The organism is Smaragdicoccus niigatensis DSM 44881 = NBRC 103563 (assembly GCF_000380645.1).
Classification (GTDB): domain Bacteria; phylum Actinomycetota; class Actinomycetes; order Mycobacteriales; family Mycobacteriaceae; genus Smaragdicoccus; species Smaragdicoccus niigatensis.
This window is the reverse complement of the sequence record NZ_AQXZ01000017.1, coordinates 1-57,359: the sequence shown is the minus strand read 5'-3', so window position 1 is coordinate 57,359 and position 57,359 is coordinate 1. Positions and strand designations below refer to the sequence as shown.

Annotated in this window: 56 protein-coding genes and 1 rRNA gene; 22 read left to right on the top strand and 35 right to left on the bottom strand. The window is 64.1% G+C overall.

Translation table 11 applies throughout. The features are described from left to right. The first annotated feature begins 3 nt into the window (after positions 1-3). From F600_RS30365 to F600_RS31625, 5 genes are all read left to right on the top strand, one after another. Positions 4-648: a hypothetical protein gene (locus F600_RS30365; protein WP_018161045.1), complete on the top strand. Its 645-nt coding sequence runs from the start codon at positions 4-6 to the stop codon at positions 646-648. A gap of 14 nt (positions 649-662) precedes the next feature. Continuing rightward, positions 663-2,156, top strand: a complete 1,494-nt coding sequence (locus F600_RS28040; RefSeq protein WP_018161044.1) for a M28 family peptidase — start codon at positions 663-665, stop codon at positions 2,154-2,156. 9 nt (positions 2,157-2,165) lie between these two features. After that, positions 2,166-3,005, top strand: coding sequence for an SDR family NAD(P)-dependent oxidoreductase (locus tag F600_RS0112920; RefSeq protein WP_018161043.1), 840 nt, complete (start codon positions 2,166-2,168; stop codon positions 3,003-3,005). Positions 3,006-3,016: 11 nt separating this feature from the next. After that, entirely contained in the window at positions 3,017-3,460 is a 444-nt protein-coding gene (locus tag F600_RS0112915) for an SRPBCC family protein (RefSeq protein ID WP_018161042.1), read from the top strand. A gap of 261 nt (positions 3,461-3,721) precedes the next feature. Continuing rightward, positions 3,722-3,886, top strand: a complete 165-nt coding sequence (locus tag F600_RS31625; RefSeq protein ID WP_018161041.1) for a hypothetical protein — start codon at positions 3,722-3,724, stop codon at positions 3,884-3,886. A 6-nt stretch (positions 3,887-3,892) separates the two neighbouring features. On the opposite strand, the gene F600_RS0112905 is transcribed toward F600_RS31625, so the two are convergent. From F600_RS0112905 to F600_RS0112890, 4 genes are all read right to left on the bottom strand, one after another. Beyond that, complete coding sequence (locus F600_RS0112905; protein ID WP_018161040.1) at positions 3,893-4,300, bottom strand: hypothetical protein; 408 nt, start codon at positions 4,298-4,300, stop codon at positions 3,893-3,895. Further along, positions 4,293-5,402 (bottom strand): GmrSD restriction endonuclease domain-containing protein, encoded by a 1,110-nt coding sequence (locus F600_RS0112900; protein ID WP_370670693.1) that lies wholly within the window; start codon positions 5,400-5,402, stop codon positions 4,293-4,295. The genes F600_RS0112905 and F600_RS0112900 overlap by 8 nt, the downstream gene beginning before the upstream one ends. A 74-nt stretch (positions 5,403-5,476) precedes the next feature. Then, positions 5,477-6,622 (bottom strand): glycosyltransferase, encoded by a 1,146-nt coding sequence (locus F600_RS0112895; RefSeq protein ID WP_156024574.1) that lies wholly within the window; start codon positions 6,620-6,622, stop codon positions 5,477-5,479. Positions 6,623-6,670: 48 nt separating this feature from the next. Next, positions 6,671-6,976 carry a hypothetical protein gene (locus F600_RS0112890; RefSeq protein WP_018161037.1) on the bottom strand — a complete coding sequence of 102 codons (306 nt, stop codon included), beginning with the start codon at positions 6,974-6,976 and terminating at the stop codon, positions 6,671-6,673. 124 nt (positions 6,977-7,100) lie between these two features. On the opposite strand from F600_RS0112890, the gene F600_RS0112880 reads away from it, so the two are divergent. Both F600_RS0112880 and F600_RS0112875 read left to right on the top strand, forming a co-directional pair. Then, entirely contained in the window at positions 7,101-7,697 is a 597-nt protein-coding gene (locus tag F600_RS0112880) for a hypothetical protein (protein ID WP_018161035.1), read from the top strand. Positions 7,698-7,722: 25 nt separating this feature from the next. Further along, positions 7,723-8,439 (top strand): queuosine precursor transporter, encoded by a 717-nt coding sequence (locus F600_RS0112875; RefSeq protein ID WP_018161034.1) that lies wholly within the window; start codon positions 7,723-7,725, stop codon positions 8,437-8,439. Here the strand turns inward: F600_RS0112875 and tgt are convergent. From tgt to F600_RS0112855, 4 genes are read right to left on the bottom strand one after another with little or no spacing between them, the layout of a single operon-like run. After that, positions 8,427-9,602, bottom strand: a complete 1,176-nt coding sequence (tgt, locus tag F600_RS0112870) for a tRNA guanosine(34) transglycosylase Tgt (protein ID WP_018161033.1) — start codon at positions 9,600-9,602, stop codon at positions 8,427-8,429. The genes F600_RS0112875 and tgt overlap by 13 nt on opposite strands. A 3-nt stretch (positions 9,603-9,605) precedes the next feature. Continuing rightward, the gene (locus F600_RS32150; RefSeq protein ID WP_211220068.1) at positions 9,606-10,139 is read right to left on the bottom strand and encodes a sunset domain-containing protein; all 534 of its coding nucleotides are present in this window, start codon (positions 10,137-10,139) and stop codon (positions 9,606-9,608) included. 18 nt (positions 10,140-10,157) lie between these two features. Continuing rightward, positions 10,158-10,424 carry an acyl-CoA-binding protein gene (locus F600_RS0112860; RefSeq protein ID WP_018161031.1) on the bottom strand — a complete coding sequence of 89 codons (267 nt, stop codon included), beginning with the start codon at positions 10,422-10,424 and terminating at the stop codon, positions 10,158-10,160. Between the two features lie 8 nt (positions 10,425-10,432). Further along, a complete protein-coding gene (locus F600_RS0112855; protein ID WP_018161030.1) occupies positions 10,433-11,290 on the bottom strand; it encodes an alpha/beta fold hydrolase in 858 nt (285 codons plus the stop codon). Positions 11,291-11,310: 20 nt separating this feature from the next. Between F600_RS0112855 and F600_RS0112850 the strand changes: the two genes are divergently transcribed. Beyond that, positions 11,311-11,907, top strand: coding sequence for a hypothetical protein (locus tag F600_RS0112850; RefSeq protein WP_018161029.1), 597 nt, complete (start codon positions 11,311-11,313; stop codon positions 11,905-11,907). On the opposite strand, the gene F600_RS0112845 is transcribed toward F600_RS0112850, so the two are convergent. Then, positions 11,904-12,311, bottom strand: coding sequence for a DUF1003 domain-containing protein (locus tag F600_RS0112845; RefSeq protein ID WP_018161028.1), 408 nt, complete (start codon positions 12,309-12,311; stop codon positions 11,904-11,906). The two genes, F600_RS0112850 and F600_RS0112845, sit on opposite strands and share 4 nt — an antisense overlap. Positions 12,312-12,435: 124 nt before the next feature. On the opposite strand from F600_RS0112845, the gene F600_RS0112840 reads away from it, so the two are divergent. Both F600_RS0112840 and F600_RS0112835 read left to right on the top strand, forming a co-directional pair. Next, a complete protein-coding gene (locus F600_RS0112840) occupies positions 12,436-12,795 on the top strand; it encodes a YciI family protein (protein WP_018161027.1) in 360 nt (119 codons plus the stop codon). 11 nt (positions 12,796-12,806) lie between these two features. Then, complete coding sequence (locus F600_RS0112835; protein ID WP_018161026.1) at positions 12,807-14,021, top strand: RNA polymerase sigma factor; 1,215 nt, start codon at positions 12,807-12,809, stop codon at positions 14,019-14,021. 301 nt (positions 14,022-14,322) lie between these two features. On the opposite strand, the gene F600_RS28030 is transcribed toward F600_RS0112835, so the two are convergent. Both F600_RS28030 and F600_RS32690 read right to left on the bottom strand, forming a co-directional pair. After that, positions 14,323-14,685 (bottom strand): GNAT family N-acetyltransferase, encoded by a 363-nt coding sequence (locus F600_RS28030; RefSeq protein ID WP_018161025.1) that lies wholly within the window; start codon positions 14,683-14,685, stop codon positions 14,323-14,325. Between the two features lie 73 nt (positions 14,686-14,758). Then, entirely contained in the window at positions 14,759-15,220 is a 462-nt protein-coding gene (locus tag F600_RS32690; RefSeq protein ID WP_018161024.1) for a transglycosylase family protein, read from the bottom strand. Positions 15,221-15,884: 664 nt separating this feature from the next. On the opposite strand from F600_RS32690, the gene F600_RS0112820 reads away from it, so the two are divergent. Continuing rightward, complete coding sequence (locus F600_RS0112820) at positions 15,885-16,562, top strand: hypothetical protein (RefSeq protein ID WP_156024573.1); 678 nt, start codon at positions 15,885-15,887, stop codon at positions 16,560-16,562. 56 nt (positions 16,563-16,618) lie between these two features. Here F600_RS0112820 and F600_RS0112815 read toward each other — a convergent pair whose 3' ends face one another. Continuing rightward, on the bottom strand, positions 16,619-17,032 hold the full coding sequence (locus tag F600_RS0112815; protein WP_018161022.1) for a transglycosylase family protein: 414 nt from the start codon (positions 17,030-17,032) through the stop codon (positions 16,619-16,621). A gap of 393 nt (positions 17,033-17,425) precedes the next feature. Between F600_RS0112815 and F600_RS0112810 the strand changes: the two genes are divergently transcribed. Further along, positions 17,426-17,941 (top strand): OsmC family protein, encoded by a 516-nt coding sequence (locus tag F600_RS0112810; RefSeq protein ID WP_018161021.1) that lies wholly within the window; start codon positions 17,426-17,428, stop codon positions 17,939-17,941. Positions 17,942-18,038: 97 nt separating this feature from the next. Here the strand turns inward: F600_RS0112810 and F600_RS0112805 are convergent, their stop codons facing one another. The 4 genes from F600_RS0112805 to F600_RS28015 all read right to left on the bottom strand — a co-directional run bounded on the left by F600_RS0112805 (position 18,039) and on the right by F600_RS28015 (position 21,635). Next, positions 18,039-18,560, bottom strand: a complete 522-nt coding sequence (locus F600_RS0112805; protein ID WP_018161020.1) for a C40 family peptidase — start codon at positions 18,558-18,560, stop codon at positions 18,039-18,041. Positions 18,561-18,903: 343 nt separating this feature from the next. Next, positions 18,904-19,356 (bottom strand): hypothetical protein, encoded by a 453-nt coding sequence (locus F600_RS0112800; protein ID WP_156024572.1) that lies wholly within the window; start codon positions 19,354-19,356, stop codon positions 18,904-18,906. After that, complete coding sequence (locus F600_RS28020) at positions 19,353-20,504, bottom strand: glycosyltransferase family 4 protein (RefSeq protein ID WP_156024571.1); 1,152 nt, start codon at positions 20,502-20,504, stop codon at positions 19,353-19,355. Before F600_RS28020 ends, F600_RS0112800 begins: the two co-directional genes overlap by 4 nt. A 9-nt stretch (positions 20,505-20,513) precedes the next feature. After that, positions 20,514-21,635, bottom strand: coding sequence for an alpha/beta hydrolase (locus F600_RS28015; RefSeq protein ID WP_018161017.1), 1,122 nt, complete (start codon positions 21,633-21,635; stop codon positions 20,514-20,516). A gap of 115 nt (positions 21,636-21,750) precedes the next feature. Between F600_RS28015 and gad the strand changes: the two genes are divergently transcribed. Then, the gene (gad, locus tag F600_RS28010) at positions 21,751-23,442 is read left to right on the top strand and encodes a glutamate decarboxylase (RefSeq protein ID WP_018161016.1); all 1,692 of its coding nucleotides are present in this window, start codon (positions 21,751-21,753) and stop codon (positions 23,440-23,442) included. A gap of 54 nt (positions 23,443-23,496) precedes the next feature. Here the strand turns inward: gad and F600_RS0112780 are convergent, their stop codons facing one another. From F600_RS0112780 to F600_RS0112725, 12 genes are all read right to left on the bottom strand, one after another. Further along, positions 23,497-23,784 (bottom strand): hypothetical protein, encoded by a 288-nt coding sequence (locus F600_RS0112780; RefSeq protein ID WP_018161015.1) that lies wholly within the window; start codon positions 23,782-23,784, stop codon positions 23,497-23,499. 26 nt (positions 23,785-23,810) lie between these two features. Continuing rightward, positions 23,811-24,236, bottom strand: coding sequence for a nuclear transport factor 2 family protein (locus F600_RS0112775; RefSeq protein WP_018161014.1), 426 nt, complete (start codon positions 24,234-24,236; stop codon positions 23,811-23,813). A gap of 87 nt (positions 24,237-24,323) precedes the next feature. Beyond that, positions 24,324-25,859 (bottom strand): HD domain-containing phosphohydrolase, encoded by a 1,536-nt coding sequence (locus tag F600_RS0112770; protein ID WP_018161013.1) that lies wholly within the window; start codon positions 25,857-25,859, stop codon positions 24,324-24,326. A gap of 91 nt (positions 25,860-25,950) precedes the next feature. Further along, positions 25,951-26,538 (bottom strand): C40 family peptidase, encoded by a 588-nt coding sequence (locus F600_RS0112765; protein ID WP_018161012.1) that lies wholly within the window; start codon positions 26,536-26,538, stop codon positions 25,951-25,953. Positions 26,539-26,978: 440 nt separating this feature from the next. Next, positions 26,979-28,136: a hypothetical protein gene (locus tag F600_RS28005; protein ID WP_018161011.1), complete on the bottom strand. Its 1,158-nt coding sequence runs from the start codon at positions 28,134-28,136 to the stop codon at positions 26,979-26,981. Between the two features lie 151 nt (positions 28,137-28,287). Further along, positions 28,288-28,908: a class I SAM-dependent methyltransferase gene (locus tag F600_RS0112755; protein WP_018161010.1), complete on the bottom strand. Its 621-nt coding sequence runs from the start codon at positions 28,906-28,908 to the stop codon at positions 28,288-28,290. 62 nt (positions 28,909-28,970) lie between these two features. After that, a complete protein-coding gene (locus F600_RS0112750) occupies positions 28,971-30,527 on the bottom strand; it encodes an HD domain-containing phosphohydrolase (protein WP_018161009.1) in 1,557 nt (518 codons plus the stop codon). Positions 30,528-30,586: 59 nt separating this feature from the next. Continuing rightward, complete coding sequence (locus tag F600_RS0112745; protein WP_018161008.1) at positions 30,587-30,922, bottom strand: transglycosylase family protein; 336 nt, start codon at positions 30,920-30,922, stop codon at positions 30,587-30,589. Positions 30,923-31,282: 360 nt separating this feature from the next. Beyond that, a complete protein-coding gene (glgP, locus tag F600_RS0112740; protein WP_018161007.1) occupies positions 31,283-33,814 on the bottom strand; it encodes an alpha-glucan family phosphorylase in 2,532 nt (843 codons plus the stop codon). A gap of 10 nt (positions 33,815-33,824) precedes the next feature. Continuing rightward, positions 33,825-34,448 carry an ESX secretion-associated protein EspG gene (locus F600_RS0112735; RefSeq protein ID WP_018161006.1) on the bottom strand — a complete coding sequence of 208 codons (624 nt, stop codon included), beginning with the start codon at positions 34,446-34,448 and terminating at the stop codon, positions 33,825-33,827. Then, positions 34,445-35,539 (bottom strand): hypothetical protein, encoded by a 1,095-nt coding sequence (locus F600_RS0112730; RefSeq protein ID WP_018161005.1) that lies wholly within the window; start codon positions 35,537-35,539, stop codon positions 34,445-34,447. The genes F600_RS0112735 and F600_RS0112730 overlap by 4 nt, the downstream gene beginning before the upstream one ends. 12 nt (positions 35,540-35,551) lie before the next feature. Beyond that, complete coding sequence (locus F600_RS0112725) at positions 35,552-36,106, bottom strand: DUF3558 family protein (protein ID WP_018161004.1); 555 nt, start codon at positions 36,104-36,106, stop codon at positions 35,552-35,554. Positions 36,107-36,173: 67 nt separating this feature from the next. Between F600_RS0112725 and F600_RS0112720 the strand changes: the two genes are divergently transcribed. The 6 genes from F600_RS0112720 (at position 36,174) to F600_RS28000 (ending at position 49,714) form a co-directional block, all read left to right on the top strand. Then, a complete protein-coding gene (locus F600_RS0112720; RefSeq protein WP_018161003.1) occupies positions 36,174-38,162 on the top strand; it encodes an alpha-1,4-glucan--maltose-1-phosphate maltosyltransferase in 1,989 nt (662 codons plus the stop codon). Beyond that, positions 38,159-40,243 (top strand): 1,4-alpha-glucan branching protein GlgB, encoded by a 2,085-nt coding sequence (gene glgB / locus F600_RS0112715; protein WP_018161002.1) that lies wholly within the window; start codon positions 38,159-38,161, stop codon positions 40,241-40,243. Before F600_RS0112720 ends, glgB begins: the two co-directional genes overlap by 4 nt. A gap of 206 nt (positions 40,244-40,449) precedes the next feature. Then, a complete protein-coding gene (locus F600_RS0112710; protein WP_245541527.1) occupies positions 40,450-40,680 on the top strand; it encodes an acyl carrier protein in 231 nt (76 codons plus the stop codon). Beyond that, complete coding sequence (locus tag F600_RS0112705; RefSeq protein ID WP_018161000.1) at positions 40,680-42,407, top strand: fatty acyl-AMP ligase; 1,728 nt, start codon at positions 40,680-40,682, stop codon at positions 42,405-42,407. Before F600_RS0112710 ends, F600_RS0112705 begins: the two co-directional genes overlap by 1 nt. Beyond that, complete coding sequence (locus F600_RS0112700) at positions 42,404-46,576, top strand: type I polyketide synthase (RefSeq protein ID WP_018160999.1); 4,173 nt, start codon at positions 42,404-42,406, stop codon at positions 46,574-46,576. The genes F600_RS0112705 and F600_RS0112700 overlap by 4 nt, the downstream gene beginning before the upstream one ends. A 3-nt stretch (positions 46,577-46,579) precedes the next feature. Next, entirely contained in the window at positions 46,580-49,714 is a 3,135-nt protein-coding gene (locus F600_RS28000; RefSeq protein WP_018160998.1) for an MMPL family transporter, read from the top strand. Here the strand turns inward: F600_RS28000 and F600_RS0112690 are convergent. From F600_RS0112690 to F600_RS0112680, 3 genes are read right to left on the bottom strand one after another with little or no spacing between them, the layout of a single operon-like run. Further along, positions 49,698-50,573: a tetratricopeptide repeat protein gene (locus F600_RS0112690; RefSeq protein ID WP_018160997.1), complete on the bottom strand. Its 876-nt coding sequence runs from the start codon at positions 50,571-50,573 to the stop codon at positions 49,698-49,700. The genes F600_RS28000 and F600_RS0112690 overlap by 17 nt on opposite strands. Positions 50,574-50,621: 48 nt before the next feature. Continuing rightward, positions 50,622-50,963, bottom strand: coding sequence for a DUF3817 domain-containing protein (locus F600_RS0112685; RefSeq protein ID WP_018160996.1), 342 nt, complete (start codon positions 50,961-50,963; stop codon positions 50,622-50,624). Then, on the bottom strand, positions 50,956-52,146 hold the full coding sequence (locus F600_RS0112680) for an acetyl-CoA C-acetyltransferase (protein ID WP_018160995.1): 1,191 nt from the start codon (positions 52,144-52,146) through the stop codon (positions 50,956-50,958). Before F600_RS0112680 ends, F600_RS0112685 begins: the two co-directional genes overlap by 8 nt. Positions 52,147-52,199: 53 nt before the next feature. Between F600_RS0112680 and mce the strand changes: the two genes are divergently transcribed. After that, positions 52,200-52,661, top strand: coding sequence for a methylmalonyl-CoA epimerase (gene mce / locus F600_RS0112675; protein WP_018160994.1), 462 nt, complete (start codon positions 52,200-52,202; stop codon positions 52,659-52,661). A gap of 51 nt (positions 52,662-52,712) precedes the next feature. Beyond that, positions 52,713-53,480 (top strand): coiled-coil domain-containing protein, encoded by a 768-nt coding sequence (locus F600_RS27995; RefSeq protein ID WP_018160993.1) that lies wholly within the window; start codon positions 52,713-52,715, stop codon positions 53,478-53,480. On the opposite strand, the gene F600_RS31165 is transcribed toward F600_RS27995, so the two are convergent. Further along, positions 53,470-53,751 carry a hypothetical protein gene (locus tag F600_RS31165; RefSeq protein ID WP_081628832.1) on the bottom strand — a complete coding sequence of 94 codons (282 nt, stop codon included), beginning with the start codon at positions 53,749-53,751 and terminating at the stop codon, positions 53,470-53,472. The genes F600_RS27995 and F600_RS31165 overlap by 11 nt on opposite strands. A gap of 36 nt (positions 53,752-53,787) precedes the next feature. Further along, entirely contained in the window at positions 53,788-54,459 is a 672-nt protein-coding gene (gene nucS / locus F600_RS0112665) for an endonuclease NucS (RefSeq protein WP_026306491.1), read from the bottom strand. Positions 54,460-54,517: 58 nt separating this feature from the next. Between nucS and F600_RS0112660 the strand changes: the two genes are divergently transcribed. Beyond that, positions 54,518-56,074, top strand: coding sequence for a N,N-dimethylformamidase beta subunit family domain-containing protein (locus F600_RS0112660; protein WP_156024569.1), 1,557 nt, complete (start codon positions 54,518-54,520; stop codon positions 56,072-56,074). 6 nt (positions 56,075-56,080) lie between these two features. Here F600_RS0112660 and F600_RS0112655 read toward each other — a convergent pair whose 3' ends face one another. Next, a complete protein-coding gene (locus F600_RS0112655) occupies positions 56,081-56,998 on the bottom strand; it encodes a diacylglycerol/lipid kinase family protein (RefSeq protein WP_018160990.1) in 918 nt (305 codons plus the stop codon). Between the two features lie 98 nt (positions 56,999-57,096). Then, positions 57,097-57,213, bottom strand: a 5S ribosomal RNA gene (gene rrf / locus F600_RS0112650). Positions 57,214-57,359: the final 146 nt, after the last annotated feature.

The window sequence follows — 57,359 nt, the reverse complement described above, 5'->3', positions numbered from 1 at the left end:
TCGATGAGCACTAACCCTGCCCCGACGAAGTTCCAGTTCATCTCCTATGCCGAGTTCGGCCAGAAGTTCTTCGAGCATGCGGTCAGCGCCGAACGCATCCAGGCGCAGTTCTCGGAGATGGCCGGCGAGGAATCCACCATCGGCCCGATGCCTGCCGACCCGATGGGAATGGTCAAAGTCACGGCCGCGACCCGCACCGGCGAACCGACGATTCGCCGAGCGCGCGGCGACAACATCACCTTCTCGATCGGCATCCCGATCGACCTCGACCTGACGATCGACGTCGCTCCGCAGCGGGTCAAGCTGACCCTCGGCGGCCTCCTGCCCGACCTCAACATTCTGGGCGGCAAGATCGACGCGAGCCAGAAGCTCAAGTACAAGGGCAAGGTCAGCGTCAATCTGACTCTCACCGCACGCGCTGCCAACCCCCTTCTCGTCGTCATCGAGATCGAGCGCCCTTCCGCAAAGTCGGTGAAAGTCAACCTCGAGGCCGACGGCATCCTGGCCACGCTGCTGCAAACCAGCGGAGTCCTCGAGGGCGAGATCAAGAAGGCCGTCGCCAAGGAAGTCCGGCGTGAGCTGGAGAACCCGAAGCTGCAGGCCGGACTGGTCATCGACGTCGGCGCGCAGATGGACGAGATGGCTTAGGCCGTCTCAACCCCATGCAGGCGCGAGTTCTGTGCGCGATTGCTGTGCTGATTGCCGCGCTTGCGAGCGGTTGCACTCAGCACAACGAACCTGCGCATCAAACACCCACGAAGACCACGGGTCTGACCTGGAACTTCGAGGATCTCGCGAAGCGTCCGGTGATCTCTTCCGAACCCGCCGCTCTCGCCGCCGCCGTCGACACGGCTGCGGTGTGGCAGCACCTGGAGCAGTTCCAGCGGATCGCCGACGTGAGCGACGGCAATCGTGCGGCCGGGACCGCCGGCTACGACCGCTCCGCCGATTACGTCCAGGGCATGCTCAAAGCTCGCGGCTTCGACGTGCAGGTTCAGGAATTCGAGTACGACTTCATCCGCGTCAAGTCCGCGACCATGACCGCAGGCGGGCGCACGATTTCGCCCCAAATCCTCCAAGGATCGATGGGCACGACAGCATCGGGCATCACCGCGCGGGTGCAACCTCTCGCCCCCGGTCTCAAGGGCTGCTCCGAGGACGACTACGCGGGCGTCGATGTTCGCGGCACCATCGTCCTCGTCGACCGGGGTGACTGTCCCTTTCGCCAGAAGGAAACGGTCGCCCACGACGTCGGCGCACTTGCCGTGCTCGTGGCGAACAGCAAGGACGTGAACGACGCCGCGAGAGGCCAGGCAGAGCCGCACCTTCTCCCCATCGTCATGCTCGCGAAGCGGGACGCGGAGACACTCCGCGCGACCTCCGGCGACGTGACACTCATCGTCGATGCGCCCCGGCAGGTCATCAAGACCCGCAACGTCTTCGCCCAAACGACGACCGGCGATCCGCACGAAGTCGTCGTGCTGGGGGGACACCTCGACAGCGTTCGCGCGGGCCCGGGAATCAACGACAACGGGTCCGGGTCGGCAACGGTTTTGGAGACGGCGCTGGCGCTCGGTCCGCACCCGAATCTCACGAATGCGGTGCGATTCATGTTCTTCAGCGCCGAGGAAGACGGGCTCATCGGTTCGGGGAAGTACGTCAAGTCGCTGAGTCACGACGAGCAGTTGGACATCGCGCTGATGCTGAACGCCGACATGATCGCCTCACCCAACCCCGGCTACTTCGTTTACAACGACGCCACGGACGGCAGTGACACTGCGCCGAGGGGTTCGGAGTCGATCCGAGCCGCCTTCACCGACCGCTTTCGGGCCGAAGGAATCACGGTCGATGGCTTCCCCTTCAACAGTCGCTCCGATTACGGGCCGTTCCTCAAAGCCGGAATTCCCGTCGGCGGGGTCGCGGCCGGCGACGATGGGTTGAAGACCGGTGAAGAAGCACAGGCCTGGGGCTGGGGCGGAAGGCCAGACGAGGAGTTTGATCCGAACTACCACCAGCCTGGCGACACGCTTAACAACATCGACAAGGACGCCCTCGGCCGCAACGCCAGCGCCTTCGCTTACCTCGTCGGGCTCTTTGGGCACACCCTCGACGGCGAGTACGCCGTTCCAAAGCGCATCGAGCGAGCACCGGCATAGGTTTGACTCATGACATCCGTGCTCATCACCGGTTGCTCAACCGGTATCGGTGCCGCGACCGCTGGTGAACTGGTCGCCCATGGTCACACCGTTTACGCGACCGCGCGTCGCCCGGAAACGCTGAAGGCACTCGCCGACCAAGGCTGCCGAACGCTCGCGCTCGACGTCAACAGCGAAGAGTCGATGGGAGCCGCCGTCGCAGCCGTCGAGAACGAGGAAGGGTCCGTCGGCGTCCTCGTCAACAACGCCGGTTACTCCCAATCGGGGGCCGTCGAGTCGATTCCGCTCGACAACATCCGGAAACAGTTCGAAACGAACGTTTTCGGTCTGATCCGCATGAGTCAGCTCGTGCTTCCCGGGATGCGCCGCGCCGGCAGTGGTCGGATCATCAACATCGGTTCGATGGGCGGAAAGCTCACATTCCCCGGTGGCGGCATCTACCACGCAACGAAGTACGCGGTCGAAGCCATCTCGGATGCTATGCGCTTCGAGGTGCAAGGCTTCGGCATTCAGATCGTGCTCATCGAGCCCGGCCTCATCACGACCGAATTCGCACACGCCGCGGTCGCGTCGACGGACAACCTGAACGACGGGCCGTATGCCGAGTTCAACGCAAAGGTCGGAGAGGTGACCGCCGGCATCTACAACAGCCCCATGGCCAAACTCGTTGGCGGCGGACCTGAATCGGTGGCGAAGGTCATCCGGAAGGCGATCGACGCCAAGCGACCGAAGGCGCGATACACGGTCACTCCGTCGGCATCGCTGTCGATCCTGCAACGCCAACTCACGCCGGACAAGGCGTGGGACTACATGATGCGCACTCAATTCCCGGTTCCCAAGAGCAACTAGCGGAGGTCAACGTGGCAGGTCAGTTCGAAGGTTCGGCATTCGTTTCGAAGCCCATCGAGGAGGTCTTCAACTACCTCGCGGCCGGAGTCAACGACCCCAAGTTCAGCCCACGCGTGCTGAAGATCGAGAAGGCGACCGCCGGTCCGGTCGGTGTTGGCACGGTGTTCGTCAGCACCGTGAAAGACGCCGGCATGACGACGAGTCGGGAGATCGAGATCACCGAGTTCGACCCGCCGCGGTCATTTCGATGGACGGAGATTTCGAAGAACATCGTGACGTCCAAGCGCGGCGGCTACGACCTCGAACCGGCGGCCGGCGGCACGAACGTGACGATCTTCAACGAGCTCGAAGGGCACGGCTTCGGCAAGCTCATCGCTCCCCTCGCCCTGAAGGCCGCCCGCAAGGAAGCACCGGCGCTGGCGCAGCGCATCAAGGATGCGATCGAGGCGAGTTAGCCAAGGGCCGACGCTGCGCTGCATGAGTTGCCGCGCAGTGCATCGGCTGGGTCTTGGGCTCCATGACTTTCCAGATCGAGCGCCTGATCAGGCGCATCGTGCGGCGATCCATGGACCCGCCGCGCCCCGCACGGCCGCTCTCCGGGTGCTTCGAACGACTCCGGGATCACCCTGATCTTTCCCTGAACTCACTTCCCAGCTAATGACTTTCGTGCCCACGACCCGGACTATGGAGTCACCGCACAATGCAAGGAGACACCGATGTTCTGGAAGGTCCTGGGCGCGATCGTCCTGGCGTGGTTGGCGATTGGCCTCATCAGCGCCATCGTGAAGTCCATCATCCCGTTGGTCATCCTCGGACTGGTCGTCGTCGGCGCACTCACCCTGTACCGCAAGGCCAACGCGAACACTCCGTCGCGCTTCTGACGCGTCTCACCAGTGGCGGATCAGCGGCAGAACCTTGGTCTGGATCTTCTCGTCCGTCCATCCACGTGACCGCAACTCGTGGAGAACCGACGGAACCTGAAACTGATTCATCTGCGGAACGTTGGCGGTCAGCCACTTCTGCGTGACTCGCGCCGGGAGCGTCTGACTAGGAGCCATCAGGGGGATGGAGGGTGGGACGGTCGGCGTCTCGAATTCCGACGCCGACGTCCCATCTGCGGGCGCAAGCGCAGCGTTTTCGGCCCGCCGAAGCAGCACAAAAGCGCACAGGCCCGCGAGCGACAGACACATCAGGATTCCGGAAACGTTGACGGACACCAGCGCGCCCAAAGCCGCTAGCCCGAAGACACCGATTCCCACCCAGCAAACGACGGTGATCACCCGATCGCTATTCACACGCCACCCCGTCTCCATCGCGGTCCAGCGCCGCTCGATATCCCGGGTCGCCCCGGTGCAACGGCGCCGCGCCAGCCGCCCTCGCTGCGGCACAGTTCTTGTAGAAAGCGAACGATGAGTTGCCGCCGCCCGAGTCGGGCAGCACGGGCGCATCGGTCGTCGTCGGCGGCGGCGGTGGGGCAACAACTGTGGTTGTGGTCGGAGCTGGCTCGCTCATCAATCCGGGAACCGGTCCGGGCATCTGAGTACCGTCGCAGTCGTCGAGAACGCGCTTCATGGCGTCGTGCTCGGCCTGCGTGACCGACAGTCCATAGTCGGATTTCACCAGGATCTGCATCGTGACCATCGTGCAGCGGAAGGACTTGTTCGGCGGAAGCCAGGTCGCCGCGTCGCCGTCGCCCTTCTGCTGATTCGTCGGTCCGTCGACGGCAAGCAGATTGCGCGGATCGTTGGCGAAATTCTGCCGCTTCGCCGAGTCCCACTGCTGAGCGCCCTTCTGCCAGGCGTCGGACAGCGAGACAACGTGATCGATCTGGACCGCCGACGACGTACTCGAACCACGCTCGAAATCGATCGTTCCGCCTGTGTAGGGGTCGTGCAGCGTTCCCGTCAGCACCGCGCAGCCGTTGCTTCCGCGCTTGATGACGACGTCGGAAAGGTCGCGTCGCAGGATGTCGTTACGGGTGTCGCACCCGTTGTGACCAGCCTCGACGGAGACGTCGTCCGACCATTCCTGACCGAACAGGTCGCGGTCGTAGCCGGATTTCGGTGCCCGCCCCTGGATAGTCAGACTCGCGAGCGCAACGTAGGTAGCCCGCTCACCAGCCGACGCGCCGGCCGGGATATCGGCGCTCGAACCTTGCGCTGCGGTCGACCGCGACCCCGAAGAATCCGCACCTGATGCCGATTGGTCGCCCGGTAGCTCCCACGTGATCGCCGGATAGTGCATCGGCGTCAATGTCGACGTTGGCTCCGTAGTCATCGGAGCATCGTGAGCTGCTACCGCCTGCGGTTCCTTGTCGGGCATTGCCAGAATCGATCCGCCGAACATGAGCGCGGACGCGACCCCGACAAGTGTTGATACCCGAACTGGTGGAGCCATGATCAACTTCTAACACCGGAACTGCACCGGAACCGAGCCGACCGACGGGCCGTCATCGGTTCGCAACAGGATCGCTAGCGCGCGAGGATCTCCGCGACGTCAGCGGGCGAGGGCATCGTCGCGATGTCCGTGCTGATCTGCCGGGCCGCCTGCCGGAACGCATCCTCCGTCAGCAACCGCTTGACTGCAGCTCGAATCGATTCGATGGTCGCTTCCCCCGGCTCGAGCGCGAGGCCGGTCCCCGACTTCGCACAGGCTTCGCCGTTGAGGAACTGGTCGGCGCCCTGCGGCAGACACAGCTGCGGCAGACCCGCGATGAGTGAGGCGAGAAAGGTTCCCGAACCGCCGTGCGACACCACGGCGGCGCAGTGCGGCAGGAGTTGGTCCTGAGGCACATAGCGCGCGACGTAGACGTTCTCGGGCTGCGGGCCGATCACGCTGGGATCGTTGTTCGGTCCGGTCGTGACGACCACTCGAACCGGCAGGTCACGCACCGCTTCGACGGCCTGGCCCACCGCCGCGACGTCATTGAAGACCGTTCCGAACGTGACGTAAACCAGCGGCACGTCCGATGACGTGTCGAGCCACGCGAGGTCCTCGTGCGGGGCGCCGGCAAAGACGTCGAGTCGCATGCGCTGTACTTCGCCGAAATGGCCCGTCGGCCCCTGCGGCAGAGACGGCGGGAAGACGTCGATGTACAGCTCATCGAATTTGCCACCGAGCGGTCGCGGCTCGAGTCCATGCTCCGACCACAGCGCGGCCACCAGATCACTGGCATCACTCACGCGTTGCTCCGGAAGCGCGATCCCCCAGCTGTGGGTGATCGAACGTGCGCCGACGAGGGCCGCAGCGATCGGCGCCGCCAGCTCAGCGGGCTCCGAGATCACCAGGTCGGGCTTCCAATCCTGCACAACCGGCAACAAGTCATTCAGCATTGGGCCCGGTAGAAGACCACCGAAGATCTTGCCGAATCCGACCTTCGGCCGCTCGGGCGGCGGCAGTTCCGCCAGACTCGCGAGAATCCGTCCGCGACCAACCGCGAACTCCTGCTCCGACAATCCGCATTGGGCAACCGCGAAGCCGTCGCGAGCGAGGCGCTCACACGACGCTGCACCGCTCCCCCACATCACCTCGTCGCCACGCGCAACGAACGCCCGGGCCAGCGGGACCATCGGGTTGACATGACCCCACGCATCAACAGCAGTGAAGAGAACTTTCACGGCGTCAGTCCACCACAACCGCGCGCAGCCCGCGCGGGCAGAAATCGACTACTTCTTCTTGCCCTTGTCGATGACCGCCTTGAACTGCACGGTGTTCGGACCGGTCGGGAAATCGACGTGCGAGAGCACGCTTCGCAGCGCCGTCTCGAACTGCTCGCGTCGTTCCGCGATGATCTTGTCGCCGGTCGTGATCCCGTCCATCCGCAGTAGATGGTCGATGTGCCGGATCAACGCAATTGTCACGACCGAGTCGGACGCCGCGTGATCTACCACCACACGTCGCACTGCATCGAGGAATGCTGCGTTGTCCAAACCATCGTCGTCAACCTGGAAAACCGTGGCGCTCGAACTCACTATTCCTCCGACTGGTCACCAGCAACGTCGACCTCCACGGTACGGACTCTCGCCGCCAAACGCAGGTCCCAATTGGCCGCGTCGATCCTGTGCACCGGCGTTTCTTCGGCCTACGATCGGCGGCATGCACGGGCCCGCGAAAGCCGGCGCGGCGTTCCTTGTAGCGTCTGCGCTCGCGAGTTGTGCGCACGTTTCACCAGGTCAACCCAATGCAGTCGCCCACGGAGACGGCACTGCGGTCGTCGTTCTTCGTCCGGTCGACAGCTCCGGCAAGCTCGCCCACGGATGGCAGGTACGACCAATCCGCGGAAATCTGGCGATGAGCTGCAGCACCGCCCAGCCCTCGCCCTACGCGGTCGACGCCGGCGTCGGAACGGGCTGCTCCCCCAATTCGGACCACACCCTCGCATGCTGGCTCGTGACACCGATGCCTGGGACCCTGTGCCTGACCGAACCGTTCGATCCGAAGAAGCGCTTCGTCGTCCAGTTTCCGAATGCTCTCCACGGCCCGGCTCTCATGGCGCCGTCGACACCGGTCCCGATCGCGCTCGAACTCGACAACGGAATCCGCTGCTCGCCGGTGACCCCTGACCGATACCGCTGCGCCAACGGGCTCGAAGCGACGCGCGACGACGGGCGGTGGGCGACGCTGCCGGGCAACCTTCACGTGGCGACCACCTACTACCTCGGCGTCGATGCTGGGTCGGATGCCCGAATCTGACTCAACGCGGCCATAATCGGATTTCGTGACCGAGACTGCCACTGAACCGAAGCCGCATTTCGCGACCGTTGGACGCAGCTTCTACCCGATCATCGTCGCGCTGTTCACCGCGACGCTGATCATCTCGAACGTCTGCGCTACCAAGGGCATCGAATTCTTTGGCGGACATCATTTCTCGCTAGGGCCCGTGCAGATCCTGCCGCTCAACCTCGATGCCGCGTTCTTTCTGTTCCCACTCGCCTACATACTGGGCGACGTCCTGACTGAGGTGTACGGCTTCGTCGCCGCACGCCGGGCGATCCTCACGGGGTTCGCGATCATGCTGCTGACGACCGCCTGCTTCGCGATCGCAGTGAAGCTGCCCGCCGCGTCGTGGTACGAGAATCAGCACGCTTTCTCGACGGTCGTCGGCACCGTGCCGTGGATCGTCGGCGCCAGCGTCGCCGGGTACCTCGTCGGCCAGCTATTGAACTCGTATGTCCTGGTGTGGATCAAGGCACGCACGAACGAACGCTTCCTCTGGGTGCGTCTCATCGGCTCGACCGTCGTCGGTGAATTGGCCGATACCGTCACCTTTTGCGCCATCGCGGCGCCCGCCATCGGAATTTCCACGTTCAGCGGGTTCGTGAACTACGTCGTCGTGGGATACGTATGGAAGACGCTCGCTGAGGTCATCGTCCTGCCCATCACGTACCGCGTGATCGCCCTTATCAAGGCCAACGAGCCGACCTACACGTACTGACCCAGGAATTCCGCGCGGAACGCATCGAACCGACCGTGCAGGATCGACTCCCGGATATCGGCGAAAAGCCGCAGAGTGAAGCGTTCGTTGTGGATCGTGCACAACGTTCCGGCGACCGTCTCCTTCGCCTTGAACAGGTGGTGCAGGTAGGCGCGGGTGTAATGGGCGCACGTGTAGCAGTCGCAATCCGATTCGATCGGCGAAAAGTCCCGTCGCATTGGCGACCGCACGACGCTGAATCGACCATTTCGCGTGTACACGCGCCCGTTCCGGGCGACGCGTGATGGCATCACGCAGTCGAACGTGTCGGCGCCGTTCTCGATGGCGGTGAAGACGTCCTCCGGCTCACTGATTCCGAGCATGTGACGCGGTTTGTCGGCGGGAAGCTCGTCACAGCACCAGCCGACGATTTCACCCATGTTGTGCTTCTCGAGGGCCCCACCGATACCGAAACCATCGAACTCGAGCTCAGCCAGTCCGCGGCTGGCCTGACGCCGCAGATCCTCGTAGTGAGCGCCTTGCACCACGCCGAACAACGCCTGGTACGGCCGGCCCGCTCGCTCGGCGGTCAGCCGCTGGTGTTCGACCACGCAGCGTCGCGCCCATTCGTGGGTGCGGACGACCGAGCTCTCCTGATATGCGCGACCGTCGGCCAAGGTGGTGAGTTCGTCGAACGCGAAGATGATGTCGGCACCGATCTGGTGCTGCACCCGCATCGAAACCTCAGGCGTGAACCGATGCATCGAGCCATCGCGGTGCGACCGAAAGGTGACGCCATCGTCGTCGACGCGGGCCAAGCCCGGCGACCGAGGACCGGCGACCACCGCCTCGGACTCCATCGCGATCTTCTTGCCGAACCCCGCAGCCAGCGACATGACCTGAAAGCCGCCGCTGTCCGTGAAGGTCGGTCCCGGCCAGTTCATGAACGCGCCAAGCCCGCCGGCGGCCTCGACGATGTCCGGTCCAGGCTGCAGGTACAGGTGATACGCGTTGGCCAGAACAGCTTGCGCACCAGCGGCTTTCACGGCCTCTGGAAGGACCGCCTTCACGGTCGCCGACGTGGCGACCGGAATGAAAGCAGGTGTGGAGATGATTCCGTGCGGAGTCCGGATCCGGCCGGCTCGACCGTGTCGACCCGGAATCCGCGCGTCGACCTCAAACAACGATCAGTGGACCCCGTTGGCCTTCTTGGGTCCGCGGGGCGCGGTGTACCCGGCCGCTTCGGCGTCCTCGGCGGTCGCAAACCAGACCTCAGCCTTGGTCCGCTCGTAGTGGGTGGACCCCGGAACGTGGTACTTCATCGAGTCCGCGTTGCCCTTGATCGGGAAGCCTTCCGGCGCGCTGCCGTCCTCGAGGGGCGGATGCGATCCCGTCACGAGAGCAACCGGCTCGTCGGCTTCCGACTCATCGACGAGCAGCGGGCCTTCTTCCGGCTCGTCCTCTTCGACACCGTCGTCGACGCCGACCAACGTATCGAACTCGAGGTCTTCCTCGTCCTCGTCAACGCCGACCATCGCGGAGTACGTCGCCGGGTTGTCGTCGTATTCGGAATAGTCGTCGATGATCAGGCCGCCCTCGAGGTCGGCATCGAACCCGTCAGCCGGCTCCTTGGCGCCGATCAAGCCGAGCTTCCACGCCACGGCGCCGCCAACGGCTGCCGCGACTCCAACGACTGCCACAACCTTTACTGCGCGATTCATCGAAACTCCCGAGTCTGATTACTGGTCTGCGGCCTGGAGTTCGCGCACCTTGCCGATATAGGCAGTCATCGCGTCCTCGCTCGACGTGCCGGACAGTTTCGCCCACGCGTCGTACTTCGCGCGGCCGACGACGTCGAACATGCCGGGGCGCTTACCACTGGCGTTGCCCGCCGAGGCTTGCTTGAAGTGTGCGTACAAGAACAGCAGGCTGTCGTTGTCCGGCCGCTTCGACAGCTGCTTGACGTCTTCCTGGGCCTGGGTGAATTCATCTGCGAGTTCGCTCACAGGGCGAACTATAGCCGGGGCGCGAGAAATCCGGACAGAGCTCGACAGACTGCTTCCGGAGCCTCGATCTGTGGGTAATGCCCTGTCCCGTCAAGAACTTCGAACGTAGCACCAGGCAAGCGGTCCCGCAGTCGCTCGAGGACGTGCCCGCCGCTGATCGGATCGACCGGTCCCCACACGAACAGGGCCGGACCCGGATATTCCTCCAGCGCCCGCCGCCAGCGCTCCGCATGCTCGCGACGTTCATCGATGTACCGCAGCAGCTGCCACTGCACGAAACGTCCACCGCCCAGGCTCACCGCCGACCACATTTCGTGCAGAACCTCGTCGCTCACCGGCTTTCCGAGAATCGAACGCAGCGAGATCTTGAACATCCGCTCCGACGACAGCAGGGAGATCACCCGGCCGACCGGACTATGCAGCAACTTCTGGATCGGGATCGGGCGGTGCAGGTCCGGGTACAGACCTCCGTTGAGCCAGGCCATTCGCGTTATGCGCCCGGGCTGACGAGCGAGCAGTTCCTGCCCGACGCTGACGCCATAGTCGTGGCAGACCAGCGCGGTGTCGTCGATGCCGAACTCTTTCCACACCCGTTCGACGAGGTCGGCCTGTTCGACGAGCTTGTAGCTGTGCGAGATTGGCTTGTCGCTCGCGCCGAAACCCAGCAGGTCGAGCATCGTCACGCGCATCCCGGCTGCGGCGAGTGCGGGGACGACGGCGAACCAGTCATGCGAACTCGTCGGGAATCCGTGCACGAGGGTGACGGGCGCGCCGTCCGCCGGCCCGTCCTGGCGCACGAAGATCTCGTGGCCCGAGCCGTCCGTCAGATAGGTGCCGCCAGCAATCCACTGGGTCAAGGTCTGCATGTTTCCCTCACACTGGACATATGCGGTTACGGCTCATCGGTGTCGGAGTTCTCGTCGCGGGGATCGCGCTCGTCACCTTCCTGATCTTCAAGGTCATCGATGCGTTCCCGGCGCCCGCCGCCAGCGGTCTGGTCGGTTCACCCATCACGGCGACCCTCGATTCCGACGGTGTCACGATCCTCGTTGACGACCCTAGCTACCAGATCGACTGCGGGCTCACCGATTCGAGCGGCCGAACGCTCCCCCTCCACCAACCGGGCGGCAACACCACGATCACTATCAATGGGCACTCGTGGTGGGTCGCGCTCGAGTCGACCGATCCGACACCGCCGGGAACGTACACGGCGACCTGTACCTCCGCGGACGCCGGCCTGGGATACGCCATCGGCGAGCGCGGAAACGTCCTGTCGATGGTCGGCATGATCTTCGGAATCATTGGGACCGTCATCGCGACGATCGTCATCGCGATCGCCTTGTTCGTCTTTGCAGCAGTACGGAAGCGAAAGGCCCAACAAACCTTCGGGCAGTACTCGTACCCCCAGCCGCCGATGGGCCCGAATCCCTACCAAGGCGGACCGCCGCCTTCGGCACCAGGGCAGACGTACACCGAGTACTAAGTGGTGGGACCACAAATATGTTCGTGAATCCGCCGCGATAACTGCTCGACCGTCGCCGTGAGCGCCGTGTTGGCTTCGATGAGTTCGCGCAGCTGGTTTGTGTTCTCCAGCGTGTGCATCGCGACTTCGCTGCTGATGGCGTCCGCGCGCTTGGCGGCGATCAGCAGGATCGCGCCCTGCAGACCGGCGAGCATCGACAGAAACAGGTTAAGCAGGATGAACGGATAGGGATCGAATCCGTGGTTGCCGTTCAAAGCCGCCCACAGACCCATGAGCGAAATGAAGACGAGCACGAACGGCCACGAGCCCATGACGTTGCGAACGAGATCAGCCGTGCGCTCGCCCACCGTGAGATCGTCGCCGGTGCGGACGCCGGGATGGAGATGCCAGCGGGTCTTCTTCATGCCCTCGATTGTCGGACAAGGACTCGAGAAAAATCTTGACGGCGGCTGTCGAAATCCACGTTCTTCGCTCGACGTGTAGTCGAACGTGCCTGACAACCAGGCCGACACACGAAAGGATCGACCAATGGCGCGCTACATGCTCTGGCACAAGACGGATACCTACTACGACCGCACCAACCCGCCGCCGGCAGAATTCATGGCCAAGATGGGCGGTCTGATGGCAGATATGACGGCCGCCGGAGTCATGCTCGCCGGCGAAGGCCTCAAGCACCCGGAACACCGCACGAAGCTCGAATACAAGAACGGCCAGCGCACCGTGACCGACGGTCCGTACGCCGAGGCGAAAGAGGTTATCGGCGGCTTTGTCATCGTCGATGTGAAGTCCAAGGACGAAGCGATCGAATGGGCGGATCGATTCGCCGCGTGCTTCGACGAGATCGAGGTCGAGGTCTCTCCGATCACCGAGGCATCTGACTTCCAGTAGCCTCGGCAGATGTGAGTGCCGACGTTCGAGCCCGGATCGAAGCGGTGTGGCGGATCGAGTCCGCCAAGTTGATCGCCGCCCTCACCCGCGTCACGCACGACGTCGGCCTCGCCGAAGAACTTGCCCAGGACGCCCTCGTCGCAGCCCTCGAACAGTGGCCCGGCGAGGGCGTTCCGCGTAATCCGGCAGCGTGGCTCATGACGACTGCCAAGCGGCGCGCGATCGACCGGTTCCGCCGCCAGGACATGCTCGACAAGAAGCATGCCGAGATCGCCCGCACCTTGGAAACCGAACACGAAGCCGAGATCCCGCCACCGATCGAGGACGACCTGCTTCGACTGATTTTCATTGCGTGCCATCCAGTCCTGAACCCGGAAGCCCGCACGGCCCTCACCCTTAAGCTGCTCGGCGGACTCACGACCGCGGAAATCGCACGCGCGTTCCTCGTGTCGGAGGCGACGGTGGCACAGCGGATCGTGCGCGCGAAACGAACGCTGCAAACGGCCGACGCCGAATTCGAAATTCCGGAGGCGGCCGAACTTCCCCAGCGACTTGATTCCGTTCTCGAAGTCATCTACCTCATCTACAACGAGGGCTACGCCGCCACCGCGGGCGAAGACTGGATGCGCCCCGAACTCTGTTCGGAGGCGATGCGTCTGGGCCGCATTCTGGCGGGACTCATGCCGCGAGAGCCCGAGGTGCACGGTCTCGTGGCATTGATGGAGCTGCAGGCATCACGCATCAACGCCCGCACCAGCTCCGACGGTGAGCCGATCACTTTGCTCGAGCAGAACCGCGGTCGTTGGGACCACCTGCTGATCCGGCGCGGCCTGGACGCGTTGGCCAAGACCGATGGCCGGCAAGGCAAGTACGCCCTACAGGCAGCGCTGGCGGCGTGCCATGCCCGGGCTCGCACCGCAGCCGAGACAGACTGGCGAGAAATCGCACGAATCTATGGCCAGCTCAACGACCTCGAGCCGTCACCGATCATCGACCTCAATCGCGCGGTCGCGGTGTCGATGGCGGACGGACCCGAAGCCGGGCTCGCGATCCTCGACCAGGTCGACCTACCCGACTACCACCTGCTGCCCGCGGTGCGCGCGGACCTGTTCGCCAAGCTCGGACGCCTCGACGACGCGAGAATCGAGTTCGAACGCGCGGCAGGTCTCACCCGCAATGAACGCGAGCGGGCCTTCCTCCGGAATCGAGCGCGCGACCTGCGGTGACCGGTGCATCCCGTCGGCGACAGCATCGCCTGGATGACCATGAACTGCCAGAGCATGAAGGTGGAAAGACGGACCCAGAAACCGGCGAGAGCGTTCATCGTCTGGCGTGACAGCGGCCGGATTCCAAGCGCCGACCGCACGCGGCAACGCCAGCAGTTCCCGCAGGTTCCCACGGTGATCCCCAGGTACGACATGGCGAAGAGCACCGCCGTCCGGAACCGCCCCCGCTTCTGCACGAGAGGTATGCGATCACGCGAGTCGCATTGCGTACAAGACAGATTGCCGGATCGGCACGGAATCTTTACAGCGCCGTGCGGTAACGGAGTTCCTCAACCCGCACACCCCACACGACGTCGCTCCTGGTCACTTCGTCCGACACCCAGCCGTCCTGCCGATAGAAGCGTTCCGCACGTTCGTTGCCGACCAAAACCCACAGCACGGCCTCAACGAAACCCTGGTCAACGAGCCGGCTCCGCGCCAACGTGAGAAGAGCCTTCCCCACGCCGCGGCCCCAGGAGTCAGGGTCGACATAGAGCGCCCAAAGCTGTCCGACGGTCGCGGGCTCGTCATCCGGGCACGGCCCGGTCGTCACGAATCCGCAGATGTTCTGCCCGGAATCGACGGCCACGAATGTCGCCGGGTGAAGTGAATAGCACCCGGACATGACGAAACCCCGCACGTCCGGTGGGGCGTGCAGGGTTTCGTGTTACTGAGGGCTGAAACTCAGCGTCTCTGGATCAGAGGTTCGAGCCACAGGTCGGCCAGGCGCCGGCACCCTGAGCAGCGAGAACCTTCTCGGCGATCGCAATCTGGGCGTCACGCGAAGCAAGGTCGGGGCGCGCGGCGTACTCGCCACCGCCGTAGGCGTTCCAGGTGTCGATCGAGAACTGGAGGCCACCGTAGTAACCGTTTCCGGTGTTGATGGACCAGTTGCCGCCCGCCTCACACTGGGCGACAGCGTCCCAGTTGTGACCACCGGCGTAAGCCGGCGCGTCGATGACGGCAACCTGCTCGATAACCGGAGCGGGAGCCGGGAGCGGCGCGGGGGCCGGAGCCGGAGCAGCCTGGGCAACAACATCAGTGGTGACGGTCGCGTTCGGCTCCGAAGCCATGGCCACGCCGATCGGGGCGGCAGCGAGTGCGGACATCGCGCCAACGAGGACGAACATGCGGGTGGTCGAAATCTGGAGGTCGGCCATTTGGAAAAAAATTTCCTCTCGCCGCTCGACGGATTCAGTCGGCCTGCCCCTTCAAGGGTTTGGGTTCCGGTCGGGGGGCAGGTCGCTCAGCGCCGAGCCGGTGGATTGAAACCATTCTTTGTAACTCTGAATTTCAATCCGTATTTCGTTCGTGAATAACTTTGCCATAAGTGGGTATTAATTGGAATGACCCGCGTGTCGCGTGGCGAATATTGGCAAACAAAGGTTTGCCCAGCTCAGCATGCATATTTCATTTATCGGCAACCAAAATCGGGGCCCGTTTTGTGGCGGGGCTCACGCACTTGAAGTGGCGCGGACCACCTAGGTAACGTGACGCGGACCACACATTTCTCAAAAATCGCACACAGACGGGCCCATTTGAGCTAGCTCGAGACGACAAAAGGAGCGCACGGCGCGTAGCACGTGCGCTCCCCTGCGTGTCGGGCAACACTTAACGACGTTCTGTCGTCGAAATGGAAATCGCCAACGATCTTGAAAATGTTCCACCGCCATTTTCGGAGGAAATTCATGAATGGCTTGAAGATATCTACTTTTCCGCAGGTCAGCACCTGTTTTAGAAAGTCACTCAAGTAGCCGATCTGTGCGAGCGGTCACTAGAATTCAGTGGCACGCACCACTCGTACATTGCGTCGGAGAGGGCCACATGAGCGCACCGCAGGGACCCGGATGGCAGCAAGGTCCAGATGGGCGTTGGTATCCGGCACAGCCCCAATATCCGGCACAGCAATATCCGCCTGGACCGGGATATCCGCCTGGCCAGCAATATCCCGGGCAGCAGCCCTACCTCCCACCGCCCAAATCGAGCCGCAGCTGGCTCATTCCGGTCTTGGTCATCGTCGGTGTGATCGTCCTGAGCGGCATCGCCTTCACGTGGTGGGTCGCAACGAAGGTGGGCGACGCCGTCTCGAACGTCACCGGCGGCACGGACATGACCTGCCCAACCGGCGCGGAGATCTCGCGATTGCTCGGCGCGAACGTCAAAGGCCCAACCGCCGCACCGGAGTTCTTCGTGGCCGCCGCCTGCTACTACCAGCCGGCCACCTCCTCCGACCTATACGAGGTGATCATCGTGTCGGGATCGAAGCTCATCGCCGACGACGAGATCGCTTCGATGAAGTCCGAGGGCCTGTCGGCCGGCGCGTCGCCGCACTCGATCAACGTCGGCGACAAGGGCGTGGCCTGGGCATCGACGACGAAGAGTTCCGCGATGGCGGTCGGCGAGAAGGCGCTCGTCGGCGTTGAGGTGCAGGGAAAGAACTCGACCGAGATTCCCAACCAGGAAGCGGCAGCCGTCGCAATCCTCGAAAAGGTTATCCACTAGCCAGACACAAAGAAGCGCGCATCCATTGGATGCGCGCTTCTTTGTCGTTCAGGCTATTAGAAGTTCTTGCCACAGACCGGCCATGCGCCGATGCCCTGTGCCGCGAGAACCTTCTCCGCGATCTCGATCTGCTGTTCGCGGGTCGCACCGTCGGCGGTCGCAGCGTAGGCGGTTCCGCCGTAGGCACTCCACGTGTTCACGTCGAACTGAAGGCCACCGTAGTAACCGTTGCCGTTGTTGATGTGCCAGTCTCCACCCGACTCGCACGCCGCGACGGCGTCCCAGTTACCCGAGTAGTGGGGAACAACAGGGGCGGGAGCAGAAGCCACAGCAACAGAGGTCGCTTCAACCTTGATCGGGGCTTCGGTCTGGTCTGCTGCGTAAGCGACACCAACCGATCCACCAAGGATTCCGACGACACCAGCACCAGCAATCAGCATTCGGGTGTTGAACATCCGGAGGCTCGACATTGCTTTGATTCCTTCTCACCGCTCAGCGTCTTTGCCGGCCTGCCCCTGTTTGGGTTGAGTCATCCGGTCGGGGGGCAGGTCGCTCAGCGCCGATCCGGGGCGTTCGATGTCTTGAATTTCAATTTCGAACTGCAACTATTAAAGCAGATATCCATTTGGATTTGTGGCTGCAACATTTTCGGAAGACAATTCGGACACATGATCAAACAATGGTGTATGCACAGGTCAACGGCACATTATGAATAATTCAGACCATAATCGACCACGGTTTTAGTGGCCCAGTTCACCAGGTCAAAGTGACGGCCGCCACCACGCCAGAGTTGCCCGGACCACGTATTGCGCACGCTGAGTGAAACCGTTGGCCGCCTGCGCGATCGACGACAGAGTGGCGCCATGACATCAACGATCTCCCTCAACCAGGTCAATCTGCCCGCCGTCGCCGGCCTCGTGGCCGCGATCCAGGCGGCACCGGCAAAGGCCCACACGAAGTGGTCCAGCGACGTTCGATGGACCGGAGCGTTCCAGACCGAGGCCAGCGTCCGGAACTTCGACGCGATCCGATCGGACGAGCCGGCGACCCTCGGTGGCTCGGACACGGCTCCGAACCCGGTCGAGCAACTGCTCTCCGCCCTCGGAAACTGCCTGGCCGTGGGATACGCGGCAAACGCGACGATCGCCGGGATCGCGATCGACGAGCTGTCGATCTCCCTCGAAGGTGACCTCGACCTGCACGTATTCCTCGGACTTGCGGAAGGTCACGCGGGATTCTCCGCGATCCGCGCGGTCGTGGACCTGCAGGCCGGTGCCAGCGACGAAGCGATCGCCGATCTGCATGCGAAGGTCGCGGCAACCTCGCCGGTAGGCCACACCCTGAACGCGGCAGTCCCCCTGACGATCAGCCCCCGCTGACCATCAGCCGGCAAAAAGACGTCCACCCCGGCGAGAGCAAGTCACCGGGGTGGGATTCTTCAGTTGGTTCAGGAGCCGTGTTCACGACAATCCGGGGTCACACGTAGCGGTAGGCACCGTAGATCGGCCACGAGTTCACGTCTGCCAACAGAATCGGCACACCTTCCATCGAGGCATGGATGATCTGTCCGTTGCCGATGTACAGGCCGACGTGGTGCGCATCGGAGTAGTACACGATGACGTCGCCGGGCTGCAGTGCGTCGAGCGGAACCGGCACGCCACCGGTCGCCTGCGCCTCACTGGTCCGCGGAATCGCGACCCCGATCTGGGCGAACGACCATTGGACCAACCCCGAGCAGTCGAACGCGTCCGGTCCGGTCGCGCCCCAGACATAGGGCAAACCGAGTCGGGTCAGCGCGATCGAGGCGACCTGCTGTCCCCGCGACACGGGAGCCGGCTTCGGAATGCGCGGCACCGAGGGCGGTGCAGGCACGACCTGGACGAGGGCTTGGGGAGCTCGTTCGGTGGCCGCCTGCACACCCGAGGGCACGAAAACCGCCGACGAAACGAGACCCGCGATCAACGCCGTTCGCGCCACTCGCGTTGTCGTTTTGCGCATTGGTCTGGTGGCCCTTCGTCGGAATTGAACATCGGAAGATTACTTAATTCCTTGATCGAATTCCCAATGCAAACCTGCAGGTCAAGGGCTGCGATCTCAGCCACCAAGGTCAAATTCCACGACAATTCCGCACGAATTCAGGGCAAGAATTCCTATTTGACCTGCGCGTTTCGCGCCGCCTGGAAAGTTGCTGCTTCGTCAAATCCACCATTCGGGACGACAGCGCGCGACCGAAGCGCGTAGCAAACCATATCTGCGCAGGAAGAGGGCTTGTCAGCCCGCTCAGCTAATCGCCGGGTTCGAAACCAATCGTGAGCTATCTCTCAATACGACCGAGCCGCGTTTATACGACGCATTCGAACGAATTGATCTTCCATGAACCGTCAGTCCTGACGAGTCCCAGGTCGATCTCGACGGACATGTAGTCGTAGTTTCCGCGCACCCACATCGTGCCGGTGTCGCCGCCGATCTTCGGCGTCGAGAACGTGTATTCGGAGTACTTGAGCGGATTCTGGCTGCACGTCACCAGGTCCGCGCCGGGACGCTGGCGAAGCGCATCCGCGGCGGCCGGCGTGATGTACCCCGACTGCACCCAGTACTCGCGCGGACGCGTGTGGTCGTCGAGGTACGTCCGGTAGAACTCCTGGATCCTCCGGCCGACTGCTTGCGGATCGGACGCCTCGGCAGACGTCGTCACCGTGCTCGATGTACTCGACGTCGCGGGGGCGTCTGCATTGCTACACGCACTCAGCACACAGCCCACGATCGCCACCGCCACCGCGAGACTCCGCCTCACGCGAAATCCTTCGGATTGAGGACCTTCGCGTAGGTCTGCTCGACACGCGACAGCCAGACCTTCGCACTGAACTCCTCTTCGAACCGGGCACGCGCGCTGTCTCGCGAGACCGCACCCTCGTCGAGTTGCTCGAGGGCGGCCCGCAGGCTCGCGGCCCCGGCTTCGATGTTGAACTGAACGCCCGCACCGTTCTTGGTGAGTTCGTTGGCTTGCGCGATCGAGTCTGAGACCGCTAGTGGGGTGCCGGATTGCAGCGCCTCGATGGCGGTCAGCGGACCGGTCTCGGGCCAGCGACTCGACACGACGACGCCCTTCGAGCCGGCGATGAGCGCACGTGCCTCGGCATACGGAAGCTGACCGACGTAATCGAAGGTGTTCGGCTCCTTCGCTGCCGCCTCCCGGACAGTCGGTTCGAGTCCGCCCGACCCGATGATGGTCAGTCGCTGTTCCCGCGGCCAGTTCTCGATGAGCCAGTCGATCCCCTTTTCGGTCCCGAGACGACCGATGAACACCCACGAGCCTGTCGTCCGATCGGATCGGGTGACGGGGGTGTCGCTCACGAAGTACGGGACCTTGTCGACCTTCGGCCCGACCAGGCTCTCGAACAGTGCGACCGACGGGTCGGTGTGCGCGATGAGCCGCGTTGGATACTGCAGAGTCGCCGCGTACTTTCCACTGTCCCGAGTCGCGATCGCCAAGGGCAGACTCGCGATCGGGCTGTCTTTGTAGCACTTGTGCCGGATCGCGGCGAGCGAACTCGTCTCGAGACATTCATGGCACACATGCCCGTCGCGGTAGAGCCATCCGGCGGCACACAGGGTCCGGAAGTTGTGCAGCGTCGCGACCGAGTTGTGCGTCCACTTCTTCAACCAACCGGTCCCCCAGTTCGGGAACAGATTGTGCACATGAACGATGTCGGGGCGGAACTTCTCGAGCTCCGGGCTCGGGTCCGGTCCGCCGATATTGGCCGCGCGGAACGCCGACCGGACCTTGTACAGCGGCTGCTGGCTGTCTTCGTCGGTCTTCCGGTTGATGAGAACGACGTCGTGACCTGCGGCTTCGAGCACCGCGAACTGGTCGAGGACCGCCTGGTTCTCGCCGCTGGGGTTCTCGCTCGTGTAGAAGCTATGCACCATGGCGATTCGCACGGACAGATGCTACGCACGCACCACACGGTCATACAGGCCAACGGCGATAACGGAAAGGTTGTATTCGGACATCTGTCCCGCACGCGGGTAATCGGCGTGGCTGGCCGCGCCTTTTCGCATCACTCCGTCGGGACTCAACCCCGCCATGACGGACAGCTTCTCGAAATGCGCGTCCCCCGGCGAGGGCCCAAACCGATGCGTACGGCCGAGGTGCGCGATCCAGTCCTCGGGCGCCTGCATGACCCACCCGTGCCCAGGCGGCAGCCCCAGATTCGACTCATCGGCCGCGTTGACACCCGGCGATCCGTAGAACACCGCATCCCGAACCGGCTGGCCCGGGTGCGGATCCTGCAAGGACAAGCCGACCGTCAGAGAACCGTACGAATGCCCGAGCAAGGACAAGTGCGGAAGCTGGTGTGTGCTCGCGACTCGAAGGCCGTCACAGAACCGAGCGAGCTTGTTCGCGCCGCGCAGCGCACTCTGCTTCTGCGCGGCCTTCACCCACACGAGGTACTTGGCGCCGGGCTCCGGGCCCTCATGTTGCGGCGGCTCGTAGTCGAGCCACGCGATGCAGGCGAACGTCTCCCCACCGCGCCCGGCCAGACTCAACTGCTTGAGTCCTTCGGTCTGGAGCGACTGTGCCTGGTTGACCATCACCTCCATCGAGGCGTCGACGTTGGTGTCGACGCCCGGAACGGTGGTCGAGATGTGGTCGGCAGTGTCGGGGTCGCCGATCGCGAACGCGGCCATCGCCCACTGCCCGGACACCAGATCGACCGCCATCAGCTTCGCCTCGGGAATTCGGATCAGAATCCCCGTGATCCGTGCCATCGCCTTGAGCTTGCGTTCGGTGTACCAAAGCTCGACCGACTCCGGAGAAGGTGCGAACCGAAAGCGAGTCGGGACCGGCATTCGACCGCGGAGTTCTTGCGCACGAGCCTCGAGCCGCTTCTGCTCACCCGGCAACTGACTGACATTCGCGCGGTGCCGGATCTCGCACGGCAAACCATCGGCATGTCCGACCCACACAGCGTTGCTCGCCAGCAGCTCGTCGCGGCCGGAATCGGACAGATCGTCCCAAAAGCGACGATTGTCTATCGGCAGCGCGAGACGGTCCGGCGTAGTCAGCACACGTCAACAAATACCCAATGTCTGGTACGCATCCAAGGTTTGCCGAATCAAGAAAACGCCACAGGTGCCCGGCGTACGGTCAGCACTACCTAAAGCAGCAAATGGGGAGGTTGCAATGGGCCTGGTGCAGAAAGCCGGGATCGACGAAATCATTCGGAAAGCGACACGGCAAGGGCTGACTGCGGCCGTCCTACCCGACCATGTGGCGGCTGCGGTGGACCGGAGTCTGGCGGCCGCGGCGTCGGGCGATGTCAGCGGAGTCATCTCCGGATCGAGCGAGGTGCTCGGACATGGAATCACCGCTGCCACCGATCTCGGCAGCGCACTGACCGGCAGGGTGCTCGGTGCCCTCAAGACCAAGCCGGAGGCGGCTCCCGCTCCCTCGGTCGTGGTGACCGCACAGCAAGCCGTGACACCACCGACTGCGCCTCCCCCGGCAGGGCCGTCGTCGGCCAAGCCGATCCCGGAGCAGGAGCCGGTCGACTACATGCGTGCGCCGCAGTACTTCCTGCATTCGCAGGGCTGTGGCTACGAGAACGCCTACGAGATGATCTCGAGCGAACTCCTCCTCGATGGTTCCGCCCGGCTCAACCTGGCGACGTTCTGCACCACGCAGATGCCGGCACTCGCCGACCGTCTGATGGCCGAAACCGCAGACAAGAACATGATCGACAAGGACGAGTACCCGCAGACCGCGGAGATGGAGTCCCGCTGCGTCAACATCATCAGCAATCTATGGAACTCCCCCGCTGGGGAGAACGCCATGGGCTGTTCGACCACCGGTTCATCCGAGGCGGTCATGCTCGCCGGCCTGGCGATGAAGTGGCGGTGGCGCCAGAAGATGAAGGCCTTGGGCAAGGACACATCGCGACCGAACCTCGTCACCGGCGCGAACGTCCAGGTCTGCTGGGACAAATTTATGCGCTACTTCGACGTCGAGGAGCGGCTCGTCCCCCTCGACGGCGACAAACTGTGCCTCACCGCCGACAAACTGCGTGAGTACGTCGACGAGAACACGATCGGCGTCGCGACCGTTCTCGGATCGACGTTCGACGGTCGGTACGAGCCGTTCGCGGAGATCGCCGCCGAACTCGACCGCATCCAGGAAGACACCGGCCTCGACATCCCGCTCCACATCGATGCCGCGTCGGGTGGTTTCGTCGCGCCGTTCATCCAGCCCGAACTGATCTGGGACTTCCGGATCCCGAGAGTGGTCTCGATCAACGCGTCGGGCCACAAGTACGGGCTTGTCTATCCGGGCGTCGGCTGGGTTGTCTGGCGCACCCCGGAATACCTGCCCGAAGAGCTCATCTTCAACGTGAACTACCTCGGCGGTGACATGCCGACGTTCTCGCTCAACTTCTCCCGCCCGGGCAGCGAGGTCGTCGCGCAGTACTTCATGTTCACGGCGCTGGGCTTCGAGGGCTACCGGAAGGTCCAGCAGCAGAGTGCGGACGTCGCGCAGTATCTGGCGATCGAGGTCGAGAAGATCGGTCCGTACGAGCTCGTCACGCGCGGAACCGATCTCCCGGTTTTCGCCTTCAAGCTCAAGGACAGCGTCAAGAACTACACGGTCTTCGATGTGTCCGATCGTCTGCGGGAACGTGGCTGGCAGGTTCCGGCGTACACGTTCCCGGCAAACCGTGAGGATCTGGCCGTGCTGCGCGTCGTGGTCCGCGCCGGAATGTCGCACGATATGGCTGATTTGCTGCTCGCCGACCTGAAGAAGTACACGGCGAAGCTCGAAGCGATGCACGCGCCGATGCCGTCGATCCTCAGCAGCGTCGACAAGCTGTTCGCGCACTGAGACAAACAGGCCACTGGTCGGCGATGGTGCCGGCCAGTGGCCTTTTTCGCATCCCTAGGGCGTTGTAAGAAAGTTGTGCACGTCGTAAAAGGTCAGCCGTGGTTCGTCCGTGAACCCCGCTTGTGCCGCGAACGGGCCGATCTGTTCGGCCGCGAAAGTCTCGAACGCGTCTTGGTCCTCCCACACATCGGTGACCCGAATCCCGTTGTCGGTCTTCGTCACCCAATGGAACAGTGAGCCGGGTGCAGCCTTGCCGCGGGGCTCCAGTTCCATCAGCTTGATCACCTGGTCGTACTGTTCGAGAGTCGCGTTGTCGAAGTCGAACACCACTGCGATTGCCATTTCTTCTCTCCTTTGTGGTGGGCGGACTAGGCCGGCGCCGAGCCCGAGTGCTTCGCGGTGTCGACGTAGTGGCGGATCGACGACACCAGTCCGGCCTCGTCGAACGTCCACAAGTGCAGTTCCTCGTCGCGGATATGAGTCCCGTCCGGGGCGGTGAACTCGATGGTGATCATGGCGACCGCGCGACGGTCATTGCTCATGACGTCATGGACGGTGAACTCGTGGAAGACGTAGGTGCCGAGAACCGCGAACAGTTCACCGACGGCCTCGCGTCCGCGGCGCGGACGGAAATGCGACAGGGTGGCTCGCGTCTGCGCCCAGTTATCGGCCCAGTCGGCGTCCCACGAGACATCGTCGGCGAGTCGGTCGAGAATCGCCGGGATGTCGCCGGAGCCGAATGCGGCATAGATCGCTTCTACGGTGCTGCGGGTGTCGGTCGGGGTGGTGATCACGGTTTGCTCCTCGCTCGTTGTTACGACGAGGAAAGAGTGCGCTCAGCGACGTGGGTCACACATCGGTCGTTCGACCTATTCGCCGAATCAGTCGACCAGCAGTCCGTGCTGCATCGCGAACACCGCGATACCGGGCCGCGTCCGTACGCCGGTTTTGTCGTAGACATGCGCGAGGTGATGCCCGACCGTTCGGTCGGAGATGCTGAGCACCGCCGCGATCTCCCGGTTGGTCTTGCCCCGCACAGCCAGACGCAGAACGTCGACTTCCCGCCCGGTCAGGTCGCAGGGATAGGTATTGCGCGGCTTCGGCATTCCCGCCGCTTCGAGAACGGCGGCCGCCGCGTCGCGGTCAATGCGCCCCGCTTTGACCTCGGCATGAACGGTTGCCGCCGCGTCACCGATCTTCAGCGCAGGCCGGTGGGATCGTTCTTCGGTGAGGGCGGCGGTCAGGTCGGCCGCGGCGAGCAAACGGGCCGTCGCCGACACCTCGCCACGCGCAGCGCCATGCGGATACCCGGACCCATCGCATCGCTCGTGATGCGATGCCGCATCGCGTGCGAACTGTTTGGTCGCCGGACACCGCTGCAGAATGCGCCCGCTCCAATAGCTGTGCAGCCGAACGCGTTCCCAGTCCGCGACGCCGAGTGGTCCCGGTCGATCCCAGATCTCGGCAGAGACGGCCACGCGGCCGATGTCGTGAACGAGCGCAGTCGCCCGGACCGCACTCAGGTCACTCATCCCCAAGAGACGGCCCGCGTCGGTGGCCAATTGAGCCACGTGCGTCGAGTGGCCGAGCAAATATCGACCTTTGAGGTCGGCCACCATCGCGAACGTCAGGCACAACCGGTCGACGTTCCCGAACGCGACTTTCGAACGCTCGCCGGGCTCGGCGGCGACCACGGCAGCGACGAGATCCGGATGCTTGATGACATCCAGCACGCTGGCTTCGAACCGGGCCACCAGTTCGGGGTCGAGCTGTCCGCCGGCTCGCGCGCGTACCTCTGAGACCGCACGCTCCCGTCCACCGGTCGCGGCCGCGAGCACCGCCTGTTCGGCGATATGCACGATGCGCGTCGGCAGGGCGATCTGATCACCGCGGAGACCATTGGGCAGCCCCATCCCGTCCCAGCGTTCATAAACCTCGTCGAGAGCGCGGATCGCCGCATCGTCGAGCGTCAGGCCTGCGCCCAGTGCACGACTCACTTCACACCCGGCGCGCGTGGCGAGCGGGCCGACGGTCGGCGCGACCTCGACGAACCGCTGCGCGAGTTCCGACTGCCGGCCCGGCACCCACGCGCCGAATCGGGAGAGCTGGGAGCTGAATACGTCCGGACGCCCCACGTCGAGCACGTGAAACGCTGATTGGAAGGCAACGTCATCGACGAAGAGTTCGGCGGACTCGGACGCGTTGCTCGTGCATCCGATCCCCCGCAGCAGCGCGGCGTGATACGTCGCCCGGCGATCCCGTTCATCGAGTCCGAGATCGCGCGCGAAGGCATCGGCGACGAGGCAGGTCTGCAGACTCTTTTCGAAATGCACCCCGGTCGCGACATCGGTCGCCAGAGCAAGCGCAGAGAGCACCTCTGCGACGCTGATCATCGACGACGGTGAGATCGTGGACACGCCGGGATCATACGCACAGAAAAGCCGCCCGGCTCGGGGGATCGAGCCAGGCGGCAGTCCTTGCGTCCCACGGGTTCAGCGGGACCGGTCGTTAGAAGCGGACGACGCCGTCGACGCCGTAATTCGACATGGCGTCGATGATCACGCCGGTGCCCTCGTTGAGGGCGTGGACGATCTGTCCGTTGCCGATGTAGATGCCGACGTGCCCGCCGCCGTACATGACGACGATGTCGCCCGGCTGGATGGCGTCGAGGCTGACCGGAGTACCGGCCGCCCACTGCTCGTTGCTGGTACGCGGGATCGACTTGCCGGCCTGCGCGTAGGACCACTGCACGAGACCCGAGCAGTCGAACGCCGACGGGCCGTTGGCGCCGTAGACGTAAGGCGAACCGACCTTGCCGGTGGCGAAGTCGACGACCGACGAGACGGCGGCGATGATCGGGGCGACGATCTCCTGGACGGGCTCCGGGACCACGACGGGCGGCGGTGGCGGCGGTGCCGGGATGAACGGCGCGATCGCGGCGGCCTTCGTGTTGGTTTCGGTGTACCACGTAGCGGGCAAGGCGGAGGAAGCGTGAGCCGGCGCCTTCTGCGCCGTGGCCGGAGCCGTTGCAGCTGCAGTGAAGAGCCCTGCAATCAGAGCGGTGCTGACCGCGCGCTTGATCGACTTGGATGCCATTGGTTTCGGTTCCTCCGTGGTCAACCGAGTGCCGTGGCACCCGGCGGAGCGGCGACGATGCCTACCCCTGGAGCGCGAGCTTCAAACTGGTTTGTTCCAGCCCGCAGAATCATGGAGAACATTAACCAGAGAATTCAGAATGTTCATCACGAAACAATTACGAAACACATTGTGGAATACGCCACAAATCATGATCATCGTTCAATTAGCCGGGTGTTCGCTATTCAAAAACCGCCCACTAGCTGCAGTTATGAGTGAGATAGGAATTCCGTAAGAATGTCAACGGAACAATCCGGACATCGCGCAGGACGAATCGCCACCCACATCCGCATGGTTCATGCAGGTCAGCGCGTACCAATCAGGTGTATCCCGCAACCATAATCGCGAAACGAATTGTGGTCTATCTCACATTCCACGGGCGCGGGCATGCCCGAGGCGTGTTAGGACGCCCAGCTGCCGTTGGCGAACCGACGCTCGAACGCGAAGCGCATCGCCGCCAGCTGGGTGTACGGAGCGCGCAGCATGCCTTTCGCGGTGTTCTTTGCCGACCAACGGATCTCGGGTTCCGGCATCGTGTTGATCATGCCGACGAGGGCTTCCACAGCCACGGCGAGAACTTCCCGCTCCCCCATTTCGGAGCATCCACGGGCGGCGTTTGCCGGCTGCAACTCGTCGAGATCGCCGACGACGTCAAACCCCACGTCGACGATGTGCGCGACGATCGACGCCGACTTCTCGACGGCCCACTCGCGCGCCTCCTCGGGAAGTGTCGGCAGCGCCTGATCGTCGAGGTGCGCCAACACCGAGCCGATGAGCTGATTCTTGACGACGTTCTCGTAACGCCACCAATCAATGTTGCCGCGCACGCGCTGGTTGACGAGGCGCAGTACCTCGAGTCCGCCGACTCCGAGCGAGGAATTCGAGAATTCGATCTCGAGCGGAAGAAATGATCCATCGATACCGAGCACCGACAAGAAGCGATCCCAGAGGAGCCCGGTCCCCGCACTGCTCGACGGCACCGTGACCACGTGCATGCGATCGGCCGGAACAACCGAACCCCACGTCGACAGAATCCGGGTGACGTCCTGGAACTCCCAGAACGGGTCCGTCGCCGGATTCTCCGACGCGACGTCAGCGACGAACTGTTCGAAACTCGTCGTGTACTGGTTCTTGATGTTCTCCTGCCACACCGAGGGAATCTGGCGGGCGAGATCACGCGCAGCGACGATGACGTGAACTTCGGCGAAGTCGAGCTTATGGACGAGTTCCTGCACGCGATCGACGCTGGCGTTGGCAAACAGTTCGTGCGACAGAATCGATGTCCTCGGCCAGTGCCGGATCTCGTTGACAAGCTTGTCGAGGATGCCGTGATAGGCCGGGTTCGCCCAGTCGAGGTAGCGCTCGGGCTGCAGGTGAGTCGCCGCCTGGAAGTGCGCATCGTGTGTCTCGCCGGGATACAGCAGCCCACCCCGCAGGGCGGCGCGGCGGTTCCGCCACAGGCGGTCCTGCAGATAGGTAGAGCCGGTCTTCGGGAGGCCGATGTGGATGAAGACCCGCTGGCGCGGTGTCCGCTGCAGGCTCAACGCCGATGCCTTCATTCTGTTCACCCCAGCGGTCGATCTTTTGCTGTTCCTTCAGCAACAGACGATAGGGATGTGACTTGTGAGGCACCGGCGGTGACACTGACCCAGAGGTGTTCGTGATCAATTTGTGACTTGCGTTACAGGAGCGCCCTGACCAGGCGAAAAGCTAGGCGACGAGGGTGCCGATGATGAGCTCGCGGATGAACGGGGGCGACTCCGGAAACTCGCCCGATGTCATCGCACCCCGACGGAAGCCGGCCTGCAAAGCCTGGTCAAGGGTCGGGCGGTTCAGATTGCAGCCCTGAAGGACGAATTGGTTGACCCCGTTGAGCCGGTTCTGCCACGTGACGATGTTCGGCTTCGACGACCGGACATGCTCGAGGAGCAGCAACTCTCCCCCCGGTCGCAACACACGACGCAGCTCACGCAGTGCGCGCGGTTGGTCGTCGACCGAGCACAGCACGAGGGTAGAGACGACGGTGTCGAAGCTGTTGTCCTCGAACGGCAGATCCTCGGCGGGGGCCCGTAGCACCATCGTGCCGGGCCGATCCTGTTCGACCTTGCGATTCAGTTGCCCGATCATCGACTTCGACGGCTCGGCGAGGGTCAGGCCGGAAATCTCGTCGCCGTAGAAGGGCAGGTTCAAGCCCGTACCGGCACCGATCTCGAGAACCTCGCCTTTCGCACCGCCGAGAAGGTCGCGGCGCATGTCGGCGAGGCCCTTCTTTTCGCTGCCCGACATCAGTGCGTCGTATACGTGGGCGAACGCCCATTCCCCGAAGCTCATCTCAGTCCTCCTAGTTCGTACTTTCCTGGCGATAACGCTAGGGACGTACGGCACTCGAGAAATCAGGCATTTTCCGTATCTTCTGGGAGCAGTCCGTATCGAACCGCGAACAAGCCGGCCGCCGCCCGACTGGAGGCCCCGATCTTCGTATAGATGTGCTCGACGTGTTTGCCGACGGTCTTCGGGGTGACCACCAACTGCGTCGCGATGTCCTTGTTCGAACTGCCGCGCGCCAGCAGTCTCAGAACATCGACCTCACGACTGGTCAATCCCGCCGGATGTTTGGCCTTCGTCGGGACGCGATGACCGACGGCGGCAAGGACCGCATCCACGCTGTCGGCGTCGAGCCGCCCAGCCTTGACCTCGGCGCGCAACTGGCTCGCGGCTTCCGAGTCCGCGAACGCAGGCCGATACGCACGCGGCTCGCGCAGCGCTTGGTAGACGTCGGCGGCGGCGAGCAGTCGCGCACTCCGCGATATGGATGCTCCGGCCAGGCCGCGCGGGTAGCCGCTGCCATCGAGTCGTTCCGCGTGCTGCCCGGCGATCGACCCGATTCGAGCAAGCTCCGGTGCCTGGCTCAGCATTCGTTCCGTCAGATACGGGTACATCCGGACGCGTTCCCAATCGCCGAGTCCGAGCGGTGCGGGACGGTCCCAGATCGCATTCGAGACGCCGAGGCGTCCGATGTCGTGAAGCAAAGCGGCTCGACGCAACGTCGTCCTCGCCTCCGGATCGAGTCCGGCGATCGAGGCCGCGCTCTCCGCGAGCACGGTGACCGCGAGGGAATGGCCGATCGAGTAAGGCGACTTGAGATCGGTGAAGGTCGCCACCGCGCGTAGCGCCGCATCGAACGTTTCGTCGTCGAGCGGGACCGCGAGTTGGGGCTCGGAAGCGATCACCCGGTTCCACGTCTCGTCGGTGTCCGCCGTTTCGAACACCTCGTTGCGCCGGGAGACGACGAGATCGCACAGCAGCGGGTCGAACTGTGAACCAGAACCCTCCCGCGCCACCTGCGCGGCCGCATCGATGCCCCGGACCCGATAGGCGACTTCGAGGAACTCAGACAGCTGCGCGATCCGCGCCGCCATTGGAATCTGTTCCGCGCGCAGCTTTCCGGGCCACCCGTGTCCGTTCCATTGTTCGTACGCGGCGGCCAACGCCTCCCGGGTCGACATCGGCAACCCCAGCTGCTCCGCCAACTGCCGTGCCATCGCCGCGTGCTGGTCGATCATGTTGTCGACCTCGCGATGTCCTGAAATGGCGAATTCGAGCCCGATCCGGACTCGGTGCAGCGGCGGACGTCCTTCACCGATCCGGCCCAGACCGGCGATCACCGAGCGGAAGCTCCCCAGTCGGTGCACATACTTGTCCGCTTTGAGGGCGATGTCATCGCCGAACCACTTGGCCTGCTCGTGGGCGTCGGTATGACAACCGACATTGACCAGCAGTGCCGTGTAATAGACGTCGACGCGTTGGCGTTCGTCCAGGCCGGTGAGCTCAGCCAGGCGCATCCCGATGAGGCACTGCCGCAGCACATGCTCCATCGGCTGCCCGAACCCAAGGTCGATGCCGAGCGAGAGCGCCGCCACGATCTCGGCGAGCCGGACCTGGCCCTTCATGGGATAAGAAAACACCGCACGCATTGCTGCGTGCGGTGTTTTGAGTCAGTGGGTGGCGATCAGAGGTACGCGCCACACGACGGCCAGGCGCCGGCACCGGAGTCGGCAAGAACCTTCTCACCGATTTCGATCTGCTGCTCGCGGCTCGCAAGGTCAGCGCTCGCGGCGTAGCTCATACCACCGTAGGCAGCCCAGGTGCTCTGCGAGAACTGCAGACCGCCGTAGTAGCCGTTTCCGGTGTTGGCGGCCCAGTTGCCGCTCGCCTCGCAGTTGGCAACGCCATCCCAGTTGTGGGCGGCTGCGGCGTTCGCGACGCCCATCGAGCCGGTGACGATTGCGGTGGACAGAGTACCGAGAAGGAGCGCACGGGAGGTCGACAGCTTCATGGTTGCCATTGCGAGAATTTCTTTCTTTCCGCTCAGCGACGTTGCTCGCCTGCCCCTATAAGGGTTGGTATTCCGGTCGGGGGGCAGGTCGCTCAGCGCCGATTCCGGTTGCTCTTTTCGAATTCCGAGGAACTCGAGCTGAAATAACTAAATCATGTTCAGGACCCCGATTGTGGGCAATGTTAGCCAGGCCACATTGGGTCGCGCGCATGTACAAGGCAATCGTTTACGCAGTTCAGCGATGCTTTTTAGAGATCATTAACTTAGCGCCAGCGTGAACGGCGTCACACGTTGGGAGTGAACTGGACCACACCAAAAATGGTCGATGCGCCGCCATCAAAACGGCGCATCGACCACATTCAAGATTGTTTAGGCCAGCGTCACAAGCCCGAATTCGGCGGAATGTGCCATCAATTCATTTCGCGGCAATACGCGAACTGTGTACCCGACGGCGCCCGATACCGGCACCTCGATCGTCGCCTCGTACTGACCGGGGCTGACGCTGGTCATCGGGAAGGCGACGACGTCGGTGAGTTCATCCGATGCCGCCACTCGTCCCAGGACCGCCTCGACGAGAACATCGTCCGGCCCCAGGCCGGCCAGGTCGACCTTGGCCCGCAACGACAACTCAGACCCGATTTCCGGGGTGTCCGGCAGTCCGGAACCATCAACCTGCTGCACCCGCACGCTCGGCCACGCGCTCTCGACCCGGCGACGGAATTCCGCGAGGGCCTTCGCTTCGGCGAAGCCGTCGGCGGCCATCGCATGCCCGGCGATCGCGGCCGGGAGGTAGTACCCGAGCGTGTAGTCACGCACCATGCGGGATGCCAGCACCTTCGGCCCGAGCGTCTGCAGCGTGTGCCGCACCATTTCGATCCAACGCCCGGGAATGCCGTCGGCGTCGCGGGTGTAGAAGCGCGGCGTCACGGACTTCTCGAGCAGCTCGTAGAGTGCGGCAGCTTCGAGGTCGTCGCGGCGGTGCTCATCGGTCACGCCGTCGGCCGTCGGGATCGCCCAGCCGTTCTCACTGTCGGCCCACTCATCCCACCAGCCATCCCGGATCGACAGGTTGAGTCCGCCGTTGAGCGCCGACTTCATGCCCGAGGTGCCGCACGCTTCCAGTGGCCGCAGCGGGTTGTTGAGCCAGACGTCGCAACCCCAGTAGAGGTACTTGGCCATCGACATGTCGTAGTCGGGCAGGAAGACGATCCGATGGCGAAGTTCGGGGTCGTCCGCAAAGCGGACGATCTGCTGGATGAGCCGCTTTCCACCATCGTCTGCGGGGTGGCTCTTACCCGCCACGACGAGCTGGACCGGGCGTTCGGGATCGAGCAGCAGCTTCTTGAGCCGCGCCGGATCGCGGAGCATGAGTGTCAGTCGCTTATAGGTCGGAACGCGTCGCGCGAATCCGACGGTCAGGACATTCGGGTCGAAGACGCCGTCGATCCAGCCCAGTTCTGCCTCGGTGGCACCGCGCTCGATCCACGACGCGCGGACTCGACGCCGAACTTCATCGACGAGCAGGGCGCGGAGGTCGTTGCGTGTTCCCCACAACTCTTCCGCCGGGACGTCCGACAACTTCTCCCAGCCCCGCGCTTCTTCGACCAGTTCCGGGCCAACGAACGTCCGCGCCTTGTCCAGCCACTCACGGGCCGCCCACGTCGGGGCGTGCACGCCGTTCGTGATGGAACCGATCGGCACCTCGTCCTCGTCGAACCCATTCCACAGCGGGTTGAACATGCCTCGCGACACCTGACCGTGCAGCTGGGAGACACCGTTCGACCGTTGCGCGAGCCGTAGACCCATGTGCGCCATATTGAACACATGGGGGTCTGCCTCAGCGCCGAGCGCGATGACGCGATCGGTGTCCAGCCCCGGAAGCATCGAGCCATCGAGGTAGCGGCGGACCAGGTCGACCGGGAATCGGTCGATACCCGCCGGCACCGGAGTGTGGGTAGTGAAGAGCGCGCCGGCGCGAACCGCGGCGAGCGCCTCATCGAAGGAGAGCCCACCCGTCATCATTTCGCGGATTCGCTCGAGCCCGAGGAACCCCGCGTGGCCTTCGTTGGTGTGGAACACATCCGGTTCGGGCAGCCCGTTGACCGCGGTGAAGGCGCGCACCGCCCGCACGCCGCCGACCCCGGCGAGGATCTCCTGCTTGATGCGATGGTCCTGGTCACCGCCATAGAGGCGGTCGGTGACCCCGCGCATTTCGCCGTCGTTCTCGGCGATGTCTGAATCGAGCAACAGCAGGTGCACGCGCCCGACATCGGCGATCCAGACGCGAGCTCGCAGAACGCGGCCGTTCGGCATGGCGACGTGAATGAGAACCGGGGCGCCATGGTCGGTCAGCAAGCGCAGCGGCAATCCCTGCGGATCGAGTGACGGATAGTGCTCGAGCTGCCAGCCGTCGGACGACAGTGACTGACGGAAGTAGCCCGACCGGTACAGCAGACCGACGGCGATAAGCGGCAGGCCGAGATCGGACGCTGCTTTGAGGTGGTCGCCGGCAAGAATTCCAAGACCGCCCGAATAGTTCGGGAGAACATGCGCAACGCCGAATTCCATCGAGAAGTAGGCAATGCCGTTCGGCTTGTCCCCCGACAGACTTTGGAACCAGCTCGGCCGCTCCAAGTACTCGGTCAGGTCGGCGTCCTGCGCATCGAGCAGCGCGAGGAATTCCGCGTCCTCGGCCAGTTCGTCAAGCCGAGCCGGCGAGACCTCCCCGAGCATGCGGACGGGATCGTGGCCCACGTGTTCCCACACGGCTGGGTCGATCGCGGCGAACACATCCTGCGTCGGCGGGTGCCATGACCAGCGCAGATTGGTCGCCAACCGCTCGAGGCGGCTGAGCCGCTGCGGGAGATGAGCACGAACGGTAAACCGACGCAACGCCTTCACCGGGCGAACACTACCCGCGCGCCTCGGTCATCGCCGCTCGGACAAGCAGGGACAGTTCGTGACTGATCGTCTCGGTTGAAGCCGGGGTGACGGTGGTCCAGCCCTCCGATTCAGTCACGACATATCGACCGTCGCGCAAGTCAGCCCACCGCACCGAGCCAAGCCAGTTCCCGCGCTCTCCCATCGCCACGCTGAGGGAACCAGCCGCCGCCGCAGAGTCGAGCACGGGTTGGACGTCGTCCTTCGGGCCCTCGATCCTTCGGCGGTGGCCCGCGGCGACGACGGGCAGAGTTCGCACCGCCTCGTCGATCGCGCGAGCCGTGGTCAGCCGAACCGTCACATCGCCGTTTTCCGTCGCGACCGCGGTGAATCCGCCCGCGTCCGCAACGTACGAACGAATTCCGCTGCCGTCGACAGCGATCCGCAGATCCGGCCGCGCCAGGACGCGTAACGCCGTGAAGAAGTCCGGGTCCATCGCATGGATGCGCTCGGCCGCTGCGTTCCGGAGCAGGCGGTACTCAGCGGCACCCATCGGTCGATGAACGAATTCGATGGGATAGGGCAACGTGTCTCGACCCGCGAGTTCGCACGCGATGACGAAGTCGAATCCCGAGACCCGCCACTGCGCGGTCATTCGCCCAGCACCGGCTGCGTTGCCATCGGCAGGTCGCCGACGAGTTCGCTCGTGTTCGACGCCGCCACCAGGTACTCGCTGCTCTTCCTCTGCTCCTCCTCCTCGCCCTTACCGCGCGCCAACGGCGGGAACATTCCGCTCATCGGTTGCCCGTTGCGGCCGACACCGCCGAGTCCGCCGGCCGACCCCGGCAGACTTCCCGCCACCGAGCGTCCGGGCGATGCCCCGAGCCGGGGCGCCGCAGCCAACGCCCCGGCAGCGCTGCCCGCCAGACCCGCCGAGGACGCACTGGGATGAGACGACGACGAGGCGCCGGCTCCCCCGCCCAACTGCGCCGCCGAACTGGTCGCGCTGCCTGAGGTCGACGCGGGATTGAAAGTCGCCGCCTGCGTCGCGGTTCCATCACCGGAAGCCGAGCCCGGTATCGCCGAATTTCCCGACCCGCCAGCCGCGCTGGAAGCATTTCCGGCCTCGCCACCGACACCTTGAGCCGACCCACCACCCAGCGGCTGGGGCTCCGGGAGCCGGGGCGTGCGACTGTCGACCTCTTGAACACCCGGCTGGTACAAGGTCCGCATCACGCGACGGGCTTCCGCCTCAGCCTCCCTCGCCGACTCCGCGCTGGGCGGCGTGCTCTTGGTCGGGGTGTCCTGCGGAACCTTGTCCTTTGTCTCCCGCAGGACCGACTCCGTTCGGTCGAGGTCGTTGGCGACGAGCTGCATCGACGCCAGCAGGTGACCGGCCTGCTCGGTGTAAGCGCGCACCGCCGCGGTGGCTGCCGCACCCGACGCCCCCTCCCAACTCGCACTCAGCGCAGTGGGCAGGGTGTCCGCGAAGGTTTTGTGCGCGGCTTTGCCTTGCTCGGTGACATTGCGCCACGAGTCGGCCATGGAGTTGATGCAGTTCGGATCGGCCGAATCCAGTGCTTTGAGGATCTCCTCGTGTGACCACGTCTCAAAGGCCTCGAGATCCGTGATCGCCGGCGGTTCCGTCTCGTGGTCCCAGCCGCCCTCGATGAGAGCGCGTTCACTCCGGTTCACCGCGTTGTCCTGAGCGACCGTCAGGCGAGGTGGATCAGTTTTCGGTGCCATGGTTCGTTCTCCTCAGGCCGTTGGAATCGCGTCGACGAGGTTGCCCGCATGCTCGAGCGCGATGCCGCACAACGCGGACCGCGTCACGGCGTAGCCGTCCTTCGCGTAGGGAACGACCACGACCGACCCCGACCCGCCTTCAAAGGCCACCAGACACAGATCGGTGCCGGGGTCCGCCGAATACGAGAAGACCAACGCGTGGCGGCCACCGACCGTTGTGCGACGGAGAACGAGCACGTCAGACGACGATTCGATCCTGGCGAGGCCAACGTCGTGGGAGAAGATTCCGACGGCGTACCAGCTTTCGTCAGACACCCACAGACAGGCCGGGACATCCCCGTCGGATTGATTCGATTTCGTCGACGGTCGCAGGTGCGCATGTTCAAGGGCACGGTTGGACAGGTCGAAGCACGGGTCGAAGTCGGCCGACTCGGTGGAAACCGACGCCGCCAGCGCGGGCTTCGGTGGTTCTTTGGCCAGGGCGTGCCCTTCGATCGTGTTGGCACACCCGGAGGCGGTGATCGCGATGACGACAGCGATGCCTGCGCCCGCGAGACGTTTCTTCATGTAGGTCCTTTCCCGCATCTTGGACGCTCGCCACCGCTACTCGGTTCCGCTCGCTAGGGTTTGAGGTGTGACCGGCCGCATCGCCATCGACGACATCACCCCTTCGATCTCCGGCGGATGGGCGACGAAGGCTGTTGTGGGAGAGGTCATTCCGGTTCGCGCAGTGGTGTGGCGCGAAGGCCACGAAGCCCTGGGTGCGACGCTCGTCACAGTTGCTCCGAACGGCTCCGAAGGCCGGATACACATGGCGCCGGCACTCGAACCGGACGTTTTCAATGCGACGTTCTCGCCGAACGTCGAGGGCGAATGGCGCTTTCGGATCGAGGCCTGGGGCGATCCGATCGCCACCTGGCGACATGGCGTGGAGAAGAAACTCGGTGCCGGGCAGTCGGTCGCCGAACTGGCCAACGACCTCGAACTCGGCGCCCGCTTGTTCGATCGCGCCGCTGCGGAGTCGCACGGCAGAAGCCACGCGAAGTTGGAGAAGGCGGCGAAGGCGCTGCGCAGTTCCCGCCCCTTGACCGGTCGCGTGGCCGTCGCGTTCTCGACCGACATCGCCGACATCCTGAGCGCACACCCGCTGCGGGAGCTGGTCACGGAATCGGCGGAGAACCCGGTGACGGTCGAACGCCGAAGAGCGCTCTACGGCAGCTGGTACGAGTTCTTTCCGCGATCGACGGGCGGGTGGGATGCCGACGGCGATCCCGTCCACGGCAGCTTCGCCACCGCGACCGAAGACCTCCCCCGGATCGCGGCCATGGGATTCGACGTTGTCTACCTGCCGCCGATCCATCCCATCGGGAAGGTCAACCGCAAGGGCCCGAACAACACGCTCACCGCGGGCCCGTCGGACCCCGGATCGCCGTGGGCCATCGGTTCCGAGCACGGCGGCCACGACGCGATCCATCCTGCGCTCGGCACCGTCAAGGACTTCAAGCGATTCGAGGACGCCGCTCGCAAGCTCGGGCTGGAAATCGCACTCGACCTGGCGCTGCAGTGCGCACCCGATCATCCGTGGGCGGCCGAGCACCCGGAGTGGTTCACGGCGCTGCCCGACGGAACGATCGCCTTTGCGGAGAATCCGCCGAAGAAGTACCAGGACATCTACCCGCTCAACTTCGACAACGATCGCGACGGCTTGTACGCCGAGTGCCTGCGCGTCGTCGAATACTGGATTTCACTGGGCGTCAAGATCTTCCGCGTCGACAACCCGCACACGAAGCCCGCGGACTTCTGGACCTGGCTCATTGCCGAAGTCCGTGCAAAGCACCCGGACGTCATCTTCCTGGCCGAGGCGTTCACGCGTCCGGCCCGGATGTACGGGCTGGGGCGACGCGGTTTCAGCCAGTCGTACGGCTATTTCACGTGGCGCGTCTACAAGCAGGAGCTAGCCGAATTCGCGCTCGAGATCGCGCACAAGGCCGACGAGGCGCGACCGAATCTGTTTGTCAACACCCCCGATATCCTGCACGCGAGCCTGCAGCACGGCGGTCGTCCGATGTTCGCGATCCGGGCCGTCCTCGCGGCCACGATGTCGCCGACCTGGGGCGTCTACTCCGGCTTCGAACTCTTCGAACACGTCGCCCTCAAGGAGGGCAGCGAGGAGTACCTCGACTCGGAGAAATTCGAGCTGCGTCCGCGCGACTACGCCGCCGCCAAGGCCCGCGGGGACTCCCTCGAACCCTGGATCACCCGGCTCAACAACATCCGGCGCACACATCCCGCACTGCAGCAGTTGCGCGTGATCCATGTTCACCACATCGACAACGACAACCTCCTCGCGTACTCCAAGGTCGACCCCGTGACCGGCGACTGCGTCCTCGTCGTCGTGAACCTGAACCCGAACAGCGTCGAGAGCGGGACCGTGTGGCTCGACATGCCCGCCATCGGGCGTGACTGGGGCGACCGTTTCCAGGTTTACGACGAGGTCAGCGGTGAAACCTACGATTGGGGTCAGTCGAACTGGATTCAGCTGGACCCATGGAAGGCCGTCGCCCACGTTCTCGCATTGCCTGCGGTGGCCTTGCCGACCCGGACGGAGCGCGCCTACCGATGAATCCCCATTCGCACCTCGGCGCCCACGAGGTGCCGGCCGGCACCGTCATCCGCGCTCTTCGCCCGCACGCAGAGCGGGTCGCGGCCCGGATCGGCGGCGTCGACTATCCGCTTCAGCCCACGTCAGCAGGCATTTTCGAGGCGACGGTCCCGTTCCATGACCTCATGGACTACCGCTTGGCGGTCACCTATCCCGGCGGCGCCGAGACCGTGATCGCCGACGGATACCGCTTCCTGCCGACGATCGGCGACGTCGATCTTCATCTCTTCAACGAAGGCCGCCACGAACGCCTGTGGGAGATTCTCGGCGCACACCTGCACACCTATACGACCCCGGACGGCGAGGTTTCGGGGACCTCGTTCGCAGTGTGGGCACCCAACGCTCGCAAAGTCACGGTCGTCGGCGAGTTCGACCACTGGGGCGGCGAGACGTACCCGATGCGGATGCTGGGCTCGTCCGGCGTCTGGGAGCTCTTCATCCCGGGCATCGGCGTGGGCGCGAAATACAAGTACCGGCTCGAATACGGCAGCGGCGAAGTCAGTGATCGCGCAGACCCGATGGCCTTCCAGACCGAAGGACCACCGGCGACGGCGTCGGTCGTGAGCGAATCCCCGCACGCCTGGGGTGACGGCGCGTGGCTGGAACAGCGCGCGTCCTATCACGCGACGACAGCGCCGATGGCCATCTACGAAGTCCATCTCGGATCGTGGCGGCCCGGTCTGAACTACCGCGAGATGGGCGTTCAGCTCGCCGATTACGTTCAGCAGCAAGGCTTCACGCACGTCGAATTGCTGCCGGTGGCCGAGCATCCGTTCGGCGGATCCTGGGGCTATCAAGTCACGTCGTACTACGCGCCGACCGCACGGTTCGGCACGCCCGCCGATTTCAAGTGGTTCGTCGACCACCTTCATCAGCGCGGAATCGGCGTCATCTTGGACTGGGTGCCGGCGCACTTCCCGAAGGACAGCTTCGCTCTCGGCAACTTCGACGGCACTCACCTCTACGAGCACGGCGATCCCCTCCGGCGCGATCAGGCTGATTGGGGCACATACGTTTTCGACTTCGGCCGATCCGAGGTCCGAAACTTCCTCGTCGCGAATGCGCTGTTCTGGTTCGACCAATTCCACCTCGACGGACTGCGCGTCGACGCGGTCGCGTCCATGCTCTACCTCGACTATTCCCGGACCGAGTGGCGCCCCAACAAGTACGGCGGCCGCGAGAACCTCGAAGCCGTTCAGTTCCTGCAGGAAATGAACGCGACCGTGCACAAACTTCATCCGGGCGTCGTGACGATCGCCGAGGAATCGACCTCGTGGCCGGGCGTCACGCGATCGACGAACGTCGGCGGCCTCGGTTTCACCATGAAGTGGAACATGGGCTGGATGCACGACACTCTCGGCTACCTCGGCCGCGATCCCATCCACCGCAGCTTCCACCACCACGAGATCACCTTCTCCCTGATGTACGCGTGGAGTGAGAACTTCGTCCTCCCCCTCAGCCATGACGAGGTCGTCCACGGCAAGGGCACGCTGTGGACCCGCATGCCCGGCAACCACGCGGCCGGCGTCCGAGCGCTCCTGTCGTACATGTGGGGACACCCAGGCAAGAAGTTGCTCTTCATGGGGCAGGACTACGGCCAGGTCAGCGAGTGGTCGGAGGAACGCGGCCTGGATTGGGACCAGGCCGATCCTGGCATTTCGCGGATGGTCGCCGACCTCAACGCCGTTTATCGAGCCCACCCCGCGATGTGGAGCCGCGATACCTCCCCCGGCGGATTCAGCTGGATCGATGCCAACGACAGCGGCAACAACGTCCTGAGCTTCCTGCGCTACGGCAGCGACGGTTCGATCATCGCGTGCATCTTCAACTTCTCCGGATTGACCTTCGGCGGGTATCGCGTGGGCCTACCCGAAGCCGGCGTCTGGCGGGAGATCTTCAACTCCGACGCGGGCGAATACGGCGGCTCCGGTGTCGGGAACTACGGGGCCGTCACCGCGACCGACGCCACCTGGCATGGCCGCCCGGCGTCAGCCGAGATCACGATTGCGGCGAATTCAGCAATCTGGCTTCTCGCACCCTAGCTCTGGATGCACCGTCGGTCGGTCCGCTCCTCCTCCTTGCACCCTAGGTGTAGATCCCTAACACCTAGTGGGTGATCACCCACCCTTTGGGGGCGTTCAACGCCCCTTCCATCTGCGGAACATTTGGACGCATACCGCATCCACCGTGTGAATCTCTGCAGATAGGAACTCCGATGAATGCCCACCGCCGCAATATCATCCGCTGGTTGACGACGCGGGTTGCGTCCTACCTCGAGGTGCCGGTCCACCACGTCGACGCTATGGTTCCGCTGGCTGAACTGGGCGTAGACTCCGTTTACGCGGTCAGCCTCGTCGGCGACGTCGAGGCACATTTCGACATCGAGGTGGATGCCACGATGATCTTCGATTACCCCACGCTGGCTCACATCGCTGAGTTCATCGAATCCGCGCTTGTCGAGCAGTCCGCGGCCGCGTAATGACAAGCGAACTCGTCACACATCTGATCGGCAATTTCGAGTCGTATGGCGACGCCCGAACCTTCACGTTCCTGCGTGAGGCCGGGAGAAGTCTCGTCCCGGACGTCATCACCTACCGCGAACTGGACCGAAATGCCCGCGAAACCGCAGCGTGGCTCGGCGACCACGCGCCGGCCGATCGGCCTGTGCTCCTTCTCTTCGAGCCGGGCATCGATTTCTGGAAGGCATTCCTCGGTTGCCTCTACGCGGGTATTCCGGCAATCCCGGCGCCGCTTCCCCATGACCAACGAAGCATGGCTCGCGTCACGTCGATCCTGACGAGCGCGGGCGCCAGCCTGGCACTCACGACCGAGAACCTGCGCGAACTGTTCGTCGGCGGCATCGCCGCGCTCGGACTCGACGACCCGATCGACGTCGTGGCGATCGGCGATGCGACGCGCGCGAACACGGACGACTGGACCCCGCCCGTCATCTCGAACGCCGCGGTCGCCTTCCTGCAGTACACGTCCGGCTCGACGGGAGACCCCAAAGGGGTCGAAGTCTCCCATTCCAACGTCTTCCACAACCTGGGCGCCATTTCCCAAGCGCTCGAATTCGGCGACCACTCGGTTGTGACCGGATGGATTCCCCATTTTCACGACATGGGTCTCATCGGGTCGATCATCGCGTTCTACAACGGCGCAAACCTGGTTTCGATGGCCCCGCTGGCTTTCCTCAAACAACCGGTCCGCATGTTGCAAGCGATCCACGACTACCGCGGAACAGCTTATGCCGCACCGAATTTCTCCTATGACCTGATCGCACGCCGGACGACTCCGGAACAGATTGCCGCGCTCGATCTCTCCTCCTGGAAGGTGGCGATCAACGGAGCTGAACCGATTCGACAGCGGGCGATCGAGCGCTTTCTCGAGGTTCTCGAGCCAGCCGGCTTTGCGCCGTCGGTGATGCGTCCCGCGTACGGCATGGCGGAAGTAACGCTTATGGCAACCGTCAGCCGAGGCGTACCGAAACACCTATCGGCCGATGCGGACGCTCTTGAACAGAATCAGTTCGTATCCGGCGGAAAGCGCCCGGTCAGCCTGGTCAGTTCAGGCCCAGCCGCCCCCGGTATCGAGGTCATAACCGTCAATCCGGAGACATGCGAGGTCCTCCCCGAAGACCACGTGGGTGAGATCTGGCTCCGCGGCGAGAGCATCGCGGCCGGCTATCGCAGCCGACCGGTTGAGACGGAGGAGCGATTCAACGCCTTCACCTCGCAGGTCGACGGACCGTATTTGCGCACCGGCGACCTGGGATTCCTCCATGACGGTGAGCTGTACGTGACCGGTCGATGCAAGGACTTGCTGATCGTCAATGGGCGCAACCTGTACCCACAGGACATCGAGGAGTTCGTGCAGGACCTGCACCCGGCGATCGCAGGTTCCCGCGGAGTAGCGGTATCACTCGACGCGAACGAAGCCGAACGGCTGGTGCTGATCCAGGCGGTCCGTCCCGAACTTCTCGGCGAGCTCAATCTGCACGACCTCGCGTCGAAGGTGCGTTTGGCGATCGCCCGTGACTTCGAGGTACCCGCGCCGAGCATCGTCTTCGTCGAACGCTCGGCAATCCACCTCACCACCAGCGGCAAGGTTCAACGAGCCTCGATGAAAGCCGCCTTCCAGTCCGGTGAGCTGACCGGTGTTCTGCACGAGACGCTCGAACGCGCACTCGTTGGAGTCGGCACATGACGTCGAACGACATCGCCATCGTCGGGATCGATTGTCGATTCCCGAAGGCCAACGACCCCGCGCAGTTATGGAAGCTGCTTCTGGATGGTGCCGATGGCATCGACGTCGTTCCCGCCGACCATTGGGACGCGAAAGCGCTCGAATCCGCCGGCACGGTCAACCACCACACCGGCGGATTCCTCAGCGACGCAGATGCTTTCGACAACGACTTCTTCGGGATCACGCCGCGCGAAGCCGCCGCGATGGACCCGCAGCAGCGACTGCTGCTGCAGTCCACCTGGCGTGCTTTCGAGAATGCGACGCTCGATCCGCGGCGCCAGGCAGGGTCGAACACCGGCGTCTACGTCGGCGTGATGGCGAACGAATGGGCGCAGCTCAACCTGCGCGACTACCAATCGATCACCGCGCAGGACGGCTCGGGCAACGGCTACTTCATGACGGCGAACCGGCTGTCGTACCAATTCGACCTCAAGGGGCCGAGCTTGGCAGTCGATACCGCGTGCTCCTCGTCTCTGGTCGCGGTACACCTCGCCACGCAAGCGCTCCGTAACGGCGAGTGCGACCAGGCCATCGCCGGGGGCGTGAATCTGACGCTGACCCCGGCGATCAACGTCTTCTACACGCAAGCCGGGCTCGCTGCCCCCGACGGACGATGCAAGCCATTCAGCGGGACCGCGGACGGGATCGGGCGCGGCGAAGGTGTCGGGGTTGTCGTTCTCCGCCGCCTCGACGACGCGATCAAAGCCGGCCTGCCGATCTGGGCGCTCATTAAAGGCAGCGCGGTCAACAGTGATGGCAAGAGCAACGGCATCACCGCACCGAACCGCTGGGCCCAGCAGAAGGTCGTGGAATCCGCGTACCGGAATGCTTCGATCACCGCAGCGGCCGTCGATTTTCTCGAGGCGCACGGCACGGGAACCGTCCTGGGCGACATGATCGAGACGAAAGCGCTTGGTCATTTATTTCGTTCGCGACGGGACCGACCGTGCGCGATCGGCTCGATCAAGGGCAATCTGGGGCACACCGAGGGCGCAGCCGGCATTGCGGGCCTCATCAAGACCGTTCTCAGCATTCATCACCGGATCGTTCCGCCGTCTCGATTCGCTGACACCGAGAACGCCGACCTGCGCCTTTCCGAAGGCGGACTTCGACTGCTGACCACACCGATGGACCTTCCCGAGGGCGAAGTCGTGGCGGGATTGTCGAGCTTCGGCATGGGCGGAACGAACTGCCACGTGGTCGTGGCGAGCGCGCCGCCCCGCGCCGCAACTGCTTCGACCGGACCCGGCATCCTCACGCTGTCGTCGAACACCGTCGAGGGACTGCGCCGCAACGCCCTTCTACTCGCCGACGACATCGAGGCGAACGAAGCGCCCATCGATCAACTGTGCTGGTCGACCAACCAGACCAAGGCATCAGGCAAGGTACGCGCAGCGTTCCTTGCCAGCGACCGCGCCGCCGCGGCAGCCCAACTCCGCGGCGACCTCACGATCGGTCGTGCGCTGGGGATGTCGACCGGCTGGATGTTCAACGGCCAGGGCACGCAGTTCGCGGGCATGGGCAGCGTCGTATTCGACGGACCCGACATCCTTCGCGTTGCATTTGACCAAGTCGAGGACGCCCTACTCCCCCACCTCGGCCTGCGGATTCGCGAGGTGATGGCCGACGATCGGATCAACGCGACCGAGTTCGCTCAGCCCGCGATCTTTGCGATTCAGTACGCGCAAGCGAAGGCGCTACTCTCGCTCGGAGCGGAGCCTGCCTGGCTGGTCGGGCACAGTATCGGTGAGTTCGCGGCGGCCACGATCGCCGAGATCCTGACTCTCGACGACGCCGCGCGTCTCGTCGCCGCGCGCGGGCGCCTGATGCAGAGCCTGCCGGTCACGGGTGGGATGCTGGCGGTCCGCGCTGCCTTGTCCGAACTCGAGACGAGCACTCTCGACGTCGCCGCGGTCAATGGCCCGCAAGACGTCGTGCTGGCCGGTTCGCTCGATGCCGTGGCGGAGGTCGCCGCCGAACTCGAGAGCCGCGGGCACACCACGCGTCGACTCAACACCTCACATGCGTTCCATTCTTCGTTGATGGAGCCGATGATCGCGGAGTTCGCCGAGGTCGCGGCAGCGTGCACGTATTCGCCCGCAGCATTCCCGATCTACTCGACCGTCCGTGGCCGCCTTCTCGATGACGAAGAGCCGATGGATGCGGACTACTGGGTCGAACACATCCGTTCGACCGTCCAGTTCGCTTCCGCGACCACGGCAGCGCTCGAAGCCGGGCCGACCCACCTCGTCGAATTCGGTGCGAAGCGTGTTCTCAGCCCGATGATCCCGCGCCTGAATCCAGAGGCCCCGACGTCGCTGTGCGTCGCTGACGGATTCGCTGACGCTGTCCTCGCGCTGTATCGGGACGGCCTGAGTCCGCAGTGGAACCTGCTGTACCGCAAGTCTTCTCAGGTCCCTCATCGCCTCATCGGCTACGCGTTCGACACCTCGAACCGATTCTGGATCAAAGAACCAACCGCCCTCCCGCCGACTCCGGTCATCGCCCAAACCACTCAGGACCCGACCATGGACAACCTCATCGCCCTCTTCCGCGAGCAGGCCGCCGTGCTCGCGGCCTACGGGAAGGTCGCCCCTCTCGGCGACGCACCGCCGGTCGCCGCGGCGGTCACCCCGCAGTCTGTATCCAACAACGTCGCCGACATCGTGTTCGGTGAAGTCGCCCGCATCAGCGGGTTCCCGCAGTCGAAGTTGCGCACCAACCAGTCGATCATCGGCGAACTCGGCTTCGACTCGATCATGCTCGCCGACCTGTTCTCGGGTCTCAAACGTCAACTGCCGAACCAGTCGATCGACCCGGCTGTGCTCGCATCGGCCAGTACGCTCGCCGACGTCATCGCGCTGGCTGGCGGTCGTCCGACCATCGTCACTGCAGCGCCCTTGAACGCCGTGGCACCGCAGTCCCGCATAAGCGACTTCGAAGAGGTCAAGGCCCTGCGCGACCGCTTTGCCCTGCTCGGTGCAGTGGGGGTCGAGACGAACCCCTACTTCCTCGTCAATGATGGCGTCACCCGCGACACGTCGATCATCGACGGCGAGCCCGTCATCAATTTCTCGAGCTACAACTACCTCGGAATGTCCGGCCACCCGGCCGTGTCTGCGGCCGTCGCCGACGCCGTCGACCGCTGGGGCAGCTCGTGCTCGGCCTCCCGCTTGCTCTCGGGCGAGAAGCCGGTCCATCGCGAGCTTGAACTCGAACTCGCGAGCCTCCTCGGCACCGAAGACGCGATGGCACTGGTGAGCGGTCACGCCACAAATGTGACCGTCATCGGCCACCTCCTCGGCGAGGGCGACCTGGTGATCCACGACAGCCTCGCTCACGACAGCATCATGCAGGGCTGCAAACTGTCCGGCGCCACCCGTAGGCCGTTCCCGCACAACGACTTCGAAGCCCTCGACGAACTCCTCACGCAGATTCGACACCAGTACCGCCGGGTCCTCATCATCATCGAAGGTGTCTACAGCCAGGACGGCGATATCCCAGACCTCCCGGCGTTCATCGAGGTCAAGCGCAAGCACCAGGCGTTGCTCATGATCGACGAAGCGCACAGCATCGGCGTCCTGGGCGCGACCGGCGCGGGCCTCGGTGAGTACTTCGGCGTCGACCGCTCAGATGTCGAACTGTGGTCGGGCACGATGTCGAAGGCACTCGCCGGGTGCGGTGGCTATGTCGGCGGCTCCGCGGAGTTGATCGAGTTCCTCAAGTACACGACGCCGGGATTCATTTACAGCGTCGGGATGCCGCCTCCCACGGCGGCCGCCTCGCTCGCGGCTATTCGTACGATGCGCGCGGAGCCCGAGCACCTCAAGCGCCTGCGCGCCCACTCGGCGTTGTTCCTCAAGCTCGCCCGCGAGGCCGGGATCGACACGGGTGACAGTTACGACACTCCCGTCATCCCATGCATCGTGGGTAGTTCGATCAACGCCCTGCGCCTGTCGATCGCGCTGCTCAAGCGCGGTATCAACTCGAACCCGATCCTCTACCCCGCGGTACCCGAGGACAAGGCGCGCCTGCGCTTCTTCATCACGGCCTGCCACACGGAGGAGCAGATCCGGAGTTCGGTGAAGATCCTTGCCGAGGAGATCGCCCTGTTGGAACAAGGGGTCTGAGACATGCTGAGGACCATCGCGCAGTTTTGTGTCACTCGACCGAAGGCAGTCCTCGGCGCGGTCGGCGTTCTCCTCATCCTGTGCATCGTGCTGGGGTCAAACGTCACTCAGCGTCTCGGCGTCGCGGGCTTTTCGAATCCCGATTCGGAGTCGAGTCGCGCGGCGGTCCTCATCGCCGACAAATTCGGCGGCACCCCCAACCTCGTCCTCGAGGTCCAGTCGCAACAAGGCAATGTCGACGACCCGGCGGTCGCGGACGTCGCAAATCAGACGGCAAAGGTTGTCGCCGGCGAACCGTCGGCGAAGGTCGTGAGCTCGTACTGGCGCGACCATGCCACGGACCTGCGGAGCCAGGACGGCCAATCGGGCCTCATCATGGTCCAGATCTCCGGCACCGAGGATCAGGCCGCGAAAACCGCCCGCCGGATCATCAAGGACCTTCCGGGCGACTCGAACGCGTCGGTGAAAGCAGGCGGACTGCTCGGCCTGCAGGTCGAGACCGAGAAGCAGGTCTCCGGCGACCTCGTCATCAGCGAGGCGATGGCGATTCCGGTGACGCTGGTCTTCCTGGTCATCGTATTCGGCGGCCTGATCGCGGCCGTGCTCCCGTTGTCGCTCGGCGTCACGTCGATCATCGCGGCACTCGGCGTGCTCGCGATACTGACGCGAATAACCGATGTCTCCGTCCACGCCCTCACGGTTGCCACGGCGTTCGGACTCGGACTCTCGATCGACTTCGGGCTACTGATGGTCTCCCGTTTCCGCGAGGAACGCGCGTCCGGCCTGGAACACGACGCCGCCATCGTCGAAACCGTCGCCTCGGCGGGACGCACGATCGTCTTCAGTGCGGCGACGGTAGCCCTGGCCATGTCCGGGCTGCTCGTCTTCCCGACCTATTTCCTGCGGTCGGTCGGCCTGGCTGCCAGCGTTGTCGTCATCCTGTCGGCGCTCAGTGCCATCACGGTTATGCCCGCCGTGATGGCACTGCTCGGCAACCGGATCGATTCTCTGCGGATCTTCCGACGTTCACCGGCGCCGCCCGAATCGGAATTCTGGCGACGCTGTGCACAGAAGGTCATCCGCAAGCCCCTCGTCTTTGCGCTACCGGTCATCGCCGTTCTCTTGGCGCTGGGAATTCCATTCCTGCACGCCCAGTACGCCACTCCCGACGAGCGCGCCCTGCCGCCGGGTTCGCCGGCGCGCGAGGTCACCCAATCGGTGCGCGCGAACTACTCTGTCGACTCCTCGAGCGCGATCACGATCATCACCGAGACCGACCCGGACAGCCTCCGGGCCATGGCCGAGCCGATCTCACGCTTGCCCGGTGTCTCGCGCGTCGACGGTTCGTTCGGCAGCTTCGCGCAGGGAAAGCAAGTCGCCGAACCAAGCCCGGCATCTGCTGGCTTCTCCGCCGGCAATTCGGGTTACGTCCTGGTGCAGATGTCGGTGAGCTCGCAGTCCGACCAGGCGCGCGATCTCGTCGACAAGATCCGAACCGACTTCACCGACGGCAAGGGTCTGGTCGGCGGTCCGGCCGCCGTTCTCGTCGACAGTCGCGCGGCCGTGACCGACAATCTCGGCGTCGCCATTCTCATCATTGCGGTCGCGACGTTCGTGATGATGTTCCTGTTCACCGGCAGTGTGATCGTTCCGATCAAGGCCCTGACTCTGAACCTGTTCGTGCTGTCCGGCGTGCTCGGCCTGATGGTGCTGATCTTCCAAGACGGTTGGTTTGCGGGCGCTCTTGGCGTCACGCCTGCTCCGCTCGGCCTTCCCATGGTCGTCCTGTTGTGCTGCATCGCGTTCAGCCTGTCGGTCGACTACGAGATCTTCCTGTTGAGCCGCATCAAGGAAGCGCGCGACAGCGGACTCTCGAATGACGTCGCGATCGTCGCCGGGCTCAGCAAGGTCGGCCGAATCGTCAGCAGCGCAGCCATTCTGTTGACCATCACTCTGGTGTCCTTCACCAACGGACTGTCGTTCATGAAGATGTTCGGTATCGGTACCGCACTCGCCGTGACGCTCGACGCGACGGTCATCCGGGGCATCGTCGTCCCGGCGTTCCTGCGTGTCGCCGGTGAGCTCAACTGGTGGGCGCCCGCCCCGCTGCGGCGGTTCTACGAGCGGTTCGGTCTTCGGGAATCGGACGGAAAGCCTTCGCCAACAACATCTTCTACCTCGAGAGAAGTCGAGGTGCTGCCCGGCCACCACGTTGTCGCCGCGGTCGACGGAATCGCCGCCGTCATCTCCCGCCGCGACACCGAGTCCGACTCGGCAAGCCTGGCGTGGAGTGTTCTCGAGGTCGCGCGTCGCAGCCGGAACGACGGCGTCGCCCTCGCCGCTGGGCTTTCCGAGATCGCCGTCCAGATGCGAGCCGACCTTGGCGTCGCGATTCCGTCCGCGAACGGGCTCACCGTCTTCCTCCGCGGATCGGCGACCTCGACACTTGACGGTTCGGAGGGCGCCCGGACGGTACTCGCGTGCCTCGATGCCGAGCACGGCGACTGCTATCGCGTGCCACTCCCCCTCGGACCGATCACGCTCGCGATCCGAGATGGCAATGCGATGGACCTCGACGGACCTCGCGAACCGGGCAACAACCGACTGGCCAACTGGATGGCCTTTGGTCAGGGCGCCGTGTTGTGGCCGGTCGGATCGATGACCGTGCTGCCACCGCCACCACCCTCCCCGGCGGCACCTGAACCTGCGCCGGCGCCGATGCCCGTCTCGGTGGCCGAGCCGACGGGTCGCTTTGAGCCGTTTTCCATTCCACCGCCCGTTGCCGCGCGAATTGAGATCCCCCGCGTGACCCTCGACGACGGCACCGCCTTCGACGTCGACGGCGACTACCTGGTCGGACGCAACCCCTCGGTCTCGCGTGAGCCGGGGTTCCGAACGATGCGCATCGACGACCCTCAGGTGTCACGTGTGCATGCCGCGATTCGCACGATCAACGGCGACGTCTACGTCGTCGACCAGGACTCCCACAATGGTGTCTACCTCCAGACGAGCGACGGAACCTGGAGTCGGGTGCCCACGCGGGTGCCCACCGTGTGGCGGCCGGGCACCGAAGTACGGATCGGCAACCGCGTACTGCGACTCGAACTCGTCAGCGCAGCGACTAGTAAAGTGCGGTAGCCAACCGGCGGCGAGCCGCCTTCACAATCGGCTCGGCCGGGTCGAACAGCTCGAAGAGTTCGAGCAGACGAGTCCGAACCGCCGTGCGATCGTCGTCGGCAAAACGTCGGACCGCATCGATGAGGCGCTGGAACGCAGCTTCGGGCTCCTGGCGCAGCATCTCGATGTCGGCCGCCTTCAACTGTGCCTCGACATCGTCGGGGTTCGCGTTGGCGTGCACATAATCGTCGGGCGTCAGCGATTCGGCCCGCTGGAGCAGTCCGACCTGGCGCAGCGCCGCCTTGGCTTCGCCGTTGTGCGGCTCCGACTGCAGGATCTTTTCGTAAGCCGCCTGCGCACCCGCGAGGTCACCCGAGTCGAGCAGGTTCTCCGCGGCCACGAAGCGGGGGTCGGCCGGCATGTCGTCCTCGAGAGCGCCTTCGCCACCTTCGAGCTTGCCGGCCGTTGCCTGCAGCAGCGCCTCGATCCACTTGCGGACCTGCGTCTCCGACTGCACACCCGGCAGATCGGCGAGCGGACGTCCGCCGGCTACGGCGACAGTCGTGGGGATCGATTGGATGCCGAACACCTGCGCGATGCGCATGTTGGCATCGACGTCGACCCGCGCGAGCTGCCACGTGCCGTTGCCCTCCGCAACGAGCGTGTCGAAGATCTGGACCAGCTGAACGCTCGCGGGGCTCCGTGTCGAATACAGCGCAACGACCACGGGAATCTGGATCGACCGGTTGAGAACCTCGACCTCGAAGTTCTCCTCGGTGACGTCGACTGAGAACGCCGACGTCGACGCCGGAGCCTCTGCGGTCTTGGCCGGACGCTTCAGCGCCGACAGGTCGACAGCACCGGACATGGCAGCCGCCATTGCGGCGGTGGGCTTGCGAGCACCAGGGCGAGTCACGTGCCTACTTTCTCATTCCTCGATTACGAGAGGCTGAACCGAAAGTTCCCCGAGGTTTCCGGAACGAACCGTCCAGACCTCGAACACGACGGCCGCCAGCGGCGGCACCGACGAGATCAACGCCAACAACGTCACGCGTGGCGTCCACTGCAGCGCGCGGGCCGACATGACCGTCACGAGCAGGAACAGGAGAAATACCGCGCCGTGGATCGGTCCGAAGACCTTGACGCCGATTTCGTTCCCATTCTCCGGCAGGTGTTTGAAGGCCATTCCGATGAGGAGCCCCACCCAGGTGAACGCCTCCAGGATGGCGACGAAGCGAAACCGCTTCGCCGCCGTCGAGAGATCAAGCACGCGCAGGAACCTTGATGATCAGTGCGTCGCCCTGGCCACCGCCACCGCACAGCGCGGCCGCACCCACTCCGCCACCGCGGCGCGCAAGTTCGAGTGCGAGGTGCAGCGTGATCCGGGCACCGGACATGCCAAGCGGGTGTCCGATCGCGATCGCGCCACCGTTGACGTTGACCTTCTCCCCGTCCAGGCCGAGCGTGCGGGCCGACGAGAGGCCGACCACCGCGAACGCCTCGTTGATCTCGACGACGTCGAGATCGGACGGCGAGATGCCTTCCTTCTGGCAGGCCTTCGAGATCGCGTTCGCCGGCTGCGACTGCAGCGTCGAGTCCGGGCCGGCCACCATGCCGTGCGCACCGATTTCGGCGATCCACTCGAGGCCGAGCTCTTCGGCCTTCGCCTTGCTCATGACGACGACGGCCGCAGCACCATCCGAGAGCTGGGAAGCGTTGCCAGCGGTCACTGTTCCGGTCTTGCTGAACGCGGCGCGCAGCTTGCCGAGCGACTCCGCGGTCGCGTCACCGCGGATGCCCTCATCCTCGGTCACGGTGATCGGCTCACCACGACGCTGCGGAACCTCAACCGGAACGACCTCGTTGTCGAAGACGCCGTTCTTCCAGGCCGTCGCGGCCCGCTGGTGCGACGCGGCGGCGAACTCGTCCTGGTCCTCGCGCGAGATCTTCTCGGTCTCGTTCGCATTGTCGGTGAGGCCACCCATGATGAGGCCGGTGAAGTGGTCGTCGAGGGCGTCGTAGTTCATGTGGTCGACCATCGTGACACTGCCGTACTTGTAGCCCTCGCGGCTCTTGAGCAGCAGATGCGGTGCTTGCGACATCGACTCCTGGCCACCGGCGACGATGACGTCATACTCCCCTGCGCGGATGAGCTGATCGGCGAGCGCGATGGCATTGATTCCCGAGAGACACACCTTGTTGACGGTCACCGACGGCGTCGACATCGGAATTCCGGCGTATGCCGCTGCCTGACGAGCCGGCATCTGGCCCGCGCCGGCGGTCAAGACCTGACCCATGATGACGTACTCGACCTGCTCGGCCGCGACGCCGCCCTTCTCGAGGGCCGCCTTGATCGCGAATCCTCCGAGCTGTGCGCCCGTGAAGTCCTTGAGTCCGCCCAGCAGCTTGCCAACCGGGGTTCGTGCCCCAGAAACGATGACCGACGTCGTCATTACATCTCCTTGTGAAAGATTTCCTCCATCGAGGTTAGCGCTAGGGTCATCGCATGGGTTACTCAGCATCGGAAGCTCTCACTTCGCATATCACCGCCATCGATCATGTCGGTATTGCAGTGGCAGATCTCGACCAGGCGATCGCCTGGTACGCCGCCAATCTGGGCCTACAGGTCCAGCACCGGGAAACGAACGAGGCGCAGGGCGTCGAGGAAGCAATGGTCGGAGTTCCCGGCGCTCCCGCTGGTTCGACCCTCATTCAGCTCCTCGCCCCGCTGACCCCCGAGTCGACGATCGCCAAGTTCATCGACCGCAACGGTCCGGGTATGCAGCAGCTCGCTTACCGCGTCGCGGACCTTGACGCGGCGTCGGCTGACCTGCGCAGCAAGGGCATTCGCCTGCTCTATGACGCACCGCGATCCGGCACGGCGGGTTCGCGCATCAACTTCGTGCACCCCAAGGATGCCGGCGGAATCCTGGTCGAGCTCGTCGAGCCTGGTCAGAGCGATCACTAACTGCAACCTTTTGGCCTGATCTGTCCGATTCACCACGGGTACGTTGTGGGCATGGGCGACGATCATCAGTTTTCGACGGTCCGCCGCGGGTTACATCCGGGCGAGGTGAAAGCCCACCTCGCCCGGCTCAACGACGACCTGCAGATGACCGCGGACGACCGCGACTCGGCCGCAGCGCAAGCGCGCTCGCTGGCGAAACAACTCGACGCGGCGCGCGTCGAGATCGAAGAACTGCACCGCGCGGTCGATCGGCTGGCCGCGGCCCCAACTTCGACGCAAGGCATGAGTGATCGGCTCACTCGGATGCTTCGCCTTGCCGAGGACGAGGCTGAAGAGATTCGTGCGACAGCTCATTCCGACGCTGCCGAGAGACTTGCGATCGCCGAACAGAACGCCGAATCGGTCCGTGCGGAAGCCCACCGTCTCGCGATCGAGACGAAGGAGAGTCTGTCCGCTGCGCAGACCGAGGCGAACGAGATCGTCGCCGCCGCGCATGCCGAAGCGTCCCGGATCTCCGTCGAGGCCGAGCACCAGCGAAAGTCGGAGCAGCACGACTTCGAAACGACGATGCGCGAACGCCGCGCGAAGCTCACCGCGGAACTCGACGATCTCGAAAGATCAACGCGCGCCAAGGCCGCGCAGCTCAAGAAGGAATCAGACCTCGCGGCGGCTCAGCAGCTGGCGCAGGCGCGGGAGACGGCCGAGAACCTGCGGGTCGTGCGGGCCAACATCCTCAATCAGCTCATGGGGATCCGCGAACAGCTCGACCAGGTGCCCGATCAGCTGTCCGCAATCGAGGACGAGAAGCTCATCGACTAGGCCGACGAGTCATGCGCGAGTTCCAGCAACCCGTGTGCCAATGCCGGCGGTCGTCAGCACCGTGGAAGCCGTCGTTTCGCCACACCACGACGTGCGCGGTACCCGGCCGGATCTCATGGTCGCAACCCGGACACCGATACGCCTTGACCGCCCGTCCGCCGGGGATATCCCGTACCAGGTAGTCGCCGCCCGGACCGGACTGAACCCGCTGCGCCGACGCCGATGCCAGGGGCCGCGGCGACGCCGGCGTACGAGAATTCTTTCGGGGCACGATGCAAGCGTATTTCAGGGCCCGAATTCCGATTGCCTAGAACAACCGGAACTCGTCGTTGACGGTTCCCTTGAGGGCGTCGTAATCAAGTGTGAGACAGCGGATTCCGCGGTCATTGGCGAGCGTCTTGGCTTGCGGCTTGATCTGCTGCGCCGCGAATACCCCGGAGACGGGAGCCAGTAATGGATCGCGGTTGAGCAACTCGAGATAGCGCGTCAGCTGTTCTACGCCGTCGATCTCGCCACGACGCTTGATCTCGACGGCAACGGTCGAACCATCAGCATCGCGGCACAGCAGGTCGACCGGCCCAATTGCCGTCGGGTATTCACGACGGACAAGCGTGTACCCATCCCCCAACGTCTGAACGTGGATCGCGAGCAGTTCCTGCAGGTGTGCTTCGACGCCGTCCTTCTGCAGACCGGGGTCGATGCCGAGTTCGTGGCTGGTGTCGTGGACGATTTCCTCGATGTGAATACGCAGTTCTTCACCAGCTTTGTTGGTGACGACCCACAGGGTCTTGCCGTCCTCGGACTTGTCCGTGACCCAGCATGGTGGGGACATCCAGTTCAACGGCTTGTACGAACCGCCGTCGGAGTGAACGAGCACCGATCCGTCGGCCTTCATCACGAGCAAGCGCTTCGCTTTCGGGAGGAATGCCGTCAATCGGCCGGCATATTCGACTTCGCACACAGCAACGACAAGACGCACGCGCCCAACTTAGCGCCCCTGCCGAGCCGGAGTGAACCCGGTGCAGCAGAATACGGCGGTGACTAACTGGGTTGCCCGCCGTCGGCCGGCGTTCGTGCTCGCCACTGTGCTGTTCGCAACTGCTGCTTGTTCGCATGACACCGCACCGACCGCGCAGACCCCGGTCACCACGTCACCGACCGCTAAGGTGCCCGAGGGCACTCCCGGCTGGGACATCCATAACCCGGGTGCCGACCACGCGATCGAAGGTTTCACCGACCACATCAGCGCGGTGCCTGGAGACCACGTTCGCGTGTACGTGTCAACGACAGCGGATACGTATCAGGTCCGCGCCTACCGGATGGGCAACTACGCCAAGTCCGAGGCTCAACAGGTCTGGATATCGGACAAGCTTCCGGGGAAGCGTCAGCCTGCACCGGTCATCCAGGCGCCGACCAACACGGTCACCGCCCCGTGGGAACCGACCCTCACCCTCGACACCAAGGGCTGGCAACCGGGTGACTACCTTCTGCGTCTCGAGGCTGACAGCGGCGCCATGCAATATGTCCCGCTCACCGTTCGGACCCCGTCCAACAAGGGCAAGATCGTCATCATCAACGCCGTGACCACGTGGCAGGCCTACAACGCGTGGGGTGGCTACAGCCTCTATCACGGTCCTTCCGGCGGGTCGTCCGACCGCGCCCACGCGGTCAGCTTTGATCGTCCCTATCAGGCGAAGTCCATGAGCGGAGCGGGCGACTTCCTCTTCTTCGAGCTACCATTCGTCCTGTTCGCCGAGCGCTCTGGACACGACCTCGGATACGCGACGGATGCGGACCTCGAAGCCGACCCGCACGTTCTCGACGGCGCTGCGGCAGTCATCACACTCAGCCACGATGAGTACTGGTCACCGAAAATGCGGAACGCGTTTGTCCGAGCCCGGGACAAGGGCACGAACCTTGCCTTCCTCGGTGGCAACGACGCCTACCGGCACATGCGGTTCGACAAGACGCCCCTCGGGCCCAACCGCCTCGAGATCGACTACAAGTCGTTCGAAGAGGACCCGATGAGCGCGACTCATCCGGATCTCGCGACGCAGGAATGGCGTTACCCACCGAACTCGAAGCCCGAGAGCGCAATTCTCGGAAACTACTACCACTGCAATCCCGTGACGGCCGACTTGGTCGCCGTCAACACCACGAACTGGCTCACCAAGGGCCTGGTCACAGCCGGCCAACACCTGCCACGGATGGTTGGCGACGAGTACAACACCGTCGACCTCTCCGTCCCCACGCCCCGACCGCTTGAAGTCCTCTTCCACTCCCCGCTCACCTGTCGGGGCCAGAGCGACTTCGCCGATGTCACGTACTACACAACGGCGAGTGGCGCGGGTGTCTTCGCAGCGGGGACCGAGTACTGGGTGTGCGGTATCGATCCGTGGTGCAAGCGCGCCAATTCGCCGGAGGACACCACGCGTCGAACCATGCAGGAGATAACGACTCGGCTCCTCGATGCGTACGCCAAAGGTCCCGCCGGCCGGACGCATCCCGCTGCGGACAACCTCGTGCAGATCGGCGTACCGGGCGCCGCGGACTATCCCAACCCGAACGCCCCGAACGCACTGGTCCCGCAGTAGACGCGATTAATTGGGCACGAGAATGTTCACTGAGTCCGGTTCAGTCGAGATCGTCACGTCGAGGAAGTCACCGACATAGTCGCCGTCTACTTGGACAGGGAACTCCCGGTCACCCTTCACGCGTAGCAGTTGGACGTGCTCGGTCTCTCGAACGTGGCGGTGGCTCACGGCTCCGAGTCGTTCGATGAAGACCCGACTCAGCAATGAGGGGACGTTGTAGGTCGACAGTTCCGTCATAGCGACCACGGCAAGATCTGGGTCAGCCATCGACGCTGACTTCGCCAAGGTGACCGACTGGCCGCGGAAGTAGCTGAACGGGTGGCTGTTCTGCGCGATGACGGTAATCCCCGCATCCCCCACTTCGTCCGCCTGATACGACAGTTGCACCGGGTTCTGCCAATACTCACGGAAGTACCCGTATACGGCCGAGCCGGTGAAGTAGAGCGCGCCGAGCCGACGCTTCCAATCGGGATGCGCGTCCACGAGTCGGGCAACGGATGCATCGAGCCCGCACCCACACGCAAAAACGAAGCGGCGGCCATTCATGGAGCCCACCGTCATTCGCTGGGGATGAGCGTCGTTTCGCATGACTCGGATGGCACGGACCGGATCGTTGGCGTATCCGAGGGATCGTGCAACTACGTTCGTGGAACCAGCTGGAACGGGCGCTACGACGATATCGCTGTCCCCCACACCGTTCACGACCTCGTTGAAGGTGCCGTCGCCGCCCAGGGCAAGAATCGTGCGGTATCCCTTGTCCACTGCGTTGGCCGCCATGTCGATCGCATGACCCTTGGCCTCCGTGTAGGCGATATCGACCCAGGATTGGCCTGCCACCGCCGCGATGACCTTGTCAATTACCGGCCGCCGCGCTTTCGTCGCATGCGGATTGGCGATGAGCAACGCCGGCGACTCGAAGGGCATACGCAAAAAGGCTACAGAGACGGCCGGATTCGGACGTCAAATCTGTTCCGAAATGCCAAAAGAGGGACCCTGGTGAGGGTCCCTCTTTGGTGAAGGGTGTCCGGCGGTGTCCTACTCTCCCACACCATGTCTAGTGCAGTACCATCGGCGCAGTGAGGCTTAGCTTCCGGGTTCGGGATGGGACCGGGCGTTTCCCTCACGCTATTGCCGCCGTAACTCTATGAAACTATCACCATCGCTACATAGTGAGCGGGGTGGTGTGTTGTTTCAGATACCGGACAGTGGACGTGAATATCAATTCGCTACAGGCTTTTCTACAAAAGCAGACAACCCTGAGGTTTTAGTCTTTGTAGTGTTTTTG

Excerpts from the sequence above, each read along its gene's own strand:
- F600_RS30365 (WP_018161045.1), top strand. The coding sequence starts at position 4 with ATGAGCACTAACCCTGCCCCGACGAAGTTCCAGTTCATCTCCTATGCC.
- F600_RS28040 (WP_018161044.1), top strand. The coding sequence starts at position 663 with ATGCAGGCGCGAGTTCTGTGCGCGATTGCTGTGCTGATTGCCGCGCTT.
- F600_RS0112920 (WP_018161043.1), top strand. The coding sequence starts at position 2,166 with ATGACATCCGTGCTCATCACCGGTTGCTCAACCGGTATCGGTGCCGCG.
- F600_RS31625 (WP_018161041.1), top strand. The coding sequence starts at position 3,722 with ATGTTCTGGAAGGTCCTGGGCGCGATCGTCCTGGCGTGGTTGGCGATT.
- F600_RS0112900 (WP_370670693.1), bottom strand. The coding sequence starts at position 5,402 with ATGGCTCCACCAGTTCGGGTATCAACACTTGTCGGGGTCGCGTCCGCG.
- F600_RS0112880 (WP_018161035.1), top strand. The coding sequence starts at position 7,101 with ATGCACGGGCCCGCGAAAGCCGGCGCGGCGTTCCTTGTAGCGTCTGCG.
- F600_RS32150 (WP_211220068.1), bottom strand. The coding sequence starts at position 10,139 with ATGAATCGCGCAGTAAAGGTTGTGGCAGTCGTTGGAGTCGCGGCAGCC.
- F600_RS0112855 (WP_018161030.1), bottom strand. The coding sequence starts at position 11,290 with ATGCAGACCTTGACCCAGTGGATTGCTGGCGGCACCTATCTGACGGAC.
- F600_RS0112850 (WP_018161029.1), top strand. The coding sequence starts at position 11,311 with ATGCGGTTACGGCTCATCGGTGTCGGAGTTCTCGTCGCGGGGATCGCG.
- F600_RS0112845 (WP_018161028.1), bottom strand. The coding sequence starts at position 12,311 with ATGAAGAAGACCCGCTGGCATCTCCATCCCGGCGTCCGCACCGGCGAC.
- F600_RS0112840 (WP_018161027.1), top strand. The coding sequence starts at position 12,436 with ATGGCGCGCTACATGCTCTGGCACAAGACGGATACCTACTACGACCGC.
- F600_RS28030 (WP_018161025.1), bottom strand. The coding sequence starts at position 14,685 with ATGTCCGGGTGCTATTCACTTCACCCGGCGACATTCGTGGCCGTCGAT.
- F600_RS32690 (WP_018161024.1), bottom strand. The coding sequence starts at position 15,220 with ATGGCCGACCTCCAGATTTCGACCACCCGCATGTTCGTCCTCGTTGGC.
- F600_RS0112820 (WP_156024573.1), top strand. The coding sequence starts at position 15,885 with ATGAGCGCACCGCAGGGACCCGGATGGCAGCAAGGTCCAGATGGGCGT.
- F600_RS0112815 (WP_018161022.1), bottom strand. The coding sequence starts at position 17,032 with ATGTCGAGCCTCCGGATGTTCAACACCCGAATGCTGATTGCTGGTGCT.
- F600_RS0112810 (WP_018161021.1), top strand. The coding sequence starts at position 17,426 with ATGACATCAACGATCTCCCTCAACCAGGTCAATCTGCCCGCCGTCGCC.
- F600_RS0112805 (WP_018161020.1), bottom strand. The coding sequence starts at position 18,560 with ATGCGCAAAACGACAACGCGAGTGGCGCGAACGGCGTTGATCGCGGGT.
- gad (WP_018161016.1), top strand. The coding sequence starts at position 21,751 with ATGGGCCTGGTGCAGAAAGCCGGGATCGACGAAATCATTCGGAAAGCG.
- F600_RS0112780 (WP_018161015.1), bottom strand. The coding sequence starts at position 23,784 with ATGGCAATCGCAGTGGTGTTCGACTTCGACAACGCGACTCTCGAACAG.
- F600_RS0112765 (WP_018161012.1), bottom strand. The coding sequence starts at position 26,538 with ATGGCATCCAAGTCGATCAAGCGCGCGGTCAGCACCGCTCTGATTGCA.
- F600_RS28005 (WP_018161011.1), bottom strand. The coding sequence starts at position 28,136 with ATGAAGGCATCGGCGTTGAGCCTGCAGCGGACACCGCGCCAGCGGGTC.
- F600_RS0112755 (WP_018161010.1), bottom strand. The coding sequence starts at position 28,908 with ATGAGCTTCGGGGAATGGGCGTTCGCCCACGTATACGACGCACTGATG.
- F600_RS0112750 (WP_018161009.1), bottom strand. The coding sequence starts at position 30,527 with ATGAAGGGCCAGGTCCGGCTCGCCGAGATCGTGGCGGCGCTCTCGCTC.
- F600_RS0112745 (WP_018161008.1), bottom strand. The coding sequence starts at position 30,922 with ATGGCAACCATGAAGCTGTCGACCTCCCGTGCGCTCCTTCTCGGTACT.
- F600_RS0112735 (WP_018161006.1), bottom strand. The coding sequence starts at position 34,448 with ATGACCGCGCAGTGGCGGGTCTCGGGATTCGACTTCGTCATCGCGTGC.
- F600_RS0112730 (WP_018161005.1), bottom strand. The coding sequence starts at position 35,539 with ATGGCACCGAAAACTGATCCACCTCGCCTGACGGTCGCTCAGGACAAC.
- F600_RS0112725 (WP_018161004.1), bottom strand. The coding sequence starts at position 36,106 with ATGAAGAAACGTCTCGCGGGCGCAGGCATCGCTGTCGTCATCGCGATC.
- glgB (WP_018161002.1), top strand. The coding sequence starts at position 38,159 with ATGAATCCCCATTCGCACCTCGGCGCCCACGAGGTGCCGGCCGGCACC.
- F600_RS0112705 (WP_018161000.1), top strand. The coding sequence starts at position 40,680 with ATGACAAGCGAACTCGTCACACATCTGATCGGCAATTTCGAGTCGTAT.
- F600_RS0112700 (WP_018160999.1), top strand. The coding sequence starts at position 42,404 with ATGACGTCGAACGACATCGCCATCGTCGGGATCGATTGTCGATTCCCG.
- F600_RS28000 (WP_018160998.1), top strand. The coding sequence starts at position 46,580 with ATGCTGAGGACCATCGCGCAGTTTTGTGTCACTCGACCGAAGGCAGTC.
- F600_RS0112690 (WP_018160997.1), bottom strand. The coding sequence starts at position 50,573 with ATGGCGGCTGCCATGTCCGGTGCTGTCGACCTGTCGGCGCTGAAGCGT.
- F600_RS0112680 (WP_018160995.1), bottom strand. The coding sequence starts at position 52,146 with ATGACGACGTCGGTCATCGTTTCTGGGGCACGAACCCCGGTTGGCAAG.
- mce (WP_018160994.1), top strand. The coding sequence starts at position 52,200 with ATGGGTTACTCAGCATCGGAAGCTCTCACTTCGCATATCACCGCCATC.
- F600_RS27995 (WP_018160993.1), top strand. The coding sequence starts at position 52,713 with ATGGGCGACGATCATCAGTTTTCGACGGTCCGCCGCGGGTTACATCCG.
- F600_RS0112655 (WP_018160990.1), bottom strand. The coding sequence starts at position 56,998 with ATGCCCTTCGAGTCGCCGGCGTTGCTCATCGCCAATCCGCATGCGACG.